Source organism: Arthrobacter sp. HY1533 (assembly GCF_027568515.1).
In the GTDB taxonomy this organism is placed as follows: domain Bacteria; phylum Actinomycetota; class Actinomycetes; order Actinomycetales; family Micrococcaceae; genus Specibacter.
Map to the genome: position 1 here is coordinate 1 of NZ_JANKZF010000034.1, position 50127 is coordinate 50127.

The 50127-nt window shown below is 65.3% G+C and carries 46 protein-coding genes; 18 read left to right on the forward strand and 28 right to left on the reverse strand.

The window, feature by feature from the left end:
* Nucleotides 1–175: 175 nt before the first annotated feature.
* From PCK14_RS17465 to PCK14_RS17500, 8 genes are all read right to left on the reverse strand, one after another.
* Nucleotides 176–1375, reverse strand: coding sequence for a metal-dependent hydrolase family protein (locus PCK14_RS17465; RefSeq protein ID WP_269939794.1), 1200 nt, complete (start codon nucleotides 1373–1375; stop codon nucleotides 176–178).
* A complete protein-coding gene (locus PCK14_RS17470) occupies nucleotides 1372–1797 on the reverse strand; it encodes a VOC family protein (RefSeq protein ID WP_269939795.1) in 426 nt (141 codons plus the stop codon). Before PCK14_RS17470 ends, PCK14_RS17465 begins: the two co-directional genes overlap by 4 nt.
* An 87-nt stretch (nucleotides 1798–1884) precedes the next feature.
* Complete coding sequence (locus PCK14_RS17475) at nucleotides 1885–2844, reverse strand: siderophore-interacting protein (protein WP_269939834.1); 960 nt, start codon at nucleotides 2842–2844, stop codon at nucleotides 1885–1887.
* 62 nt (nucleotides 2845–2906) lie between these two features.
* Nucleotides 2907–3824 carry an ABC transporter ATP-binding protein gene (locus PCK14_RS17480; protein ID WP_269939796.1) on the reverse strand — a complete coding sequence of 306 codons (918 nt, stop codon included), beginning with the start codon at nucleotides 3822–3824 and terminating at the stop codon, nucleotides 2907–2909.
* Nucleotide 3825: 1 nt separating this feature from the next.
* Complete coding sequence (locus PCK14_RS17485; protein ID WP_269939835.1) at nucleotides 3826–4785, reverse strand: FecCD family ABC transporter permease; 960 nt, start codon at nucleotides 4783–4785, stop codon at nucleotides 3826–3828.
* Nucleotides 4786–4862: 77 nt separating this feature from the next.
* Entirely contained in the window at nucleotides 4863–5924 is a 1062-nt protein-coding gene (locus PCK14_RS17490) for a FecCD family ABC transporter permease (RefSeq protein ID WP_442864753.1), read from the reverse strand.
* 11 nt (nucleotides 5925–5935) lie between these two features.
* Nucleotides 5936–6991, reverse strand: a complete 1056-nt coding sequence (locus tag PCK14_RS17495) for an iron-siderophore ABC transporter substrate-binding protein (RefSeq protein WP_269939797.1) — start codon at nucleotides 6989–6991, stop codon at nucleotides 5936–5938.
* Nucleotides 6992–7215: 224 nt separating this feature from the next.
* Complete coding sequence (locus PCK14_RS17500; RefSeq protein WP_269939798.1) at nucleotides 7216–7713, reverse strand: MarR family winged helix-turn-helix transcriptional regulator; 498 nt, start codon at nucleotides 7711–7713, stop codon at nucleotides 7216–7218.
* Between the two features lie 141 nt (nucleotides 7714–7854).
* Between PCK14_RS17500 and PCK14_RS17505 the strand changes: the two genes are divergently transcribed.
* The gene (locus tag PCK14_RS17505) at nucleotides 7855–8490 is read left to right on the forward strand and encodes an NADPH-dependent F420 reductase (protein ID WP_269939799.1); all 636 of its coding nucleotides are present in this window, start codon (nucleotides 7855–7857) and stop codon (nucleotides 8488–8490) included.
* Between the two features lie 37 nt (nucleotides 8491–8527).
* Here PCK14_RS17505 and PCK14_RS17510 read toward each other — a convergent pair whose 3' ends face one another.
* Nucleotides 8528–9532 carry a glutathione S-transferase family protein gene (locus tag PCK14_RS17510; RefSeq protein WP_269939800.1) on the reverse strand — a complete coding sequence of 335 codons (1005 nt, stop codon included), beginning with the start codon at nucleotides 9530–9532 and terminating at the stop codon, nucleotides 8528–8530.
* Between the two features lie 295 nt (nucleotides 9533–9827).
* Between PCK14_RS17510 and PCK14_RS17515 the strand changes: the two genes are divergently transcribed.
* From PCK14_RS17515 to PCK14_RS17535, 5 genes are read left to right on the forward strand one after another with little or no spacing between them, the layout of a single operon-like run.
* On the forward strand, nucleotides 9828–10907 hold the full coding sequence (locus tag PCK14_RS17515) for an ABC transporter ATP-binding protein (RefSeq protein WP_269939837.1): 1080 nt from the start codon (nucleotides 9828–9830) through the stop codon (nucleotides 10905–10907).
* The gene (locus tag PCK14_RS17520) at nucleotides 10907–11590 is read left to right on the forward strand and encodes an ABC transporter permease (RefSeq protein ID WP_269939801.1); all 684 of its coding nucleotides are present in this window, start codon (nucleotides 10907–10909) and stop codon (nucleotides 11588–11590) included. Before PCK14_RS17515 ends, PCK14_RS17520 begins: the two co-directional genes overlap by 1 nt.
* Complete coding sequence (locus tag PCK14_RS17525; RefSeq protein ID WP_442864755.1) at nucleotides 11587–12378, forward strand: ABC transporter permease; 792 nt, start codon at nucleotides 11587–11589, stop codon at nucleotides 12376–12378. The genes PCK14_RS17520 and PCK14_RS17525 overlap by 4 nt, the downstream gene beginning before the upstream one ends.
* Nucleotides 12375–13316 (forward strand): ABC transporter substrate-binding protein, encoded by a 942-nt coding sequence (locus tag PCK14_RS17530; RefSeq protein WP_269939802.1) that lies wholly within the window; start codon nucleotides 12375–12377, stop codon nucleotides 13314–13316. The genes PCK14_RS17525 and PCK14_RS17530 overlap by 4 nt, the downstream gene beginning before the upstream one ends.
* Nucleotides 13317–13322: 6 nt before the next feature.
* Entirely contained in the window at nucleotides 13323–14756 is a 1434-nt protein-coding gene (locus PCK14_RS17535; RefSeq protein ID WP_269939803.1) for a dihydrolipoyl dehydrogenase family protein, read from the forward strand.
* Between the two features lie 39 nt (nucleotides 14757–14795).
* Here PCK14_RS17535 and PCK14_RS17540 read toward each other — a convergent pair whose 3' ends face one another.
* From PCK14_RS17540 to PCK14_RS17550, 3 genes are all read right to left on the reverse strand, one after another.
* Nucleotides 14796–16364 (reverse strand): CAP domain-containing protein, encoded by a 1569-nt coding sequence (locus PCK14_RS17540; protein ID WP_269939804.1) that lies wholly within the window; start codon nucleotides 16362–16364, stop codon nucleotides 14796–14798.
* A gap of 142 nt (nucleotides 16365–16506) precedes the next feature.
* Nucleotides 16507–17643 carry a serine hydrolase domain-containing protein gene (locus tag PCK14_RS17545; RefSeq protein WP_269939805.1) on the reverse strand — a complete coding sequence of 379 codons (1137 nt, stop codon included), beginning with the start codon at nucleotides 17641–17643 and terminating at the stop codon, nucleotides 16507–16509.
* A gap of 40 nt (nucleotides 17644–17683) precedes the next feature.
* Nucleotides 17684–18964 (reverse strand): glycoside hydrolase family 125 protein, encoded by a 1281-nt coding sequence (locus tag PCK14_RS17550; protein ID WP_269939806.1) that lies wholly within the window; start codon nucleotides 18962–18964, stop codon nucleotides 17684–17686.
* Between the two features lie 157 nt (nucleotides 18965–19121).
* Between PCK14_RS17550 and PCK14_RS17555 the strand changes: the two genes are divergently transcribed.
* Both PCK14_RS17555 and PCK14_RS17560 read left to right on the forward strand, forming a co-directional pair.
* The gene (locus PCK14_RS17555) at nucleotides 19122–22238 is read left to right on the forward strand and encodes an alpha-mannosidase (RefSeq protein WP_269939807.1); all 3117 of its coding nucleotides are present in this window, start codon (nucleotides 19122–19124) and stop codon (nucleotides 22236–22238) included.
* A 98-nt stretch (nucleotides 22239–22336) separates the two neighbouring features.
* Nucleotides 22337–24289, forward strand: coding sequence for an acyl-CoA dehydrogenase family protein (locus PCK14_RS17560; RefSeq protein ID WP_269939808.1), 1953 nt, complete (start codon nucleotides 22337–22339; stop codon nucleotides 24287–24289).
* 92 nt (nucleotides 24290–24381) lie between these two features.
* Here PCK14_RS17560 and PCK14_RS17565 read toward each other — a convergent pair whose 3' ends face one another.
* The 5 genes from PCK14_RS17565 to PCK14_RS17585 form a co-directional block, all read right to left on the reverse strand.
* Nucleotides 24382–24807, reverse strand: a complete 426-nt coding sequence (locus PCK14_RS17565; protein WP_269939809.1) for a universal stress protein — start codon at nucleotides 24805–24807, stop codon at nucleotides 24382–24384.
* 120 nt (nucleotides 24808–24927) lie between these two features.
* The gene (locus tag PCK14_RS17570; protein ID WP_442864756.1) at nucleotides 24928–27786 is read right to left on the reverse strand and encodes an FAD-binding and (Fe-S)-binding domain-containing protein; all 2859 of its coding nucleotides are present in this window, start codon (nucleotides 27784–27786) and stop codon (nucleotides 24928–24930) included.
* A 144-nt stretch (nucleotides 27787–27930) separates the two neighbouring features.
* The gene (locus PCK14_RS17575; protein ID WP_269939810.1) at nucleotides 27931–28482 is read right to left on the reverse strand and encodes a biotin transporter BioY; all 552 of its coding nucleotides are present in this window, start codon (nucleotides 28480–28482) and stop codon (nucleotides 27931–27933) included.
* 125 nt (nucleotides 28483–28607) lie between these two features.
* Nucleotides 28608–29030, reverse strand: a complete 423-nt coding sequence (locus PCK14_RS17580; protein ID WP_269939811.1) for an aconitase X swivel domain-containing protein — start codon at nucleotides 29028–29030, stop codon at nucleotides 28608–28610.
* 1 nt (nucleotide 29031) lies between these two features.
* On the reverse strand, nucleotides 29032–30282 hold the full coding sequence (locus PCK14_RS17585) for an aconitase X catalytic domain-containing protein (protein ID WP_269939812.1): 1251 nt from the start codon (nucleotides 30280–30282) through the stop codon (nucleotides 29032–29034).
* A gap of 271 nt (nucleotides 30283–30553) precedes the next feature.
* On the opposite strand from PCK14_RS17585, the gene PCK14_RS17590 reads away from it, so the two are divergent.
* From PCK14_RS17590 to PCK14_RS17620, 7 genes are read left to right on the forward strand one after another with little or no spacing between them, the layout of a single operon-like run.
* Nucleotides 30554–30943, forward strand: a complete 390-nt coding sequence (locus PCK14_RS17590; RefSeq protein WP_269939813.1) for a Zn-ribbon domain-containing OB-fold protein — start codon at nucleotides 30554–30556, stop codon at nucleotides 30941–30943.
* Entirely contained in the window at nucleotides 30936–32069 is a 1134-nt protein-coding gene (locus PCK14_RS17595; RefSeq protein WP_269939814.1) for an acetyl-CoA acetyltransferase, read from the forward strand. The genes PCK14_RS17590 and PCK14_RS17595 overlap by 8 nt, the downstream gene beginning before the upstream one ends.
* Before the next feature lie 55 nt (nucleotides 32070–32124).
* Nucleotides 32125–34197, forward strand: coding sequence for an acetate--CoA ligase family protein (locus PCK14_RS17600; protein WP_269939815.1), 2073 nt, complete (start codon nucleotides 32125–32127; stop codon nucleotides 34195–34197).
* A gap of 30 nt (nucleotides 34198–34227) precedes the next feature.
* Nucleotides 34228–34779, forward strand: a complete 552-nt coding sequence (locus tag PCK14_RS17605) for an acetyl-CoA carboxylase biotin carboxyl carrier protein (RefSeq protein ID WP_269939816.1) — start codon at nucleotides 34228–34230, stop codon at nucleotides 34777–34779.
* Nucleotides 34779–36164 carry an acetyl-CoA carboxylase biotin carboxylase subunit gene (locus PCK14_RS17610; RefSeq protein ID WP_269939817.1) on the forward strand — a complete coding sequence of 462 codons (1386 nt, stop codon included), beginning with the start codon at nucleotides 34779–34781 and terminating at the stop codon, nucleotides 36162–36164. The genes PCK14_RS17605 and PCK14_RS17610 overlap by 1 nt, the downstream gene beginning before the upstream one ends.
* Before the next feature lie 17 nt (nucleotides 36165–36181).
* Nucleotides 36182–37666: a pyruvate carboxylase subunit B gene (locus PCK14_RS17615; RefSeq protein ID WP_269939818.1), complete on the forward strand. Its 1485-nt coding sequence runs from the start codon at nucleotides 36182–36184 to the stop codon at nucleotides 37664–37666.
* Nucleotides 37666–38466, forward strand: coding sequence for an SDR family NAD(P)-dependent oxidoreductase (locus PCK14_RS17620; protein ID WP_269939819.1), 801 nt, complete (start codon nucleotides 37666–37668; stop codon nucleotides 38464–38466). The genes PCK14_RS17615 and PCK14_RS17620 overlap by 1 nt, the downstream gene beginning before the upstream one ends.
* Nucleotides 38467–38513: 47 nt before the next feature.
* On the opposite strand, the gene PCK14_RS17625 is transcribed toward PCK14_RS17620, so the two are convergent.
* From PCK14_RS17625 to PCK14_RS17645, 5 genes are all read right to left on the reverse strand, one after another.
* Nucleotides 38514–39257, reverse strand: coding sequence for a sulfite exporter TauE/SafE family protein (locus PCK14_RS17625; RefSeq protein ID WP_269939820.1), 744 nt, complete (start codon nucleotides 39255–39257; stop codon nucleotides 38514–38516).
* 97 nt (nucleotides 39258–39354) lie between these two features.
* Nucleotides 39355–40179 carry an ABC transporter permease gene (locus PCK14_RS17630; RefSeq protein WP_269939821.1) on the reverse strand — a complete coding sequence of 275 codons (825 nt, stop codon included), beginning with the start codon at nucleotides 40177–40179 and terminating at the stop codon, nucleotides 39355–39357.
* 2 nt (nucleotides 40180–40181) lie between these two features.
* Nucleotides 40182–41228 carry an ABC transporter substrate-binding protein gene (locus PCK14_RS17635; RefSeq protein ID WP_269939822.1) on the reverse strand — a complete coding sequence of 349 codons (1047 nt, stop codon included), beginning with the start codon at nucleotides 41226–41228 and terminating at the stop codon, nucleotides 40182–40184.
* Nucleotides 41229–41287: 59 nt separating this feature from the next.
* On the reverse strand, nucleotides 41288–42334 hold the full coding sequence (locus tag PCK14_RS17640) for an ABC transporter substrate-binding protein (RefSeq protein ID WP_269939823.1): 1047 nt from the start codon (nucleotides 42332–42334) through the stop codon (nucleotides 41288–41290).
* Between the two features lie 14 nt (nucleotides 42335–42348).
* On the reverse strand, nucleotides 42349–43206 hold the full coding sequence (locus PCK14_RS17645; RefSeq protein WP_269939824.1) for an ABC transporter ATP-binding protein: 858 nt from the start codon (nucleotides 43204–43206) through the stop codon (nucleotides 42349–42351).
* Nucleotides 43207–43485: 279 nt separating this feature from the next.
* Here PCK14_RS17645 and PCK14_RS17650 point away from each other — a divergent pair, with 279 nt between their 5' ends.
* Complete coding sequence (locus PCK14_RS17650) at nucleotides 43486–44268, forward strand: GntR family transcriptional regulator (RefSeq protein ID WP_269939825.1); 783 nt, start codon at nucleotides 43486–43488, stop codon at nucleotides 44266–44268.
* A 59-nt stretch (nucleotides 44269–44327) separates the two neighbouring features.
* Here PCK14_RS17650 and PCK14_RS17655 read toward each other — a convergent pair whose 3' ends face one another.
* Both PCK14_RS17655 and PCK14_RS17660 read right to left on the reverse strand, forming a co-directional pair.
* Nucleotides 44328–44645, reverse strand: a complete 318-nt coding sequence (locus tag PCK14_RS17655) for an EthD family reductase (protein ID WP_269939826.1) — start codon at nucleotides 44643–44645, stop codon at nucleotides 44328–44330.
* 53 nt (nucleotides 44646–44698) lie between these two features.
* Nucleotides 44699–46060, reverse strand: coding sequence for an MFS transporter (locus PCK14_RS17660; RefSeq protein ID WP_269939827.1), 1362 nt, complete (start codon nucleotides 46058–46060; stop codon nucleotides 44699–44701).
* A gap of 325 nt (nucleotides 46061–46385) precedes the next feature.
* On the opposite strand from PCK14_RS17660, the gene rraA reads away from it, so the two are divergent.
* Complete coding sequence (gene rraA / locus PCK14_RS17665; RefSeq protein ID WP_269939828.1) at nucleotides 46386–46862, forward strand: ribonuclease E activity regulator RraA; 477 nt, start codon at nucleotides 46386–46388, stop codon at nucleotides 46860–46862.
* A gap of 5 nt (nucleotides 46863–46867) precedes the next feature.
* Here the strand turns inward: rraA and PCK14_RS17670 are convergent, their stop codons facing one another.
* From PCK14_RS17670 to PCK14_RS17680, 3 genes are read right to left on the reverse strand one after another with little or no spacing between them, the layout of a single operon-like run.
* Nucleotides 46868–47356 carry an acyl-CoA thioesterase gene (locus tag PCK14_RS17670; protein WP_269939829.1) on the reverse strand — a complete coding sequence of 163 codons (489 nt, stop codon included), beginning with the start codon at nucleotides 47354–47356 and terminating at the stop codon, nucleotides 46868–46870.
* Complete coding sequence (locus tag PCK14_RS17675) at nucleotides 47353–48087, reverse strand: GntR family transcriptional regulator (RefSeq protein WP_269939830.1); 735 nt, start codon at nucleotides 48085–48087, stop codon at nucleotides 47353–47355. The genes PCK14_RS17670 and PCK14_RS17675 overlap by 4 nt, the downstream gene beginning before the upstream one ends.
* Nucleotides 48080–48688, reverse strand: a complete 609-nt coding sequence (locus PCK14_RS17680; protein WP_269939831.1) for a GNAT family N-acetyltransferase — start codon at nucleotides 48686–48688, stop codon at nucleotides 48080–48082. The genes PCK14_RS17675 and PCK14_RS17680 overlap by 8 nt, the downstream gene beginning before the upstream one ends.
* Nucleotides 48689–48815: 127 nt before the next feature.
* Between PCK14_RS17680 and PCK14_RS17685 the strand changes: the two genes are divergently transcribed.
* Nucleotides 48816–49286 carry a hypothetical protein gene (locus tag PCK14_RS17685; RefSeq protein WP_269939832.1) on the forward strand — a complete coding sequence of 157 codons (471 nt, stop codon included), beginning with the start codon at nucleotides 48816–48818 and terminating at the stop codon, nucleotides 49284–49286.
* Nucleotides 49287–49308: 22 nt separating this feature from the next.
* Here the strand turns inward: PCK14_RS17685 and PCK14_RS17690 are convergent, their stop codons facing one another.
* Nucleotides 49309–49809, reverse strand: a complete 501-nt coding sequence (locus PCK14_RS17690) for a DUF456 domain-containing protein (protein WP_269939833.1) — start codon at nucleotides 49807–49809, stop codon at nucleotides 49309–49311.
* Between the last annotated feature and the right edge of the window lie 318 nt (nucleotides 49810–50127).

Sequence of the window (50127 nt, forward strand, 5' to 3'; positions counted from 1 at the left end):
CCCCCCCCCCCCCCCCCCCCCCCCCCCCACACAGACGCTCCCTCAGATCATGGGCACTTATGGCAAACGCTCCCTCACCGTCCGGGTGGAAAGTGAGGGAGCGTTTGCCATAAGACCCCCGGAAGTGAGGGAGCGTCGGCGAAAAAGCCCCCTAAAGTGAGGGAGCGTCGAGGGGTCAGGGGACGATCTGGCCGGCCTGGATGACGGTCCGGGGGCGGGTTTCATCCCACAGCACGGAATCGTCCTCGAAGGGGTTGCCGTCCAGGATCACGGCGTCGGCATACGAACCGGTGCGCAGGCTGCCCAGCAGCGGGTCCTGCAGGATCTCGGCATTGACGCCCGTCATGGATCGCAGCGTTTCCAGCACGCCGGACGCCTGGACCTGCAGCCGCACGCCTGCGAGCTGTTCGCTTTCCAGCACTCCCATGAGGTCCGAGCCGAAGCCCACCTTGACCCCTGCCGCAAGGGCCAGCCCAATGGCATCCTTGCCGGCCGAGAGCACCTGCTTGTTCTTCTCCTGCGAGACGGGATGCAGGCCAAAGCCCTCCCCCAGCCGGTCCATGGCGTCATAGGCGGCCAGCGTGGGCACCAGGTAGGCGCCGTGCCGTGCCATCAATTCCGCCGTGGGCGCATCCAGCAGGTTCCCGTGTTCAATGGAACGCACCCCGTTTTCCACCGAATGCGCAATGGCCTCGGGTGAATAGGCGTGGGCGGCGACATAGCTGTTGCGCCGCGCCGCCTCCTGGGTGACCGCCCGGATCTCCTCGGGCGAATATTGCGGCACCCGGATGGGGTCGGTCAGCGAGACCACCCCGCCGGAGGTCATGATCTTGATGGCATGGGCGCCCGTGCGGAACCTGTTCCGGACGGCCTTGCGGAGCTCGTCCACGCCGTCCACCACATCGCACATGTGGCCATGGCTGAAGCACAGGTCCAGGTCCTCGGCGCGGGGGTCCCCGTGCCCGCCTGTCTGGCTCAGGGCAGGTCCCGTGAACAAGTAGCGCGGGGACGCGAACAGGCCCTCGCGCACGGCCTTGGCCAGGCCAATGTCCCCGCCGGCCACGTCGCGCACAGTGGTGAAGCCGCGGCGCAGAGCCTTGCCCAGCCGCAGCGACCCGGCCAGGGCGGCGTAGCTCAGCGGCCCCCGCTCCACCTCGAGTCCGCCAAGCCCCACGGCGTAGGCGTGGAAGTGCGCATCGATGAGCCCGGGGACCACGACTTTTCCGCCGGCGTCGAGCACCTCACCGTCCGCGGGCACGTCACCCACGGCGGTGACAGTTCCCCCGGACATGGTGATGGAGCCATGCACCAGCTCAGCGGAGGCGCCGTCGAAAATCAGCGCATTGGTGATGGTCAGCGTAGCTGTGCGGCTCATCCCTGGGCGTCGCCGCCGGGGGCACCTGCGATGTTGACCATCCACGGCACGCCGAACTTGTCGGTGAGCATGCCAAAGGTGTCGCCCCAGGGGGCCTTGGTCAGCGGCTCGGAGATGGTGGCGCCGTCGGCGAGCGCATCCCACCAGCTGCGCAGCATGGCCTCGTCGTCGCCGCTAAGGGAAATGCTGGAGTTGCTGCCGATTTCCATGTGGTTGGGGACGTCGGCACCCATGAGCACCACGCCGTTGTCGCCGGTCAGCATGCCGTGCATGATCTTCTCGGCCTCTTCGGGGCTGTCAAAGACCGGCATGTCCCCGTAGGTGCTCAGGTCCAGCGAGCCGCCAAACACGGAGTGGTAAAACTCCATGGCACTCCGGGCGGTGTCGCGGAAGTTCAGGTAGGGATTGAGTCGAACGGTCATGGCGCAGGCTCCTGTGGTTTTGATCCAGTGGATGCATGACATTATGCTCCCCGGCGCCGCCCCTGTCACGGCCACGGCTGGCCGGCCCTAGTCCAGCGCCTGGCCCTGCCGCCAATAGCCCATGAACGCCACCGCGTTGCGGTCCATGCCCACGTCCCGGACCAGGTAGCGGCGCAGCTCGCGGATGGTGGCCGCCTCCCCCGCAATCCAGGCGTACAGGCCGTGGCCGGCGCCCGCCTCCGGTGTTTCCCACAGGATGGTGGAATCAATGTCCACGTCCTCCGGCTCCTCGCCGATGCTGCACGCCGCAGGCACCACGACGGCTCGAACCCGGGCCGAGAGCGCCTCCCCGTGCGGCCGCTGCCCGCGTGCCAGCCAGGTAACCTCCACGCCGGAGGGTGCCGCCATGTCAAGGAAGTCCTCCGCCACGGGCACCTCCATGACGGCGTGGCCCGTGACATGTTCCGGCAGGGATTCCAGGATCGCGGCGATCGCCGGGACAGCCGTTTCATCGCCCACCAGCAGGACCCGCTCGGCCGCCCCGGGCGCAAACTCAATGCCCAGGCAATCGCCCCAGCGCGCGCACGGCCCAATGAGGGTCATGGAGTCGCCCGGCAGTGCCGTTGCGGCCCACTCGGCTGCGGGGCCCGATCCGCCGTCCAGGTGCAGCACAAAGTCAATGTCCAGCTCGGCAGGGGTACCGGCGGCACCACCAGTAGCTGGGAGAGCGGGGCGCAGCGCCCGGACCGTGTAGGTGCGCATGGCGCCGCGGGTGGACTCATCGTGCGAGCGCCAGTTTTGGTACCAGTCCTCCTGCAGCGAGCCGCGCAGGTGGCGCAGTTCCGGAAGCGGATGCCCCAGGGCCGGGATCATGACCTTGACGCGCAGGTCAAGGGTCTGCCCGGCGGCGTTGGCGCCGAACAGTTCCAGGTCACCGCCCGTGAAGGTGATGCGCCGGAAGTGCGGTGTCAGCTGTTGCACGGCACTGACGCGCAGCTCGAAGGCCCTGATCGGGCGCAGCGGATCTTCCGCGCCGCCGTCGGCCATGAATCCCGCCAAGCCTCCGGAGAAACCGCCGTGAATGCCGTTGCGCTCCACTATTGCCGCACTCATGCCTGGACACCTTTCGTTGCTTGAACCAATTCCTGCGTTGCCGCGCCCGCCAGTCCGGAGAGCCGCTGGGCAGCGGCGTCGGCCAGCAGGGCTGCCCGGCGCCCGATCGGCACCACCATGGGCGTGCCCACCACGGGGTCCGCGACCACCACGGATTCGAGCCCAAAGACCTCCTGCACCAGCTCCGCCGTGAGCACCTCGCCCGGTGCGCCCTGTGCCACGATGGCGCCGCCCTTCATGGCCACCAGGTGGTCCGCGTAGCGGGCGGCCAGGTTGAGGTCGTGCAGCACAATGGCCACCGTGATGCCGCGGCGCGCATTGAGCTCGGACACCACGTCCAGGACCTCCACCTGGTGCGCCAGATCGAGGTAGGTGGTGGGCTCATCGAGCAGCAGGACGTCAGTTTCCTGCGCCAGGGCCATGGCAATCCAGACCCGCTGGCGCTGCCCGCCGGAGAGCTCGTCAATGCTGCGCCCGGCCAGTTCCGCCGTGCCGGTCACGGAGAGCGCGGCCGCAACGGCGTCGTCGTCGGCCGCCGTCCACTGCCGGAACCAGCCCTGGTGCGGGCTTCGGCCGCGCCCCACCAGATCGGAGACGCTGATGCCGTCGGGTGCCGTGGGGGTCTGCGGCAGGATGCCCAGTTCGCGCGCGAGTTCACGCGTGGGCACCTTGTGAATGTCGGTGCCGTTGAGCTGCACGACGCCGGCACTTGGCTTGAGCAGCCTGGCCAGGCCGCGGAGCAGGGTGGATTTTCCGCAGGCGTTGGCGCCCACAATGATGGTCACCTTTCCTGCGGGCAGTTCCGCGGAGAGGTCTTCCACGATGTGGCGGTCCCCGTAGCCCAGGGAGAGCCCGCGGGCGGACAGCGTTGCGGCCTGCTGTTGCAGGTCCAGGGGCGTGTGCGGCTTGGGCATCTCAGCCTCCTTGGTTGGCACGGTTGGATGAAATGAGCAGCCAGAGCAGGAACGGGGCGCCGAGGGCGCCCGTCACCACGCCCACGGGCAGCGAGGTTCCGGGGATGGCGTTGACGGCGGCGAAGTGGGCGGCCAGCACAATCGCGGCACCCACCAGGGCGGACAGCGGCAGGCTGGGCTCGCCGCGGTTGAGGCGCTTGGCAATGGGGCCGGACAGGAATGCCACGAAGGCAATGGGTCCGGCGGCGGCCGTTGGGAAAGCCGCGAGCAGCACGCCCAGGATGGTCAGCAGGAGCCGGGCGCGGGGCACGTTGAAGCCCAGTCCGGCAGCGGTGTCATCGCCCAGGGCCAGCCCGCGCAGGTCCCTGGAGCCGACGGCAAGCAGGGGCACCAACAGGAGCAGGGCCACGGACAGGATGGTGACGCGTTCCCAGTTGGCCGAGTTCAGCGAGCCGGTCAGCCACACCATGAGCTCCTGGGCGTTGGTGATGTCGGCACGGGAGAGCAGGAACGTCACGGCGGCCTGCATGAAGGCCGCGGCGCCGATTCCGACCAGGATCAGCCCCGTGCCGCCGCGTCCGCGGGCCAGCAGCGTGATGAGCAGGGCCACGAGCAGCGCGCCCACGATGGCGGCGACGGACACCCCCGCACCGCGCACACCGAGCAGCACCACGGCGGCAACGGCGGTGGCACTGGCCCCGTAACTGATGCCGATGATGTCGGGGCTGGCCAGCGGGTTGCGCAGCATGGTCTGGAAGACGGCGCCGGCCACGCCGAAGGAGGCCCCGGCCAGCAGGCCCAAAAGCGCCTGGGGCAGCTTGTTTTCCATGACGATGAAGCTGGCGCCGGGGATGGTTTGCCCGCCCAGCATGGCGAAGAAGTCGGGGATGGTGACGGTGTAGCTGCCCAACAGCACATTGAGCGCCAGCAGGGCGAAGACCAGCACGCCCATGCCGCCCATGAGCCAGGCACGACGGCGGCGCGGCGCCCTGCGCTGTTGCCGCACCCACGCGCCCGTGGTGGCCCTGTCCAGGACACTCACAGTTCTGCCTTCCTTCCGCGGCGCACCACGGCGATGAACACCGGTGCGCCAATCATGGCGGCGAGGATGCCTGCGGGCACCTCGCCGGGGAGCAGGATGACCCGGCCCGCCACGTCGGCCAGCAGCAGCACCACGGGGGCCGCGAGCAGCGACAGCGGCAGCAGCCAGCGGTAGTCCGGACCCACCAGGCCGCGCAGCAGGTGCGGGACAATCAGGCCAATGAAGCCGATGGGCCCGGCCAGCGCCGTGGCAGATCCGCACAAAAGGACAATGCCCAGGGCGGAGACGGCCCGGCCAAGGCCGGGCTTCTGGCCCAGGCCGCGGGCCATGTCGTCGCCCAGGGCCAGGCTGTTCAGCAGCCGTCCGGTGGACAGCAAAATGACGGCGCCCACGCCCACAAACGGCAGCACTGACAGCACCTGCTCCCAGGACTTGCCCGCCAGCGCGCCCACCTGCCAGGTGCGGAACAGCTCCAGCGAATCCTGGCTCGTGACGAGCATGGCGCTCATGAGCGATCCCATGCCGGCAGCCACCGCGGCACCGGCCAGGGCCAGTTTCACGGGGGTTGCGCCGCTTCGGCCCAGGCTCGCCACGGAGTACACCACGACGGCGGCAACGGCGCTGCCGGCGAAGGCGTACCAGAGGTAGCTGGAGACGCTGGCTGCGCCAAAAAAGAAAATGCCGGCCACAACGGCAAGTGCGGCTCCGGCGTTGACGCCGAGGATGCCGGGATCAGCAAGCGGGTTGCGGGCCACACCCTGCATCGCGGTGCCGGCGAGGCCCAGCGACATGCCCACCACCAGCCCGGCGGCCGTGCGCACCATGCGGGAGAACACCACCGCGTGGTCACCGTTGGCGGAGTCAAAGTGGAACAGCGACTCCAGCACGGTGGCGGGTGGAATGCTGCGCGCCCCCACGGCCAGTGAGGCCAGGCAGGCCAGAACCAGGGCAGCCAGAAGAACCGCTAGCCACATGGCGCGGCCGCGGTTGCTGGACCTGGCCGCCGGCGCCGGCAGGGGTGTTCCCTGCCGGAGCACGGCGGTTGGTGCGGTGGACATGGAAGCTGCGCCTAGGCCTTGCTCGCCGCTGCCGCGAGCTGGGGCAGGAATGCGTCCAATGCCCAAGGCAGGCTCAGCGGGGAGGAGGCGGAGATGGCCAGGGTCAGCGTGTTGTCCGAGTCCGCCACGAAGGCGCCGGACTTGACGGCCGGAATCTGGCCCAGCAGCGGGTCTGCCACGATGGCTTCCTTGGTCTTGTTGTCCGGAACCCAGCTGATGAACACCTGCGAGTCCAGCTCGTTGGCCTTCTCGGCCGACCACGGCATGTAGAACTCCTTGGTGTTCTTTTCCGCCTCGACCACCACAGGGGCCAGCTCCATGCCGATGCTGGAGAGGAACTTGGGGCGGTTGTCGCCTGAGAGGTAGACGTTGACGCCGTCGCTCTTGGCCGGTTCCAGGTTGCCGTAGATGAACGTCTTGCCCTTGATGGAGGGGTGCTTGGCGGCCTGCTCGGCAATGGTCTTTTCCGTGGCGGAAATGAGGTCCTTGGCGGCCTGCGAACGGCCCAGGGCTGCGCCGATCATGGTGGTGGAGTCCTGCCATGAGGTGCCGTAGGCAGCCTCGGGGAAAGCAATGACGGGGGCAATCTTGCTTAGCTTGTCGTAATCTTCCTGGCTCAGGCCCGAGTAGGCGGCCAGGATGATGTCCGGGCTGGCCTTGGCAACTTCGGTGAAGTTGATGCCGTCGTCCTCGGAGTACTGCGCGGGGGCCTTGTCGGTGCCGATTCCGGCGCCGGCCTTTTCCAGGGCGGCGTCCTTCCACGGGGTGGAGCCCTTGTCATTGCCGCCCCAGTCATTCTTGGGCATGCCCACGGGGATGACACCGAGCGCAATGGCCACGTCGTCATTGACCCAGGAAACGGTGGCCACGCGCTGCGGGGCGGCCTTGATGACCGTTTCGCCGTAGATGTGCTTGACCGTGACGGGGAAGGTGTCTGCCGCAGCCTTCGTGTCCTGAGCCCCGGAGCCGCCAACGGCACCCGTGGAGCAGCCGGCCAGGCCGGCTCCGAGAGCTGCCAGTGATGCTGCCAGGCCAAGCTGCAGGCCCTGACGACGAGTAAATTCCATAACACTTCCTAACGGTGACCCCAAGACTATGCGTGCCACACTTAGGCAAGCCTTAGCTACCCTACGACACGGGGCGCCCATTAGGAAAGATTCCGCTGCCCTATTTGACACTTTGGGCAACAATGTCCGCAAAGTTCCGCGGGCGGAGGTGCTGAAATGTGTGCAGAGTCACGCCGTGCGGGGGCTGCGAACCAGATCAGGGGCGGCGCCGTCGACCCTCGCCGTCAGGCCTGCGGCTCCTGCGGGCGGAGCGTCCAGTGCGATTCATCCAGGCCCTGCACCAGCTTGCGGCCAATGCGGGCCAGTGCGGCAACATCCCGCGCGTCGAGAGGGTCAAAGACAAACTCCCGGACAGTCTCCACGTGCATGGGCGCCAAGCCGCGGATGAGCGACATGCCCGCGTCCGTAATGGCAGCCTGGGTGACCCGGGCGTCGTCCACGTGGACGGAACGCTCCACATAGCCGCGGCCCTGGAGCTTCTTGGCCACATGCGAGAGCCGGGACAGCGAAGCGCTGGTCCGCGCGGCGAGCTCACTCATGGGCAGCGCCTCGCCGTCCGCCTCGGACAGCATGGCCAGCACGTTGTATTCAAAGAGCGACAACTTGGCCGCCTGCTGCAGCGGGGCTTCCAGCGCACCGGGCAGCAGGGTGGTGATGGACAGGAGGGCAAGCCACGCGGCACGCTCCTCGGCGTTCAGCCAGCGCGGTTCCAAGTCAGTCATGGCGCCATCTTTTCACGATTCATTAGGAGGGCGCGGGATCCCCAAAGTTTTTACTTGACACTTCAACTAATCAGATTTACGCTTTAGTTGTAGCTTCAAGTAAATGACTTCCAGCTAAACCGACAAGGCAGGAACAAAAAAATGAGCACAATCACCATCATCGGCACCGGAAACATGGCCCGCGGCATCGCAGCCCGCGCACTCGCCGCAGGACGCACCGTGGAACTTCTCAACCGCGACGCCGGCAAAGCTGCGGCCGTTGCTGCCGAGCTTGGCGGCAACGCAACCTCAGGCACCGTGGGCCAGGCCCCGGCCGGAGACATCGTGGTCCTGGCAGTGCCGTTCGGCGCAGCCAAGGAAATTGTCACCGCCTACGGCGAAGCACTGGCCGGCAAGACGGTCGTGGACATCACCAATCCCGTCAACTTTGAGACCTTTGATTCGCTCGTGGTGGCCCCCGGCACCTCGGCCGCCGAGGAAATCGCCGCACTGACCCCCGGCAACGTGGTCAAGGCCTTCAACACCACCTTCGCCGGCACCCTGGTGGCCGGGGAAGCCGGCGGCGCCCCGCTGGACGGCTTCATCGCAGGCGACAACGCCGAGGCGACCGCCGCCGTGGCCTCCCTCCAGGCAGACTCAGGCATGCGCCCCCTCGTGGTGGGCCCGCTCAAGCGCTCACGCGAGCTCGAGGGCTTCCAGTTCCTGCTCATGACCCTCCAGGCCAACCCTGCCTTCGAGACGTTCAACTGGAACACAGGCCTGAAAATCGTCGGCTGATCCCCACCTGCTCCCCCGCCAGGCTAATCAACAGCCCTCACGCGTCCACGGGACGTGTGGGGGCTGTTCCTTTTCCGAAGGGGCTTCCGCCCAGCGACTCGCGGCCGTGCGCCGTCGTCCATCCCGCGGTGTCCGGGCCCAGCGGCACGATCTGGGTCGGGTTCAGGTCGGTGTGGACGATGTAGTAGTGGTCCTTGATCTGCTGGAAATTCACTGTGTCGCCGAATCCGGGGGTCTGGAAAAGGTCCCGGGCATAGGCCCACAGGACAGGCATCTCGATGAGCTTGTTGCGGTTGCACTTGAAGTGGCCGTGGTAGACGGCGTCAAAACGGACCAGCGTGGTGAAGAGGCGGACGTCGGCCTCCGTGATGGAGTCACCCATGAGGTAGCGCTGCGTGGCGAGGCGTTCCTCGAGCCAGTCGAGGGCAACGAAAAGTCGCCCGTAGGCGGCGTTGTAGGCGTCCTGGCTGCCGGCAAAGCCGCAGCGGTACACCCCGTTGTTGATCTCCGTGAAGATCCGCTTGTTGACCACGGCCATTTCCTCGCGCAGCGCCTCCGGATAGAGGTCCGGGGCACCCTCACGGTGGAATTCAGTCCACTCGGTTGAGAAGTCGAGTGTGATCTGCGGGAAATTATTCGTCACAACCGCGCCGCTGGGCACGTCCACAATGGCCGGCACGGTGATGCCGCGCGGGTAGTTCGGGGTGCGCTTGAAGTACGCCTCCTGCAGGCGCTCGATGCCCAGGACCGGGTCCACGCCGCCCTCATCGAGGTCAAAGGTCCAGGAGCGGACGTCGTGCGTGGGCCCCGTGACGCCAATGGAAATGGCATCCTCCAGCCCCAGCAGTCGCCGGACAATGGTGGAACGGTGCGCCCACGGGCACGCCCGCGCCACGACGAGCCGGTAGCGCCCTGCCTCCACGGGGTAGCCGTCCTCGCCACCGCGGGTGATCCGGGTTTCAATGTAGTTGGTGTCCCGCGTGTACTCCGCCCCCGTGACGTAGGCGCCCTTGGTGCTGAATTCGGTGTTTTGCGTGTCCATGGGGCCAGCCTAGCGCCATGGCCTGGGCGGCTCCGGAGTCCCGGCCCAGGCCTGCCCGGGCACGGTCCGGGCACGACGGCGGCACGCACCGTTCGCCGTCGTTTGCGGCCGGGAAACCCGGGCACGGCTTTACTGTGGAAAATATCCCTGCCTATGATCGAAAGGCACGAGGTGAACTTTTCCTAAGAGCGCCACCCACAGTGAGGACTCAGCCATGGCGGCCCCAGAAGCCACCGCCGCAGCACAGGGCACCAATGCAACAGCCCAGGAGACCATCGGCCGCGCGGGCACCGCGATGGTTGAATTTTCGCGGGTCAGCAAGATTTACCAGGCCGGGGCCCCCGCCGTGGAAAACCTCAGCCTGAGCGTGGACAAGGGCAAGATCACGGTGTTCGTTGGCCCCTCGGGCTGCGGAAAGACCACCTCGCTGCGCATGATCAACCGCATGGTGGAACCCACCAGCGGCACCATCACCGTGGGCGGGCGCGACGTCGCATCCATTCCGGCCCCCGAGCTGCGCCGTTCCATGGGCTACGTCATGCAGCAGTCCGGGCTGCTCCCCCACCGCACGGTGGTGGACAACATTGCCACCGTGCTGCGGCTGAACAAGGTGCCGCGCGCGGCCGCACGGAAGCGCGCCCTGGAACTGCTGGAAACCGTGGGCCTGCCGGCCGGCATGGCCCGCCGCTACCCCAACCAGCTCTCCGGCGGCCAGCAGCAGCGGGTGGGCGTGGCCCGGGCACTGGCCGCGGATCCGCCCGTGCTGCTCATGGACGAGCCGTTCTCCGCCGTTGACCCCGTGGTCCGTGCCGAACTCCAAGCCGAACTGCTGCGGCTGCAGCGCGAGCTGGCCAAGACCATCATTTTTGTCACGCACGACATTGACGAGGCCACGCTGCTGGGCGACAAGGTGGCCGTCTTTGCCACGGGCGGGCGGGTGGCCCAGTACGCGCCGCCGGAGGAGATCCTGCGCGCGCCGGTTGACGACTTTGTGGCCAACTTTGTGGGCCGCGACCGCGGCTTCCGGCACCTGTCCTTCAGCCCCGGCACCGATGTTCCGCTCCACCGGGCTCCCACGTTCCTGATGGACGACGCCGGCAGGAACCAAGCCGCCGCTTCGGCGGCCTGGGCCTTGGCTGTGGACGGTGACGGGCACCCTTTGGGCTGGCTCCCGCCGGGTGCTTCCGGATTGGAAATCGTGCCGGGCGGCTCGCTGTTCCACCCGGGCGACAGCCTCCGCAACGCCCTCGATGCGGCATTGTCCTCCCCGTCCGGGCAGGGCGTGGCCGTGGACGCGGACGGGCGCGTCGCAGGCCTGGTCCAGGCCCCAGAAGTTTTGGCAGCAATTGATGCCGCACGGGAGGGCCGGAGCTGATGGACTGGTTCCTGGCCAACCTGCCACAGGTGCTGAACTTGGCCGGCTACCACCTCATCCAGGCCGTGGTGCCCCTGGTGCTCAGCGTGGCCATCGCCATCCCGCTCGCACAGCTGGCCCGCCTGAACAAGGTGGCCGGAGGCATCATCCTGTCCGCCGGATCGCTGCTGTACACCGTGCCCTCACTGGCCCTGTTTGTGATCCTGCCGAGCATCCTGGGCACCCGGATCCTGGACTTCACCAACATCATCGTGGCCCTGACCATCTACGCCGTTGCCCTTCTGGTGCGCTCCACCCTGGACGCCCTGAACTCAGTTGACGACTCCCTGCGCCAGGCCGCCACCGCCATGGGCTACAAGCCGCTGGCGCGCTTCCTGCAGGTGGATTTGCCGCTGTCCGTCCCGGTCCTGTTTGCCGGGCTGCGCGTCATCTCGGTCAGCAACATCTCACTCGTGACGGTCGGCTCGCTGCTGGGCATCCCGAGCCTGGGATTCTTCTTCACCGACGGGCTGCAGCGAAATTTCCCCACTGAAATTGTGGTCGGAATTCTCGGCACCCTGGTCCTGGCGCTGCTCATGGACGTGGTGCTGGTGCTGTTGCAGCGCCTGCTGACGCCGTGGCTGCGTGCTGGCGCCCAACCGTCACGCGCTTCCACGGCCCGGACGACGGCGGTGCCTGCGTGAGCTTCCCCGCCGCGGCCCGCCCGCTCACCACCTACACGTCCACCAGCCCCTTCGGCCAAGGCTGGGAATGGCTGTCGGACCCGCTGAACTGGCAGGGCCCGGCCGGCATCCCCGCCCGCGTCCTGGAACACCTGGGATATTCGTCGCTGGTGCTGGCCATTTCCCTGGCCATTGCCGTGCCCATCGGCCTGTACGTGGGGCACACGGGCAGGGGCCGTGTTGTGGTGGTTTCCCTCGCGGGCATGCTCCGGGCCCTGCCCACGCTGGGCATCATGACCCTGTTCGCCCTGATCGCCACCTCGACGCTGTCGCTCATGCCTGCCATTTGGGCGCTCGTGCTGCTCGCCGTGCCGCCCATCCTGACCGGCACCTATGCCGGCATTGCCGCTGTGGACCGGGACCTGGTGGACGCGGCCCGGGCCATGGGCATGGAGGAACGGCAGGTCCTGTTCGGCGTTGAGGTGCCCAATGGACTGCCGGTCATGCTGGGCGGGCTGCGCTCGGCCGTGCTCCAGGTGGTGTCCACAGTGGCCGTGGTGGCCTTCATCAGCCTGGGCGGACTGGGCCGGTTCATCATTGACGGCCTGGCCGTGCAGGATTACGGCCAGGTCCTGGGCGGCGCCGTGGTCATTGCCGTGGTGGCCATTGTGCTCGACGGGCTTCTGGCCCTGCTCCAGCGCAGCGTGGTTTCACCCGGGCTGGGCGTTGCCCCGGCCCCCGGGCAGCCGGCAGCAGACGCCCCACAGAAGCAACTTCATCCAACCCGACCATCAGGAGACAAACCATGAGCCAGAACTCCACTCCCACCCGCCGCCGCGCGTTCCTCGGGGCCGCCGCAGGGCTTTCCATCGCCTTCGCCCTGTCTGCCTGCGGTGGTTCCCCCCTGGCCACCGGCTCCTCCAGCGGTGGCGGCGGGCCCGTGGTGGTGGGCTCGGCCAACTTCCCGGAAAACGCCATCATTGCCGAAATCTATGCCGGGGCATTGAACGCCGCAGGTGTTCAGGCCACCACCAAACTGAACATCGGCGCCCGCGAGGTCTACATCAAGGCCATCGAGGACGGTTCGGTGGATGTGGTGCCGGACTACAGCGGCAACTTGCTGGGCTTTGTGGACGCAGCCAACACGGTCACGGACCCCGCCGGAATCCTCACGGCGCTGCCGGGCAAGCTGCCGTCCGGGTTGTCCGTCTTGGCCGCCTCGGCGGCCGAGGACAAGGACGCCCTGGTGGTCACGGCCGACACCGCCGCCAAGAACGGCAACCTCAAGACCATTGAGGACCTTGCCAAGGTCTGTGGCAGCATGACGCTGGGCGCGCAGCCGGAATTCCAGACCCGGCCGTACGGGCTGCCGGGGCTGGCGAAGCTCTACAACTGCGTGCCGAAGGCGTTCACGCCCATCAGCGACGGCGGCGGCCCGCTGACCGTCAAGGCGCTGCTGAACAATGAGATCCAGGTGGCCGACATTTACACCACCTCCCCCGACATTGCGGCGAACAAGCTCGTGGTGCTCGAGGACCCCAAGAACAACTGGCTGGCCCAGCAGGTCCTGCCGCTGGTCAAGACGGACCGCGTCAACGATGCAGCCAAGACTGCCCTGGACAACGTCTCCAAGATCCTGACCACGGCGGATTTGATCTCGCTGCGCGAAAAGGTCGAGGGCAGCGCGAAAATGGACCCCAAGGCAGCCGCAACGCAGTGGCTGGCGGACAAGGGAATCAGCAAGTAGGCGGCCATGGCCACGGCGAGTGAAGTCGAAAACGTTGATGTGGTGGTGCTTGGCATGGGCCCGGGAGGCGAATCCGCCGCCGGGGAGTTGGCCGCCGCAGGCCTTGCGGTGGTGGGCGTGGAGGCCCGCCTGGTGGGCGGCGAGTGCCCCTACTACGGCTGCATCCCGTCCAAGATCATGATCCGGGCGGGCAACGCGGTGGCCGAGGCGCACCGCGTGCCCGGGCTCGCCGGCACCGTGCAGGCGCACCCAGACTTCAGCCAGGTTGCCCGGCGCATCCGCGACGAGGCAACCGACAACTGGAACGACGCCGCGGCCGCCAAGCGCTTCACCGGCAAGGGCGGGGTGCTGGTGCGCGGAACGGGCAGGCTCAGCGGTCCCCGCGAGGTCACGGTTGACCTGCACGACGGCGGCCGGCGCACCTTCCGCGCGCGCCTGGCCGTGGTGCTCAACCCCGGCACCAACCCCGCCGTCCCGGACGTCCCGGGCCTGGCGGGCACACCCTTCTGGACCAACCGGGAGGCCGTCCAGGCTGCGGATGCGCCGGCGTCGCTCATTGTGTGGGGCGGCGGAGCCGTTGCCGTGGAGCTGGCCCAGGCTTTCACGCGCTTTGGCACCAAGGTGACAATGGTGCTGCGCGGGCCCCGCCTGCTCTCGCGGGAGGAACCCGAGGCGGGCCAGCTGCTGGCCAAGGTGTTCCGCGAGGAAGGCATCAAGGTCCTGCGCAACAGGGATGTCACGGCCGTCTCACACAAGGACGGGAAGTTCAGCCTGGAACTGTCACCCGCCGGCGGCCGGTCCGGCGGGTCACGGTCCACACGCCTCACTGCCGGACAGCTGCTCGTGGCGACGGGGCGCACCCAGGCGCTGGCCGGCGTCGGGCTTTCCGAAGCGGGCATTGTGTGGGACGGGAAGGCGGCACCGGAACTCGATGATCACCTGCAGCTGGCCGATGGCCTCTACCTGATCGGCGACGCCGCGGGGGCCGGGGCCTTCACCCACATGTCGATGCACCACGGCAACATTGTCACCGGGCACATCCTCGCGCGGCACAACGGGCAGCCGGACCGGGGCGGCGCGGACAACCACGCCGTGCCGCACGTGACGTTCACGGACCCGGAGATCGGCGGCGTGGGCCTCACGGAACAACAGGCGCGGGAGGCCGGCCTCGAGGTGCGCGTGGGCTTCACGGACCTGGCCGATTCCACGCGCGGGTGGATCCACAAGTCAGGAAACCAGGGCTTCATCAAGGTGGTTCAGGATGCCTCGAGCGGCGTCCTGGTGGGGGCCACCTCCGCAGGCCCCATGGGCGGCGAGGTGCTGTCCATGCTGGCGCTGGCCGTGCACGCGCGCATCCCCGTGGCCACCCTGAAGACCATGGTCTACGCCTACCCCACATTCCACCGGGCGGTTCCGGAGGCGCTCAAGGACCTGGCGTAACGCCCCCGGGCTGGCTTCGGGCCGGTCCGGAGGCGCCGGTCAGCTGCCGAGCAGCAGAGTTTGCCAGCCGCCGGTGCCGATCTGTGACCGGGTGCCGAACCTGTCCTTGAGGATTGCGTAGTGATGCAGGTTGCCTGCGCCGTCGCGGGCCAGGACGCCCCAGGCCTTGGTGCCCAGATGGTTGCTGATTCCGGACAGGTGGGTCATGGAGCCCCATCCGGTGCCGATCACCTTGCGCGGCTCATCCATGAAGCCGCCAACGCCGTTGCCCCGGTACAAAATCAATTGTCCTGCTGCGTTGCGTGCCGCCAGGTCGGTGCGGCCGTCGCCGTCGAATTCAACGGCAATGATGGTCAATGGCCCCCATCCCACGCCGATCTTGCTTGGCATGGCCAGGGCGGAACCGTCAGCGGAGGCATAGTGAAAAAGCTCCCCCGAGAGGCGCTGCTTGGCCACAATGCCGGGATACTTGTCAGACATGCGCCACTTGGTGGCAATGATGTCGAAGTTGCCCCACCCCCACCCGATCTGCCTGGTGGCTGCCAGGGTGCCGTTCGCCTGTCCGAGGCTCAGTGTCAGCCGGCCATCGGCCCACTTGCCCACGATGTCCTGCCGGCCGTCGGAGTTGAAGTCAATCAACTCCAGCTGCGCCACCCCTGCCCAGCCGCCCGAGACAAACGTGCGCTTCCACAAGTCGGCACCGTTGGCGGAGCCGTAGATGAACAGATTGCCGGCGGAGTCAATCGCTGCCACATCCCCGTCGTTGGCCACAGCCACGGGCCCCGGCGTGGGAGTGGGCGTGGGAGTGGGCTGGGGCTGGTTCACACGCGAGGACTCGTAGCCGGCCAGGTTGGCCACCACAATCCTCATGCCGCCCCAGCCGCTCTTGGTGGTCTGGACCTGGCCGATGCCGATATCGGTTGCACGCTTGTCCAGCATGGCGGCCTTGTGGGCGGGCGATCCCATCCACCAGTCAACAATGTTCGCGGGCGTGTAGTTGATGCCAATGATTTCCGAGTACATGTCGGCGCCCTTGGGCAGGATCGACAGCCCGGCATCTGGTCGGTGAACCTGCCCCATGTTGAGGTTGCCGTCCTTGTTCAGGCGCGTGTTCAAGGTGGCGGCCCACTGCTGGGACCCCGTGGCAATGGTCGCATTCCAGACAAGCGGCCCGGCGCCGCTGGCGGCCCGGCGGTTGTTGATCAGGGCCAGGACCTGGACTAGGTAGGGGTCGCTGCTCGCTGCGGCAGCGTACGGGGCGGCGGCGTAGGGGGCGGCAATGCCCCTTCCGGCCTTGTCCGGCGCAGGGACGGGCGCGGTGGGCGTGGCCACAGAGCCTGTTGGCTCCATGCTCGGGACCGGCTGGGCGGTGGCCTCCGGCGGGGTGGTGGACGCTGCCGTTGCGGGCGGCGTCGTGGCCGGAGCCGGCATTTCCGTTGCGTTTGCCGTGGGGCCCGCCAACGGAACGGCTGCGGGCGTGGGGGCGGCAGTTGACTCGGCCGCCGCGGGCGCGGCCAGGGCCGGCGCCGCCCCGGAAACCAGGAATCCTGGCAGCAGGAGGGAAGCGGTCAGGGCCAATGCCGGAATGCGTCCGGGATGTTTTCGCATGGGGTTGTGCCTCGCGTCGGGGTGTGGGCCCGGCTGAGACCGGGGAGCATACCCATGGTAACCGCAGCGGGGCCGGGCAGGGCAAGGGTTCCGGGGAACCCGCCCAACACCTGACTGCCCGGAGCCGGCGGCGCCGCGAGCCCTATCCGGCCAGGATGGCGCTGCGCACGGCTGCGCTGAGTTGCATGGCCCGGCCCACGGTGGTGCCTTCCTCGTTCCGTGCCGGGACGTAGCCGAAGCCGATGCCGTACAGCGGGTCGGCGTAGCCCAGCGAGGCGTTGGCTCCCTCGTGGCCGAAGGCCTCGGCGCTGCCGAAGTCCATGCGCGGGTGCGATTTCATGAACGTGAGGGCAAACGCGCTCGTGGTGCAGAAGACCCGGTCCAGGCCCCAGACCTGCTCCTGCGCCATGACGGCTATGGTCTTCTCGTTGAGGTAGGCGGGCAGGCCGTCAATTCCTGTGATGGCGCCGGCGTATACGCGGGCCAGGCCGTCGGCCGAGCCCACGCCTGCGCCGCTGGTGCTGCCCTCGGCCCTGATGCTGCGCAGGTTGGGCATGCCCAGCAGGTTGCCGGCCTGGACGTTGCCGGAGACACCCGCGATGGAATGCGGGTCAAAGAAGCCCGGCGCCGGTTCCTCATCGAACAGGACGGGACGGTAGCGGTGGTCCTCGGATTCGGGCAGGCCCAGGAACATGCTGGCCGCATAGGGTTCACGGATGCGGCGGTTGTACACGTCCTGCAGGCGTTCCCCGGTGACGCGGCGGCAGAGCTCCTCCAGGAACACGCCCATGGTCAGGGCGTGGTAGCCGAACGTTCCGCTGCCGGGGCGCCACATGGGCGCCAGAGCCGCGAGCCGGTCCGCAACCGCCGGAAGATCGTTGTACTCCTCCATGGCGAAGCCGCCCTGCACGCCCAGCAGGCCGGCCTGGTGCGAGAGCAGCTGCCGCACAGTCACGGCGCCCTTGCCGTTCTGCGCAAATTCGGGCCAGTAGGCGGCCACGGGCGCATCCACATCCACCAGCCCGTCCTGGACCAGCAGGCTGAAGGCGAGTGCCGCAACACCCTTGGAGCAGGAAAAGACGCCTGTCACCGAGTCCGCGGCGGAGTCGGGGCCGCCCACCAGGTCCAGGACCTTTGTCCCCTGGTGGTAGACGGCGAGTTGCGCGCTGTAGCGGGGGTCGGCGTCGAGCATTGAATCAAAAAGGTCCCGGACGGCGGCGAAGCGGCCGGTGGCAAGGCCCTGGGATGCGCCGGTTGCCGGCAGCTGGGTAGACGTCATGGCACCACTCTAGGGAATGCCGGCCCCGCGCAGGGAATGCCTAGCCGCCGATCCCGCAATAATCCAGCAGCAGCTCGGCGAACATGGAGTTGGCCCAGGAGAACCACGGCCGGGTGAACTGTTCCGGACAATTCGGGTCGAAGCCCTCGTGCATCAAGCCGGTGCCGCCCGTGGTGTCGCGCAGCAGCTGCAGCATGCGCAGCTTTTCCTCCCGGTCCGCGGTGGTCAGCCCCTGGACGGCGAGCGCAATGGGCCAGATGTACCCAGGCGGGGTGTGCGGGCTGCCAATGCCGGCCGCCTGCAAGCCTTCGTGGAAGAACGGGTTTTCGGGACTGAGGATGAACGCCCGCGTCGCCAGGTACAGGGGGTCATCCGCCGCCAGGCCACCGGTCAGCGGAAGTGACAGCAGGCTGGGCATGTTGGCGTCGTCCATGAGCAGTGTGCCGCCCAGCCCGTCCACCTCGTAGGCGTAGATGTCCCCGTGCACGGGGTGTGCCACCACGCCAAAGGTGGCAACGCCGTGGGTGATTTCCCCGGCAAGGTCGACGGCGCCTGCCGCCAGTTCGGCGTCGCCGTAGACCTCCCCGGCAATCTCCGCCAACAGCCGCAGGGCCTGTGCGGCGAACAGGTTTCCGGGCACGTTGTAGCTGTAGACGCAGGCGTCGTCGCTGGGCCGGAAGGCCGCCCAGGTCATGCCTGTGTAGCCGGTCTCCGGGCCCCGGCCGTCGCGCTGCAGCGTCTCGCTGGGCAGCTCTGTTTGGCGCACAAAGGTGTACGGGGAGTTGTTTTCGTGGTCCTGTTCCAGGCGCAGCTGGGCCACCACCGTACGCAACACCGCGTGGACGGCGTCGTCAAAAACGTCCGTCCGGCCCGTGCGCCGCCAAACAGTGTGGGCCAGCCAGATCGGGAAGGCCAGCGAGTCCAGCTCGTACTTGCGCTCCCAGATCCACGGGTCCTCGCACGCATCCGCCGGATCCCAGGCGGCACCGTTGGCACTCTGGTTGAAGGCGTTGGCGTAGGAATCCTGGGCCATGTAGGCAAATTGGCGCCTGCTCAGCCCGGCCAGCACCCCATACAGTTCCTGCGCATCGGCGCCGCCGGCCGGCCCCAGGAAGCGCAGGAACGGCAGCATCTGGGCGGAGGAATCGCGCAGCCACATGGCCGGAATGTCGCCCGTGATGACGAAGGTGGTTCCGTCGGGCTCGCGCGTGAGCGTGGTTTCCAGTGTGTTGCGCATGCCGCTGTGGAACATCTCCGCGAGTGCCACATCCCCTGTGGTGCTCTCAATGCGCGCGGCGCAGTCCAGAAGTTGCTGCTTCAAAAACCCGCTGGCATCCCATTGCGGCTGTGCTGTTGTGACCACGTTCTCCCCATTTTTTCTCTCCGGAACATCCCCACCTTATGCGGCCCCGGCGTGAGCTGCCCCACTAGACTGAAAATCCATTCCTCGGTCACCGTTACCGAAAGGTCCCGCGCAGATGCATGACAAACACGGCCTGATCCAAGACCGGCTCAAACGAGTCCTGGTGGAACGGATCATCCCGGCCATCCACACCCCTGTTGCGCCGCTGGGACTGACGGCCTGGCATGTGCAGGGCGGCCAGGGCGAGCCGGTCTCCCCCGCCGCGGCACTGGACGGCTCCGCCGCCTATGAACCATTTTCCGTGGGCCGGCAGTGGGGGCCGGCGTGGGGCACCAGCTGGATCCATGTCACGGGCACCGTCCCGGACACGGCACGCGGCCAGCGGGTCGAGCTCGTGGTGGACCTGGGCTTCAGCCAGTCCTGGCCGGGTTTCCAGGCCGAGGGGCTCGTGTACCGCCCGGACGGCACCGCCATCAAGGGCCTGAACCCGCTCAACAGCTGGGTGCCGGTGTCCCCCCATGCCCGGGGCGGGGAAACCATCGACCTCTATGTTGAGGCCGCAGCCAACCCCTTTGTTTTCACTGACAACCCCTTCATCCCCACGCAGCTGGGCGAAAAATTCACGGCCGGGGGCGCCCCGCGGTACACCATGGCCCGGGCCGACATCAACATCTTCAACACCGAGGTGTGGGAACTTGTCCAGGACCTTGAGGTGTTGGACCAGCTTGCCGCCGAGCTGGATTTGGGCAACCCGCGCCGCTGGGACATTCTCTATGCGCTGGAACGCGCGCTCGACACCGTCTCCCTCACCGACATTGCCGGCACCGCTGCCGCGGCCCGGGCCCTACTGGCGGACGTTCTGGCGCAACCGGCCAATGCCAGCGCCCACCAAATCACTGCCATTGGGCACGCCCACATTGATTCAGCCTGGCTGTGGCCCGTGCGTGAAACGGTGCGCAAGGTGGCCCGCACCGCCTCCAGCGTGGTGAACCTGCTGGATGAATTCCCCGAGTTCCAGTTCGCCATGTCCTCGGCCCAGCAGTACGAGTGGCTCAAGGAGCACCGGCCCGAGGTGTTTGCGCGGGTCAAGGAGGCCGTGGCCGAGGGGCGTTTCATCCCCGTGGGCGGCATGTGGGTGGAATCCGACACCAACATGGTGGGTTCCGAGGCCATGGCCCGCCAGTTCGCCTACGGCCAGCGCTTCTTCAGGGAAAATTTCGGCGTGGAATGCCAGGAGGTGTGGCTGCCGGATTCCTTTGGCTATTCGGCCGGGCTGCCGCAGATTGTGAAGCAGGCCGGCGCCAAGTGGTTCCTGACGCAAAAGATCTCCTGGAACACCGTCAACAAGTTCCCGCACCACACCTTTAATTGGGAGGGCATCGACGGCACCCGGGTGTTCACGCACTTCCCGCCCGCAGACACGTATAACTCGCAATTGTCCGGCGCCGAGCTGGCCCATGCCGTGCGAAACTTCCGCGACAAGGGAGCAGCGAAGAATTCGCTGGTGCCTTTCGGCTGGGGCGACGGCGGCGGCGGGCCCACGCGCGAGATGCTGGCACGTGCCAAGCGCACCCGCAATCTTGAAGGCTCCCCGCAGGTCACCATCCAAAGCCCGGCCGAGTTCTTCACCGCGGCAGAGGCCGAGTACCCCAACGCTCCCGTCTGGAAGGGCGAGCTCTACCTTGAGCTGCACCGCGGCACCTACACCTCCCAGGCACTGACCAAGCAGGGCAACCGGAGCAGCGAACACCTGCTGCGCCAGGCGGAGCTGTGGAGTGCCACGGCCGCCACGCGCGGGCTGATCGACTACCCCTACGAGGAACTGGACCGCCTCTGGAAGCTGGTGCTGCTGAACCAATTCCACGACATCCTGCCCGGCTCCTCCATCGCCTGGGTGCACCGCGAAGCCGCCGAAAGCTACGCCCGGATCGCGCAGGACCTCAACGAGACCATCTTCGCAGCCATGGGCGCGCTGGCGCTGTTTGAGGAGCCTGTCCCGCTGGTCGAGCCTGGATCTCGACAGGCTCGATCACCGGTGGTTGAGCCTGTCGAGACCCTGCACTTCAACGCCTCGCCCTATCCCCGCCTGGGCATCGCCCCGCTCAGCGCTGGCGTCCCGGTCCGGGACACAGCTGAGGTGACGGTGGAGCACGACGGAAGTGACGTCGTCGTGCGCAACGGGCTCATCACCGTACGCTTCGGGGCGGACGGCGTCATCAGCTCCATCGTGGATGTGGCGGCGGACCGCGAGCTGGTGCCGGCCGGGCAGGGCGCCAACCTGCTGCAGCTGCACGCCGACTTCCCCAACATGTGGGACGCGTGGGACATTGACGAGTTCTACAAGAACACCGTGACGGACCTTCGCGAGCTGGATTCGATGGAGGTCACCATGCTGGGCGAGCAGCCCGAGGTCACCATCAAGCGCAGTTTCCGAGCCTCGCACATCACCCAGCGTGTGCGCATTTCCCCTGACTCCAAGGTCATCACGGTCTACACGGACGTCGACTGGCACGAGCAGGAGACGCTGCTCAAGGCCGCGTTCCCGCTCGATGTGCACGCCGACCACGCCCGCTTTGAGACCCAGTACGGGCACATTCAGCGCGCCACGCATGAGAACACGTCCTGGGACAACGCCCGTTTTGAGGTCTGCGCACACCGCTGGGTGCATGTGGGCGAACCCGGCTTTGGCGCGGCCGTCATCAACGATTCCACCTACGGCCACGACGTGTCCCGCCACCCCGGCAGCAACGGTTCAAGCTTCACCACTGTGCGGCTGTCGCTGCTGCGCGGGCCGCGCTTCCCCGATCCGGAGACGGACCAGGGCCCGCATTCCTTTAGCTATGGGCTCGTGGTGGGGGCCGAGGTGGCGGACGCCGTGGCTGCGGGCTATGCCATGAACCTGCCGTGGCGCGGCACGCACTCTTCAGGTGCCGCCGTGGAGGCCCTTGTCAGCACGGATTCGCAGGATGCCCTGATTGAGTGCGTCAAGCTGGCCGATGACCGCAGCGGCGACGTCATTGTGCGCCTCTATGAGCCGCTGGGCGCCCGGGCGAAGGTGACGCTCTCGGCGTCGTTCCCCGTGGCCTCCGTGGTCGAGAACAACCTCCTCGAGCAGCCGTACGACGCCGGATCCCTTTCCGTGGGTGCCGCGGACGGCGCCGGCAACCCATCCATCAAGTTGTCCCTGCGCCCCTTCCAAATCCTGACCTTGAGGCTGCGACAGGACGGCTAGTGGCCGCCCTAGCCGCGGCGTGTGGCGCGGAGTAGGCTCGGCTCAAAGCACCGCATCCGCATGCCGGCCGGGTCCGCGCCGGGGGAATCGAGGAAGCCATGAGCGCAGACACTGCTCCCGGCGGGGTCCACGCAACCGCCACTGACGCCCGAAACGCCGCAGAGGCGGCGCGTGAGACGGCATGGGAGCGGCCCAGCTTCGCCAAGGGCCTGTACCTGGGCGATTTCGACATCGGGCTGATCCACCCCCACCCGCAATCCACCCTGGAAGACACCGAACGCGGCGAGGCCTTCCTGGAAAAAGTGCAGGCCTATGCCAAGACCCTTGACGGACCGCGCATCGAGCGGGAGGCCAAGATCCCTGACGAATACCTGGCCGGCCTGGCGGAGCTGGGCGTGTTCGGCATGAAGATCCCGCTTGAATACGGTGGCCTGGGGCTGAACCTGACGTACTACGGCCGGGCCCTGGCCATCCTGGGCAGTGTCCACCCGTCGTTCGGCGCGCTGGTGTCAGCACACCAGTCCATTGGCGTGCCGGAGCCGGTCAAGGTTTTTGGCACAGCCGAGCAAAAACAAAAGTACCTGCCCCGCTGTGCGGCCGGGGCCGTCACGGCGTTCCTGCTGACCGAACCGGATGTTGGCTCGGACCCGGCCAGGATGGCCTGCGCTGCAGTCCCCAGCGAGGATGGCTCGGAGTACATCCTGGACGGGGTGAAGCTGTGGACCACCAACGGCGTCATTGCCGAGCTGGTGGTGGTCATGGCCGTGGTCCCGTCCCGGGGCCCGGATGCCGCGAGGCGCCCCACAGGCGGCATCACCGCCTTCGTGGTCGAGGCGGACTCGCCCGGCATCACGGTGGAGCACCGGAACGCGTTCATGGGCCTGCGCGGCATTGAAAACGGCGTCACCCGATTCCACCAGGTGCGCGTCCCGGCGGAAAACCGCCTGGGCCGCGAGGGCCAGGGCCTGAAAATTGCCCTGACCACGCTCAACACCGGCAGGCTCTCCATTCCGGCCATGGCCGCGGGCGCGGCGAAGTGGTCACTGAAGATCGCGCGCGAGTGGTCCAATGCCCGCACCCAGTGGGGCCATCCCGTGGGGCAGCACGAGGCGGTGGGCAAAAAACTGGCGTTCATGGCGGCGACGGCATTTGCGCTGGAGTCCGTGTTCGAGCTGTCGGCCGCCCTGGCCGACGCCGGCATGAAGGATGTGCGGATCGAGGCCGCACTGGCCAAGCTCTGGTCCTCGGAATTCTCCTACAAGTGCGCCGACGAGCTGGTCCAGGTCCGCGGCGGGCGGGGCTACGAGACGGCAGCCTCACTGGCAGCCCGCGGTGAGCGCGCCGTGCCGGCCGAGCAGCTGTTGCGGGACCTGCGCATCAACCGGATCTTTGAGGGCTCCACCGAAATCATGCACCTGCTCATTGCCCGCGAGGCCGTCGATGCCCATCTGGCGGCGGCAGGCGACCTCGCATCCACCACGGCAACCTTGGCCGAAAAAGGCAAGGCCGCCATGGAAGCCAGCGGCTTCTACGCAAAGTGGCTGCCGCAGCTGGTGGTGGGCAAGGGCCTGGACCCCCGCTCCTACAGCGACTTTGGCCCGCTGGCCAAGCACCTGCGCTTTGTGGAGCGGGAATCACGGAAGCTGGCGCGCCAGACCTTCTACGCCATGGGCCGCTGGCAGGGAAAGCTCGAATACAAGCAGGCCTTCCTGGGCCGGATTGTGGACATCGGCGCCGAGCTGTTCGCCATCTCGGCATGCTGCTCCCGAGCGGAAATGCTCCGGCTCAAGGACACGGAACAGGGCCGCCACGCACTGCAATTGGCCGACGCCTTCGCCTGGCAGTCCCGGCTGCGTGTGGAGGCGCTCTTCGGCGAGCTCTGGCACAACACCGACGACTCCGACAGGGCCCTGAGCGAAGAGCTGCTGGCAGGGAACTTCACATGGCTCGAGGCAGGCGTGCTGGACCCCTCCGAGGGCACCGGCCCGTGGATCGCGGACGCAACACCCGGCGCCTCCTCACTGAAAAATCAGCACCGACGCTACCGCTGAGAGCCCGGCAACGTCCCGGCGCCACCCCAGGACGCACAAAACCCCCGCAACGCGGCGCGAGCCGTGTTGCGGGGGTTTTGTGTTGAAAGGTCTTAGCCTTCGGTCTTGACGATGTAGACGTCGCACGGTGCGTTGTGCGAAACAGCGTTGGCAACCGAGCCCAGCACGCGGGCCAGGCCCTGCATGCGGACGTTGCCCACAACGATCATGTCTGCCTTGAGCTTCGTGGCTTCTTCCAGAAGAACGTCGGCAGGCTTGCCAAGTGCGGAGGAGTATTCGGTCTTGACGCCGCTGATCTTCAGCTCTTCGGCAACGCGCTGTGCAACACGCTCGGCCTCGTCAGCCGTGGACAGGAACCACTCGTCATTGCCGATGGCAACCTTCTCGGTCTTGTCCTCGCCGAACGCGGTCACGACGCGCAAGGTGCGGCCCGTGGCCTTGGCCAGTTCCGCTGCCACGCGGGCAGCCTTCATGGAGGTTGAGTTGCCGTCGACGCCGACAATGATGATTCCAGCCATTTGCTTCATCCTTTGCTTGATCCAAACACCAGTGCGTTGGACACTGGCGCCATTCTTGATCCCCACTTTAGCCACAAAACCGCGTGTTTTGGCCGAAACGTGCGCGAACTTACCCTCCTGTTACGCCCTTTTGGCAGAAACGGCCTCGGACAGCAGTTCCAGCACGTGCCGGTAGTCCTGGCCCGTGGCCCGGGTCATGCCGAGTTCGCATGTCCTGTTGCAGGAGGCGTGCGCCGCGGCGTCCATCTCCGCCACGTCCGCGGCCTGCGCCGCCGTGGCCGAGGCCGTGAGCTCGGGGTGCAGCATGCCCCTGTCGCCGGCAAATCCACAGCAGCCCCAGCGCTCCGGCACGTGCACCGAATCGGCCACGGCCTCCGCCACCTGAACGAGCGCCGGGTTCAGCCCCATGCGCGCGGAGGAACAGGTGGGGTGCAAGGCCAGCGATTGAATCCGCTGCCAGTCCCCGCCCAGCAGCGGCAGCAGGCGGGCGGCCGTGAATTCCACGGCATCCACCACGCGCAGGGGCTTCTGCCCCGGCGCCAGCTGCTCGCTTTCAATTGTGTGCAGCAGGCCCTCGGTGCAGCTTGAGGCGTCGCAGATGACGTCCAGCTCGCCGTCCCGGGTGGCCTCCCGCAGCAGCTTCAGGGTCCGGGCATGCATCTCGGCGAGCCCGCCGGCCATGCCCTTCGAGGACCACGGAGTCCCGCAGCACGCATCGGAAATGCCCTCCGGCACCAGCAGTTCCACGCCCGCCGCGGCACACAGCTGCTCAAAGCTGGCCTGCACGCCGGCGGAACCGGCACCGGCCGGGCCAAACATGACGTTGACGCAGGCGGGGAAGTACACGGCCGCCGCCTCCCCCACGGGTGCCGGACGACGTCGGGCCTTGCCACCGGCGGGCAGCTCGGCAGAGTAAAGGGGCAGCGTGTCCTCGCCCAGGAGCTTGCGGCCCAGCCTGTTCACGGGCAGCACGACGGCGGCCGGCACCTTCGCGGCCACGCCCAGTGCCAGCCCGGCGCCCTGGGTGACGGCGCCCCAATGCTTGGCGGCCGTTCCCCACACGGCGCCCTCCACCTTGCCTGCGTCCCTGGTGCGCAGATGCTTGACGAGAGTTCCTGTGTTGATGCCGACGGGGCAGGCGGTCTGGCACATGCCATCCACGGCACACGTATCCACGCCGGAGTATTCGTAGTCCCTGGCAAGCTCATCGGCCAGCGCCGTATCGCCGTCGCGGCGGGCGGCTTCCATGTCCCGCAGGGTGACGATGCGTTGGCGCGGGGTCAGGGTCAGGTTCTTGCTGGGGCACACGGGTTCGCAGTAGCCACAGGAGACGCAGCGGTCCACCTCGGGGTCAACCGCCGGCGGCGCCGTCTTTATGTGGCTCAGATGTGCCATAGGGTCATCGTCGAGGATGACCCCGGGGTTCAGCATGCCGGCAGGGTCGCACAATTCCTTGATCCTGCGCATCACGGAGTACAGCTCATCGCCGTACTGGCGGCGCACAAACGGCGCCATGACGCGGCCAGTGCCATGTTCGGCCTTGAGGGATCCCCCCTCACCCAGGACCACATCCACCATGTCCTCCGTGAAGGCGGCGTAGCGGTCCAGTTCACCCTTGCTGGCAAACTTGTCGGTGAGCATGAAGTGGATGTTGCCGTCCTTGGCATGCCCAAAAATGACGGAATTAGCATAGCTGTACTTATTAAAGAGGGTGTTCAGTTCCAGGCAGGTGTGGGCCAGTGCGGGGACCGGCACCACCACATCCTCGAGCAGGGCCGTGGTGCCCGCCGGCCGGGCGCCGGCCACCGAGGTGTAGAGACCCTTGCGCAGGTGCCACAGTTCTGCACGGGCAGTGGCATCGGCACTGAATTCGGCAGGGCGGTCCAGCGCTAGCGATCCGGCGAGGGCCACGGCGCGGGCACTGAGTTCCGGCAGCTGGGCGGCGTCGGCACTTTGGTACTCCACCAGGAACGCCGCATGCTGGTCCACGGCCAGGCCGCGGACCACTCCGGGAACCTGGGACAGGCCCTGCCCCACCTTCAGGGAGAGTGAATCCATGAGCTCAACCGTGGCTGCCCCGCTGTCCACAAGGGCCGGCAAGGCCGTGTTGGCAGCCTCAAGGTCCTTGAAGACAAGCAGGCCCGAGGTGGCGTGGGCAAGCCTGGGGACGGTGCGGAACACGGCCTCGGCAACAAAGCCCAGCGTGCCTTCACTGCCCACCACCAGGTGGGCCAGGATGTCCACGGGATCCTCAAAATCCAGCAGTGAGTTCAGCCCGTAGCCCATGGTGTTTTTCATGGCGAACTGGCGCTCAATTTCGGCGCGGGAGGCCGGGTTGCCGCGTACCCTTTCCGCGAGCTCGCCCAGCCCCTTGAACAGTTCCGGCTCGAGCGAGCGCAGCCGGGCCGACGCATCTGCAGCTCCCGTGTCAATGACAGTTCCGCTAGGCAGCACCAGGGTCAGCGACTCCAGGGTGCGGTAGGCGTTGTCGGTGGTTCCGCAGGCCATGCCGGAGGAATTGTTGGCCACCACGCCACCAATGGTGCAGGCGGCCTCGCTGGCCGGGTCCGGGCCGAACTTCCGGCCGAAGCGCAGCAGCCTGGCGTTGAGTTCGCGCACCGTGACCCCCGGCTGCACGCGGACCCGGGCGCCGCCGTCGAACACGTCAATGTTCCGGAAGTTCTTGCGTACATCCACCAACAGGCCGTCGCTGACAGCCTGGCCACTGAGGCTCGTGCCGCCCGAACGGAGGGTCAGGGGAAGGCCGCGGGCCGTGCTCAGGCGCATGAGCGCAGCCACCTCGGCGGCGTTTGAGGGGACGGCGACTGCCTGCGGGATCAGCAGGAAGTGGGAGGCGTCGTGGGCATTGGCGTGGCGGTCAAGGAGGCGCGTTGAAGTTTGTCCTGATCCCGGCAAGGCCGCCAAGGCGCCGCCCCAGCTGTCCCGCTCCGTCGGCACCTGCGCCGTTTTCATGGCCATTCCAGCATCCTCACATCCGCGTGTCCAAGGTTTCCGTTCTGCCCGGGCATGCCGAAGCGATCAACGCAAGTGTGCTGCGCAACCTGGGAGACTTCAATTGTCATACCAGCATGGCCCACAATCCGCGGCGGACCATTAATGTCACTATGCGCCGCGCCGTCCACCGCGGCGCCGCACCAGCAATTCGGGAAAGGCTCGATGCAGTGGCAGCACGATTGCCACGGCGATGGCGCATTTGAGCAGGTCCCCGGGAACAAACATCAGGTCCGCCGCGGCGGCCGCCTGCGCCGACAATTTCCCATTGACCATCATGCCTAAGATGCCCATTGCATGAATAGCCGCTGTGCCGGCCAACGCAGCAATGGACAGTCCCACCACCCTGGGAACTGATCGGTGCAGCAACAGCGTGGTGACAGCGCCGGCCACGAACGCCCCGGCAACGAAGCCCAGGATGTACCCAGCACCGGGGCTCAGCAGAATTCCGGGGCCGCCTCGGAACGAGGAGAAGATGGGCAGGCCCATGACACCCAGCAGCACATAGAGGCCCAGGGCAGCCCCCGCCCGCACGGCACCCAGTGCCAGGCCAACCATAATCACCATCATCGTCTGAATCGTGATGGGGACTCCGAGCAAATTGCCCGCCGGCAGGGCGGGAACCACCGCCGCCACAGCAACCAACGCCGCAAAAACTGCCACGTAGGCAAGATCCTGGGCGGTCCAGGCCCTTCTCGCTCCCGCCCGAGAACGGCCGGGTTGCCCCTTAGCCAGCCCGGCCGCGGCCAGTCCACCGGCGGCCGGGTCAGCGGATTCTGGCGCCAGCATCAGAGTTCCCTGCCATCCACAGTTTCAAGCACCGTCAGTTCCATGTTGGCTGGATCAAGGCTGATCCTGTCGCCGGTCTTGATGCCGCTGAGGCAGGCACCATCGATTCCGCTGGCAATCGGGATGCCAGCCGTTACGGCACCTTGCACCATGACCGGATTGGTGTCGCCAAAAACCAAGCCGGCGAAGCCCACACCCCGCTGCGCCATGGCCAGGAGGGCCCACCCGGCAGCCACGCCGCCCTGAACCCCGGGGGAGATGAAAATCTTCCCCGTGATGGACTCACCCCGCAGGGGATGATCGATCCTGCTGATAATGCCGCGGGTGCGGTCCAGGTCGTAGCGGGCACTAAATGGCACCGGGCTGACCAGAGCCTCTCCCTCGATGGTCTTTCCGACGGCTCGTTTCAGGGCGTATTTCATTTCAGCTCTCCTTGGCTTGTGATTCAACAGGGACCGTCGCCGCCAGGATGCAGTCCCCCGTGGTCATGATGGTTGGCGCGTAGCCGTGGGCCTTAACAATGTTGGCCAGCTTGGCGGAGTTCGTCACCAGTGTGTTCCAGCCGAAGTCCTTGCGCTGCTGTGCCGGATCCATCAGGTACCAACAGGTGTCCTGCAAGATGGCCGCGCCTGCGCCCATGAGGACTTCGAGCAGGCCGGTGCGTTCGGCTTCAACAAACACGCTGCGATTGGTGGTGATAATGAGCTTCGTTTCAGCCTTCACCTTCCGTCCTTGCAGTTTTTGCGCCAGGCCTTGCATTTCGAACAGGGAGAGCTGGGGGGCGGTAAACACGACCACATCCGGCGCCGCCGCCCCCGGTTCGGCCCGCCCCAGGTAGCCTTCCAAATCGGTCTGGCCAAACTCAGCCTCGCCCAGCCTTTTCCGGTTCCCACAGGCCTGCTCCAGCGTCGCCGCCTCGGGCGTGTGGCCCACAACGTGGAACATTGCCATGGAACCGTAGCTGGCTATGGCTGCGGCCAGGTGCTTGAGCGCATCCGAAGAAGGGACGACACCTTCAGGGAGCACAATTGCCGGCACATTGTCATAGCCGCGGTAGGCGGATCCTGCGAACGCCCCCAGCGCACCCCAATGGGCAAGGTCGGTCATCTCTGCCGTCACGGTGACCACCGCATTGGCCCGCCGGTTCTCGTCCAGGTGGAAGCCATACCCCGGGGTGCGGCCGGTGATGCCTGCCAGCAGTGAGGCAGTGCCTGCCTCGTAGTTGCTCCGCGCCCCGAGAACAGAGTTTGCGTAAGCAACAGTGCCAGTGTCACCCCATGCCACATGTTCCCCGAGCCTGGGTTGGTACAGAGTTTGGTATCCGATGCAGGTATTCACCACCAGCACGCCCAAGGTGGTTAGGGACTTGCGTACCCCCACCTCCTCCTTGGCAAGGGACGCCAACTGCTGAAAGCTCTCCATCTGGTCCAAGTCGACGCAAGTGGCATTGCGGCTAGTGGGAACCACAACCTTCAACCCGGCATTTGTCATGCGTTCCAGGTAGGCAATGCCGGCGGCGCCAAACACTTCCGGGTCCCCTGTGAAGTGGGCGTTGGCCACTGGAACCATTCGCTCGGCGCCGAAGAACTCCCCAACCTGAATCTGTTCCCTGAGCGCCTCAGCGCGGGCGTCCCCCTGCTCAAGAATTTCCTGCTCTTCCTGGGTCAAGATCATGATCGCCTCCAAATCCGATGTAGATACGTTTCGATACCTTTACATACCTTTATAGACGTTCGGTGATTGTGACGCAAGTCTCTGTTGAAGAAACGTCCCCGGAACCCCGGCACGAGCCCCAGCGGGCGGCAAATATTGGATTCGCGGGCCATCCAATCAAAAATTGATCTCCCAGTGCGCTTGCGATTCAAGTCACAAGTGATTACCGTTGAAGAAAATACGTATCGAAACGTATTGCTGATTTCCCAACGAGCAGGAGCTTGACGGACTCATGAATTCCAATGCATACTTCCGCGAATACAGCGCAAGAGCCGCAAGCGGCAGCGCCGTGCTGCCGCGCTGTGGCCACTGCAGCACCGTTTTCATGCCGCCACGGGCTGCCTGCCCCGAATGCGGTGCAGCGGATCCCGGCTGGATGCCGGCCAACGGCGCCGCCGGAACCCTTTACAGCTTCACTGTGATGGGAGAGGGCGCCCAGGAACGGATCATCGGCCTGGCGGAGCTGGATGCCATCACCGACGGCAGCAAGTTCTATGCGCAGCTCCTGTGCGATGACACGTCCCAGCTGACCATGGGGGCCGCGGTCACGGTGGGCACGGCAGATCTCGGCAGTGGCGAACTGGTTCCCGTGCTGACGCTGCGGGGTGCTGGCAATGACTGAGACGGCACTGGCAGGAATGGGCATGAGCGCCACCAGCGCCCCCCACCACCGGGACGCCCTGGACATCATGGCTGACTCCGCACTCGCCGCCGTGCGGGATTCCGGACTCAGCCTCAAGGACATCGACGGCATCTTCACGGCCACGGCACAAGTTGACCTGCCCACACTGGCATTGAGCGAACATCTGGGCATCACGCCCCGGTATCTGGACTCCACGGTCCACGGTGGGGCATCAAACCTCTCGCACATCCACCATGCCGTCAGCGCCATCCGCGACGGCAAGTGCGAGGCGGCCCTGGTGGTCTACGGCAGCACCCAGCGCACCATGCTCAAGGCAACGGGAAAGCGCCCCGCTGTGGCATCCTGCCCCCCTGTGGAATCCCTGTACAACCCCTTGTTCCCCATCTCCTCGTATGCGCTGATGGCACAACGGCACATGCTCGAATTCGGCACCACCCGCCGGCAGCTCAGTTCCGTGGCCGTGGCGGCAAGCCGCTGGGGCGCCCTCAACCCGGCAGCCCAGCGCAGGGACATCATTTCGGCCGAGGATGTTACGGCGTCACCAAAGATCTCCTCCCCGTTCCACAAGCTGGACTGCTGCCTGATCACGGACGGGGCCGGCGCCGTGGTGGTGACGACGGCACAGCGGGCCGCCCGTCTGGGCCGCGCTCCCGTGGCAATCCTCGGCTCCGGCGAATACTCATCGCACGAAGGCATGATGGCCATGAAGGACTTGGTGCGCACGGGCGCTGCCGTCTCAAGTCAGGCCGCCTTCGCCCAAGCTGGGCTGGGGCCAGCGGACATGGACGTGGCCCAGGTGTACGACGCCTTCACCATCAACACCATCCTGCTGCTGGAGGACCTGGGCTTTTGCGCCAAGGGCACCGGCGGGCAGTTCATTGAAGAAGGTCACACCAGCCCGGGCGGCCGCTTGCCCACCAACACCAGCGGCGGCGGACTCGCCTTTTCACACCCCGGCATGTTTGGCATCTACACCGTATTGGAGGCCATGACACAGCTGAGGGGCCAAGGTGGCGACCGGCAGGTGCCAGGGGCCGCAAAAGCCGTGGCCCACGGAATTGGCGGCACAATGTCCGCCCACACCACTTTGGTCCTGGGCGGCTAAACAACGCCGCCACAGACCACACAACGAGCAAGCCAACTTAGAACCAGGAGCAGCAATGGAGCGCTTATTCAACCCCCGCAAGATCGCAGTTGTGGGAGCATCGGCCAATGAGGATGCGATTGGCGGCAAGCCAATCAAGCAATTGCGCAGTCACGGTTTTGGCGGGGAGATTTTTCCCGTCAACCCCAATCGCGACGTGGTCCAGGGCCTGCCCTGCACCACGTCCGTCAGCGCGCTGCCAGACGGAATAGACCTGGCCATCATCGCCGTGGCCGCTCCGAGGGTGGCAGGAGTTATCACCGAATGCGGCGAGCGCAACATCCCCTATGCATTGGTCCTCAGCTCCGGATTCGCCGATGCCGGATCAAGCGGGGCGGCACTTCAGGACGAGCTGCTGGAAGCAGCAGCTGCCGCCAAGGTGCGCATCATGGGCCCCAACGGGGTTGGCTTCATCAACATGAAGGACGGCATCTACGCCGGGTTCGGCGCCTTCTTTGACTACCACTTCAACGCCGGCGGTGTGGGGTTCGTGACCCAGAGCGGTGGAGTGGGCGGTTCCATGCTGACCATCGCCGATGACGAAGGGATCGACTTCGGCTACTTCGTCCACACCGGCAACGCCGCGGACATTGACATTGAATCCATCCTGGAGCATTTTGTGGGCGATGACTCGGTCACCACAATGGTGGCCTACGTCGAAGGGCTCGGCCAGTCAGCGGCTTTGAAGTCCATCGCGTACAGCGCGCTGCAGGCCGACAAGCCCCTGGTCATCTGGAAGGCCGGGCAGCACGCCAGCAGCATGTCCGCCGTCGTATCCCACACGGGGCGATTGGCCGGAGACATTGAACGGTACCGTTCCATATTTGCCAAGTACGGTGTCATCGAAGTGGATGACTCCCTGGACATGGTTGATGTCCTGCGGCTCTCGCAAAACCAATTCCGGCCAGCTGGTGGCCGCGTGGGCGTGGTCTCCGTATCCGGCGGTGCCGGCGTAGTGGCAGCGGACGTCCTGGAGGGCGCCCAGCACCTGGAATTGGCCCAGTTGGGGGAAACCGCCGAGGCCCAGATCGGCGCCCTGCTGCCCACGTTCGCAACGGCGCAGAACCCAATCGACGTCACCGCCCAGATCTTCAACGAGCCGGACCTGTTTGAGAAGGTGGTATCGGTGCTGCAGGAGAATGCGGCCGTGGACCAGATCCTGGCCTGCGTCGCCTCAGTCCACAGCGAGGTGGGAGTCAAGATCGCCACGGCAATCGTGGCCGCCGCAGACTCGCTCAAACTGCCCATCGTTGTCTCCTGGGCGTCCCGGGACAGCCTGAACGCGGAGGCATTCAAGCTCCTGGCGGACGCCAACATCCCCGTGTTCCGGAGTCCGGAACGCGGGCTCAAGGCCATGGACCGGATCACGGCGTTCACAAGCGCCCAGGCCGGGCTCGCGGACATGATTGCGCCAAATGCAGCCGCCACCGGTGGCGGCACACGCGACTGGCACCGCAGCGTCGAATTTGACGTCTTGTCTGCTCTGGCAAGCTACGGCGTTGAGGTGCCGGAGCAACGCCTGGCCACCACGGCAGAGGAAGCGGTCGCCGCGGCGGATGCGGTCGGCTTTCCCGTGGCCGTGAAAATCCAGTCACCCGACATCCCCCACAAGGTGGACGCCGGCGGGGTGAAACTGCGCCTGCACGATGCCGCCCAGGTCTTCTCCGGCACCGCTGAAGTTTTCGCCAATGTGGCCAAGCTCGGCCCCGTTGAATCACGTGGCGTCGTAGTCCAGCGCATGGCCAATCCGGGCACGGAACTCATTCTCGGGTACATCAAGGACGCCTCCCTGGGTGGCTTCATCCTGTGCGGGGCCGGCGGCTCCAACGTGGAGTCCATCAATGACCGCGTGCTGATTCCCACCCCTGCAACCCAGGACGAAATCCGGGCCGGACTTGCGTCACTGGCCGTGCTGGCGGACTTCACCGGAGACGACACCATGCTGGGAAAGGTGGCCGGCGTCATGGAGGCCCTGCAGCAATTTGTGGCAGATTCCTCCCCGAATCTCCAGGAAGTGGAAATCAACCCGGTCATCATCAGCGACGGTCACGTCACCGCCGTGGACGCACTCGCCATCCAAGCCCATTAACCCGTTGTGAACCAGAAAGCGATGAGAATCATGACAGAACAAGCACCCATCCTCACGTTCCAGGAACTCGACAGCATCCTGCGCATCATCGACTCCGCACCACGGGACGGCGAAATCAAGATCACCGTGGGGGATGTGACACTGGAGGTGGCCACCCGCAGCGGCACCGTTGCCAGCCCCTCGGCCATTGCCCCGGCGCCCGCGGTAGAGGCGGCGACACCGACTCCGGCCCCCGCCGCGGTAGCCGCGCCCACCGCCGCTCCCGCCCCCGCAGCCGCCACAACCGCGCCGGCACCCGCAGCCCCGGAAGCCGAGGGGGAGCTGGCCGGGCTCGCCGTCGTGGCCGCGCCAATGACGGGCGTGTTCTATGCCAAGCCAAGTCCCACAGCGGACCCGTTCGTCCAGGTGGGCGAGAGCGTAACCGAGGGCCAGGACCTGGGCATCATCGAGGTCATGAAGCTTATGAACCGCATCACCTCACCCGTGGCCGGCGTGGTGCGCCGCATCAATGCAAGCAACGAGGACCTTGTGGAACATGGTTCGGCGCTGTTCTACATTGAGGCCTCGGACGGGGACTCCTAATGCGCCGCGTCCTAGTGGCCAACAGGGGTGAGATTGCGGTCCGGATCATTCGGGCCTGCCAGGAAGCCGGAGTGGAAAGCGTGGCCGTCTACTCCGAGGCCGACGCTGCATCCCGGCACGTGCTCCTGGCCGACCGCGCCGTGCGGATCGGCCCGTCCAAGCCGGCCGAGAGCTACCTGCGGGCGGACACCATTGTCCAGGTCGCCCTGGCCACCGGCTGCGATGCCGTGCACCCCGGCTACGGCTTTCTTGCCGAGAATGCTGCGTTCTCCAGAATGTGCGCCGAGAACGGGCTGATTTTCATTGGCCCTTCCCCCGAGGTCATCGACCAGCTTGGGGACAAGGTGTTTGGCCGCCGGATCGCCACCCAAGCGGGAATCCCCGTGGTTCCGGGCACCGGCGACAAGGCCGCAACGTACGAGGACCTGGTGGAGCTGGGCCGCACGGCGGGGTTCCCCATCCTGATCAAGGCCGCGGCCGGCGGTGGCGGCCGCGGCATGCGGATCCTGAATTCCGAAGCCGAGGTCCGCAGCAACTTTGAGGACGCCCAGCGTGAATCGCTGGCCGCATTTGGCTCCGAGGTGATCTTTGCGGAGCGGTTCCTGACGGAAATCCGGCACGTGGAGGTCCAGGTCCTGGGTGACCACGGCGGCACCGTGGTGCATGTCGGCACCCGCGACTGCAGTGTCCAGCGCCGTTACCAGAAGGTCATTGAGGAGGGCCCCGCGGTCAGCATCCCCCTCGAGTCGCGCCACCGGATTGAGGACGACGCCGTGAAGCTCGTCTCCGAGATTGGCTACGTGGGCGCAGGAACCGTGGAATTCGTGGTGGACATGAAGACCGGCAACCACCATTTCATCGAGATGAACACCCGCATCCAAGTGGAGCACCCGGTCTCGGAAATGATTTCCGGATTCGATCTGGTCCGTGAGCAGCTGTGGGTGGCTGATCCTGAGCATCGGCTCTCCTTCACCCAGGAGGAGGTCTCGCTGCGCGGAAACGCCATTGAATTGCGCATCTGCGCGGAAAACCCGTCCAACGGCTTCGCCCCCTCCCCCGGCCTGATCACCGAGCTCGTCCTGCCCGGCGGGCCGGGCATCCGGGTTGACACCCACTGTGTGCCCGGTTGGAAAGTCTCTCCCTACTACGACTCGATGATCGCCAAATTGGTGATTCACGACGTCGACCGTCCGGCAGCCATCCGGCGGGCCCTGCGGGCACTCGATGAGACCCGGATCGGAGGGATCCACACCAACATCATGTTCCTCAAGAGCATCCTCAGCCACCCTGACTTCGTGGCCAACTCCGTCCACACCAAATGGGTGGAGCAACACCAAGACGAGTTGCTGGAGCCGCCGGTCCGCACAACGCTGCAGCCGGCCTAGAAAGGAAAAATTCGACAATGGCCAAGAAAGTCACCCTCGAAGACATCACCATCCGCGACGGCGCCCAATGCCTGTGGGCCACCCGGCTCTCCACCGAGGAAATTATCCCAATCGCAACCACGATGGACCGGGTCGGGTTCGAAATTGTCGACGTGGCGGGAGGGGCCATGATGGACACCTCCATCATGTACCAGCAGGAAGACCCGTTTGAGCGAATCCGCATGCTCAAAAAGCTCATGCCCAACACCGTCCTGAACTTCAACTCACGGGGCCAAAGCGTCTACCGCTGGACCCAGTACCCGGACGATGTTGCCGAGCAGAGCTTGCGCACCTTCGCCGCCAACGGGATTGGCTCGGTCATGCTGTTCGATCCGCTCAATGACATGCGGAACCTGGAATTTTCGGCCAAGGTCTCCCACGACCTCGGGCTGAATATCATTGGCAGCGTCACGTACACCGAGAGCCCGTACCACACAGACGAACACTTCATTGAAAAGACCAAGGAACTGGTGGCCATGGGTGTCCACCACGTCTCCCTCAAGGACCCCAGTGGCCTGCTGACCCCCGACCGGGCTCGCATGTTGCTGAAGCGAATGCGTGGCGTGCTGCAGGGCCAAAAGCTGCAGTTGCACTGCCACACCTCCACGGGAACCGGGCCAGCCGTGCACCAGGCGGCCATGGAACTGGGCGAAGATGCCCCTGACGTGTTCCACGGCGCCGTGCCGCCGTTTGCTTGGGGAACCTCGCACCCTTCACACGACTTCCTGCTGGACAACCTTGCCGACCATGGCTTCGAGGTCGACGTGGACCGCCAGGCCATCCGTGAAATGGAGGCCTACTTCACGCTGCTGGCACGCAAGCGCGGCATGCCCACCAGCCACGAAGTCAAGCATGATCCGGAGATGCTCAAGCACCAGGTGCCCGGCGGCATGCTCAGCAACCTGCGCCAGCAGCTTACCGACCAGGGCATGGCGCACAGGCTTCAGGAAGTCCTGGACGAGGTGGGCAACGTGCGCCGGGACCTGGGCTATCCGCTGCTCGTCAGCCCCATGGCGCAGTACGTGGGCATCACGGCCGTGCTCAACGTGGTCACGGGAGACCGCTACTCCGTGGTCCCGGACGAGATCCGCAGCTACCTGCTGGGTTACTACGGGACACCTCCGGGCCCGGTGGACCAAAACGTCCTGGACAAGGTCACCAAGGGGCAGGCGCCCATCACGGGCCGCCCAGGCGAGGTGCTCGAGCCCATGGTGGACAAATTCAAGGCCGAGAACGGCCCGTTTGAAAGCGAGGAAGCCCTGAACCTGGCGTTGTTCTACTCACCGCCCATCCTGCGCGGCTGGAACCTCAAGGACTGGGACGGCTACCGCAATGTCCCCACCAACGCCTTCAGCTACTTGATTGACTCCGTCAACAGGAACCAGAAGATCAGCAATTTCCGACTCACCCGGCCCAACCAGTCGGTTCACATGAACTACAACACTGCAAAGGAATCACTCTGATGACTACCACCACGGAAAGCAAGACTGCGCTCGGCTCACTGTTCGACTTGACCGGCCGCAAGGCGCTCATTGTCGGTGCCAGCGGCGGTCTCGGCCTGGAACTGTCCAAGGGCCTGGCAGCCTACGGCGCCGAGCTGGTGTGCTCGGACCGGAACCTGGAGCTGACCAACGCGGCGGTGGAAGCCTTGGCTTCCGATGGCCTGCAAAGCACCGGCCAAGTGCTGGACATGATGTCCACGGAGGCCATCGACGCCCTCGTTGAGGCCAATGCCGACGTCGAGATCCTGGTCATCACGCCGGCTGCCCTGGTCCGCAAGACCCTGCTGGACCACACCGAGGCCGACATTGACCTGCAGATGGACCTGAACATCAAGTACACCCTACTCCTGGCCCGTGCCTTCGGCGCCAAAATGGCCGAACGCGGCAGGGGCTCCATCATCACGTTCTCCAGCATCCGTGCTTCAGTCGTGGAGCCGGGTTCGGGAATGTATGCCGCCACCAAGGCCGCATTGATCCAGCTGATGCGGACCCTTGCGGTTGAACTGGGCCCGCAGGGCGTCCGGGTCAACATGATTGCCCCCTCCCCGGTGGCAACGCCGTTGACGGCGGATGTCAGGTCCAAACAGGAATGGGTGGACATCGTCTCGCAGCGCTCCATGCTGCGACGCTGGGCCGAGCCCCGGGACTTCGTTGGCCCCATGCTGTTGCTTGCCTCGGATGCAGGTGCATTTGTCACTGCCTCAAACGTGATGGTCGACGGCGGCTGGACCGCCACGGATGGGCTGGCACGCATCGAGTAGACCTGTCCACAAAGAGGCCGGCCCCACGCTGACGGGGCCGGCCTCTTTCATGTCCACAGCCCCAAGATTCCGCGCAACATGGCTCCAGCGGCGCCGGCATAGGCAATGCCCACCGCCAGGATCCGCGCCCGGGCCGGGCGAATCCACCGGGTGAGCAACTCGCCCAAACACAATCCAGACAGTATGCCCACACCCGCCCACGCCATCATGTCCCCTAGGTCAGGTGGCATGATCTGGGGGCTGGCCAGGTATTTCACTACCAGGGACGTCACCCCGGTGGTGAAAAAGCAAGGCTGCAGTGTTGCCGCGAAGGCACGCTGCTCCCAGTTGGAAACCACCGCATAGACACTGATGGCCGGCCCGCCAATGCCCGCAGTTGCGCCCATGATGCCGCTGGCTGCGCCTGCCAGCATCAACGGGCGCACGCCTGCACCAACGGTGGAACCCCGCAGCGTAAGCGAGGTGGTCAAGGCCACCAAGACAACGCAACCCACACCCATCTCCAGCCACGGCCCCGGAAGCGCTCCCACGATCAGCACGCCCGGAAATACCCCCAGCACAGCGGAGGGGCCCAGGATTGCGTATTTCTTCCAGTCAACGTGCATGAACACGCGGCACAACACCAGGATTGACGCCGTCGCACCACAAAAGTTGACCAGTACCACGCCGGTGACGGGCCCCATGATCAACACAAGGAAGGGAGCCGCCACCAGGGCAAGCCCCATGCCGGTCAACCGCTGCAGGGCAGCGCCGGCACACACGGCCAACGCCACCAGAACCATGGAATCCATCTGTTCCCTTCGAAGCCACTGAACAAAAGGACTCGGCTGCCGGAGGTATCTCCGGCAGCCGAGTCGTGTTGGACGTGCCCTGTGCGGGCGGTGTTTGCTACCCTCGGCCCAGCCAGTGGACAAGCTTCTTTTCCACAAACCCCAGTGTGAGGTTCAGTGCAAGCCCAATCAGGCCAATCAGGATGATGCCAATAAAGACAGTGGGAATGTCGAAGAACAGGGCGGCCTGGTTGATCATGAACCCCAGCCCCTTCTGGGCCCCGACGAGTTCCGCGGCCACCACCACGGCCCAGCTCAGGGCCAGCGCCACCTTCAGACCGGCAAAAATGTTCGGCAGCGCCGAGGGCACAATGACGTGGAAGAATTCCTGCACCCGGCTCACGCCCAAGGTGGCGGCTGCCCGGCGATACGCCACCGGAACACCTGCCGCCCCTGCTTGGGCGTTGACCACCGTGTAGTTGAAGGACGTCACCGTGATCAGCACAATCTTTCCCGTCTCACCCAATCCGAAGTAAAGCACCGCCATCGGAATGAACGCGATGGGGGGAATGGGGCGGATGAAAGACATGATCGGTGAAATTGCAGCGTTGAAAACCCGGTTGGACCCAGCAATGAGACCTACTATGATGCCCGCAACGGAGCCAATGACAAATCCCACCAAGGTGCGGGTCAGGCTGATGCCGATGTGGCCGAGCAAACTCGCACCGCCGTAGCCGTCACGGGCCAGTTCCAGGAACCGGGACAGGAGTGCCTGGGGTGAGGGGAACTGGCGTTCGCCCACAATCCCCGTGTTGGTCAGCACAAACCACAACACCAAAATCACCACGAGTGAGATGACCGAGATGACCGGGCTGGGCATCTGGCGTTTGCGTGAATCACTCGCTGCTGGAACGGCCACTCGGGCCGACTTGGTCAGGACCATGGCTACTTCGCCTCCTTTACTGCCGACTGCAGGTACTGGGGATCCAGTGCCTTGCGCAAGGTTTCCTCGGGAACCGGTGCCTTGATGACCCCCAAGTCGGCAAACGTTGTCGAGGCGAGGTTCAGTTGTGCAAACAGCCCCTTGTCCCCGACGAAGGAGTACCGGTTTCCGGCGTCGAGTTCGTCGGCAAATGACGGATTCGCGTCGATGTAGAGCTTCGCCACTTCATCGGCCACGGCCTTGGAGACATGGAGGCGCTTCACCAATGCCTCGCTGGCCACATTGTGGTCGGCATTGATGTCCGCCCACGCCCGACCCAACGCCTTGAGCATCTTCGCAGGAATCTCGGGGTTTTTGTCCAGGAAGGTGGGATTTCCCGCATGCATCTCCGGGCAGCTGCCGCCGCCGGGGACCCAGTCCTTGTCGTAGCCGATGAGTTTTTGCCCCTGCTGGCTGAGGTCAACCAGGTACGGTGACCAGGAGAAGCCGGCACCGATGGACTTGCTGGAGAACGCGTTGGCGTAGAGGTTGGGCGTGATGTTCACGGTGTCCAGATCCGCATAGTTGACCCCTGCCGCCTTGGCTGCCCAGTAGGCGGAAATTTGGGCGCAGGTGCCGGTCGGGACACCTATCTTCCCCGCTTGGGCGAGGTCCTTGACGGACTTCACCGGCGAATCTGCGGAAACCACCAGTCCTTCGGCTGCCGACGCGTCCCCTTCTAGGGCAATGTAGCGCAGCGGGATTCCCTGGCCCAGGGCAAAAACGGAGGCCAGTCCGGTGGTGATGACGTCCAGGCTGTTGCTCTGCAGTCCAGCCAGCATGGGCGTTCCGGTTTGGAAAACCTGGAATTGCGGATCCAGACCCTCATCCTTGAAGTAGCCTTTGTCGTCTGCAACGTAGAGGGCCAGGTACGACCCCTGGGCAATTCCCCAGTTGAACTTGACCCCCGAGTTGTCGTTGTTGGGAGTGGCGGCACCGGCGTTGCCGCAGGCAGCCAGAGTGCCAAGGAGTGCCACGGACGCAAGCGCCGCGAGTGTTTTCCTGATCATGATTGTTGCTCCTGTTGCTGGTCGTAACGAGAGTTGTTGGCAACGTGGGGTGGCTGCGCCTACTTGGCCGCCAGCCCCGCCGCCTGGACATATTGGGGGTCGAGGGCCTTGCGCAGCACGTCCTTGGGCACCGGCGCCTTGATGACCCCCAACTTGGCAAAAGTTTCAGAGGCAACTGTCAGTTGTGCAAACAAGCCGTTGTCCCCCGTGAAGGAAAACTGGCTGTTGGGGTCCAGCTGCTGTTCCAGGGTCGGGTAGGTTTCGATGTAGCGTTCGGCCGTAACTTCCGCCACCTCCTTGGAAACATGGAGGCGCTTCATGAGTGTGTCCACGGCAATGGATTTGTCGGCCTTGATGTCAGCCCAGGCCTTGCCCAGCGCCCGGACAATCTTGGTGGGCACCTGCGGGTTCGCATCCAAAAATGCGGGGTTGCCGGCGTGCATCTCAGGGCACGCTGCACCGCCGGGCACCCATTCGGCGTCATACCCCACGATGCGCTGCCCCTGAAGGGACAAATCGGCCAGGTAGGGCGACCAGGAGATGCCTGCTGTGATGGACTTGCTCGCAAAAGCATTTCCCATGAGATTGGGCGTGATGTTCACAATGTCCAGATCCGAAAGCTCAAGCCCGGCTGCCTTCGCCGCAAAGTATGCCGAAATCTGCGCACACGTTCCGGTCGGCACCCCGATCTTGCCCGCCTGGGCGAGATCCTTGACGGACTTGACTGGCGAATCCGCGGCAACCACCAGCCCTTCAGTGGCAGAGGCATTCCCTTCGGCCACGATGTAACGCAGGGGGATGTCCTTGCCCAGGGCAAAAATGCTGGCAAGGCCGGTGGTGACCACGTCCAGACTGTTGCTTTCAAGTCCCGCAAGTAATGGCGCCCCGGTCTGAAACACCTGGAACTGCGGGTCCAGGCCTTCGTCTTTGAAGTAACCCTTCTCGTCGGCAACATACAAGGTGAGGTATGACGCCTGGGGCACTCCCCAATTGAATTTTGTACCTTCGCCGGGCCCGCCTGCAGCAGGTGCCGCCGCGTTGCCGCACCCGGAGATGGCTGCGAGGAGGGAACCGGCCGCCATGGCCGCCAGAATTCGCTTGTTCATCGGCTGTATTCCTGTCAGTGTCCGGCGCGGGAGGCCGTGATTTCCTGTTGCACGGTTTCCAAAATCTGGTGCTCCAGGCTGGTGAATGAAGGCGTGGTGAGGAAGTCAATGGAGCGCGGCTTCGGTTCGGTGACATCCACCTCGAGCTTGACCCGACCGGGCCGCGCCCCCATGACGATGACCCGGTCGGAAATGTAGATGGCCTCCGACACGTCGTGGGTGATGAAGAGGATGGTGGGGCGGAACTCCGCCCAAAGCTCAAGCAGCAGTTGCTGCATAAGGATGCGTGTTTGATAGTCGAGGGCGCCAAATGGTTCGTCCATCAGCAGCACCTCGGGGTTGGAAATCAAGGCCCGGGCAATCTGGACCCGCTGCTGCATGCCGCCGGAAATTTGATACGGGTAGTGTTTTTCAAAGCCGCTGAGGCCCACAGCCTTGATGAACTTCTCGGCGCCGGCCTGATACTGCTCCTTGTCCATGCCGCGTGACTTGACCCCGAAGACCACGTTTTCGAAAACGTTCATCCAGGGAAACAGGGCAGCATGCTGGAACACGACGGCGCGGTCCGGGCCCGGTTTGTGGATGTGCGATCCGTCCAGCAGCAGGCTGCCGTTGCTGGGTGAATCGAAGCCGGCCACCATGTTCAGTGCAGTGGACTTTCCACAGCCCGTGGGGCCCACAATGGAGACGATTTCTGATTCCTTTACAGCCAAGTTCAAGTCGAGAAGTGCGGAGATCCGGTCTCCCGTCTTCGACGGAGCTGCGAAGATCTTGTCTACCTGGGAAAAGACAATCTTGCCTGATTCGGCGGTCACCTTGTTCATGCCCTGCTCCTTGGCAATGCTGGTTTCAGCGGAAAGTACGGTTTGCATCTTTGCGGCTCCAATGAGGTTATGGAACTAGGAACGTATAGATACGTATTTGAGTCAACGATAACCATATGTGACACAGATCGCAATACCTTTAGGTATGAATGTTGCCCGCGAATCCCACCAGCCGCACGTTCGGACGCCCGGATTGGCCAGATATCCAATGAATCGCCCAAATTGTTCGTCTCGAATGAGTGGCTGCGTGCTAGCATCAAGACATACCTAATTGTCACTAAACCTTCTGGAATAATGTCGACTCTGCCACTACACCATGGGGGAATCATGGCCGATTCAAGATCCAATGGACTGTCCGTCCTGCAGCGCAATAGCGCCGTTGCCGTCTACCAACAGATGGCCGACGTCCTGCTGGACCAGGTCCGGAGCCTTCAGCCGGGCTCCCGCTTCCACACAGAGGAAGAGCTCATCGAGCAATACGGCGTCAGCCGCACCACTGTGCGCAAGGCCATTCAGACCTTGACGGAGAAGGGCTTCCTGGTCCGCCGCCAAGGCAAGGGAACCTTCGTTACATCCACCCGGCCCATTCAGTCGATGAACCGTCTTGCACCCTTCGTTGAGTCATTCACCGCTGCCGGACTGAACCCGGTTGTCTCCCTGCTGGACTATCGGTGGGTCGAGGGAAACCGCGGCGTTCCCGGCCATATTGCGAACGCAGACACGTCATTCCTTGTGGTCCGGCGGGCATACCTTTCCGAGGGCACACCGTTTGCCGTGGCAGACATTTTTGTTCCGGCCTCCATTGGCCGGCTCGTCAGCCGTGCCGACGTTGAAAAGCACCCCATCTACCACGTCATTCAGGAACGTTCCGAGAAGCAGGTGACCCACGCGGAACTCATTGTGACCCTGCAGGCCCCGCCCGCGGACCTGGTGGAAATGCTCAATGTCGCCGAATTCCCTTTAATTCCTAGGCTCGAACGAGTCACATACGGTCTCAACGACGAGATACTCGAATGCACTGTCACACATTTTCACCCTAGCGGCTTTGAAATCCGCACCGACGTCGCCACCGATGCCCAGCAAGACTTCAATTACACCTTCAACACTTAGCCCACCACAGCGAAAAGGGCCGCAGCCCGCATGGAGCTGCGGCCCTTTCTGCCCACCGACTAGATTTCGATGTGCCGAGTTTCCTTCAGCCAGGTCCTGATGGTCTTGGCCCCACTGGCGGCCGTGTGCTCACGTGCGGCCTTCCATTCCTCCGAGTTGTACGCCGTCATTGCGGCGTCCCAGTCGGCAAATTCGAGGTAGTCGGTTCCTGCGATGGCGGGGTCATTGTTTGCCTCGTCGGAACCGGCCAAGTTGATGGTGTAGCTGAGCAGCCCCGGCATCTGCTTGGCCAGTGGCGCGTGCTCCTCCAACCACCAGCGGTGCTGCTCGTCCAGGGACTGTTCATTGCGGAACAGGATGATGGCGATCTTGGTCATGATGAAACCTTTCGATGAGGATTGATGGGTGGGTGAAAAATCCAATGGCGCAACTACGCGTGTGCAAAAAGCCTGGCTTTCGTCCTTTCCGGCCTGATGAGAACCATGGCCAGGACACCACCGACCACCATGAGCATTCCCAGGAGGCCGAAAGCGCGGGCGAAGCCCTCAGCGGCAGTGCCGGCCCCGTCGATCATCAGGCCGGTGACGTAGGGGCCAACCAGCCCGCCCAAGGTGAGCAGCGCCAGGAACGTACCTTGCACCGCGCTGCGCTGCGCGGTGGGGGTGATGTCGGCCAGGACCACCATGGAAACCACATGGATCATGTGGCCAAATTCGAATCCGACCACCAAGGCAATGAGCGCCACGATGCCGCCGGGCCCCCAGGCCAGAACAGAGACTGCCACGCCGGCAATCAGGACACCGACGCCACCCACAAAACCCCGAGCCCACCGGGAACTGATGCCCCGGCTTAGGAGCCGTTGCGAGACCAGCGGCTGCAACAACAGACCGATGGCGCCGAATATCCACGGAAGGATAATCAAGGTTCCCGTTTGCGTTGGCGTATAGCCCAGGACCGTTTCCATGAACGACGGCACCCACGCGACAAGGACGGACAAAGACCAGTAAGCCGCGAAGCTGGCCACGAGACACCCCACAAACGTTCCACTGGTGAACAGCCGCCAGTAGGAAAATACGTACTTCTCCTCCTCCGGAATGGCAGCGGGGGACTCGCCACGCCCGGCCGCCGGCGCAACAACGCCTACGCCGCGCTTGAGGCGGACCGTGAGGGGTCCGTCTTTGCCAACAAAGGCCCAAGCGACAGCCCATGCCGCGCTCAGGACGCCCAGCAGCACGAAGGCTGTGTGCCAGTTGAAAGTGGCGATGACCCATGTCAGGCCTGGGCCTGCCACCACCACGCCCAGGGTCGAGCCGACAGTGATTATTGCCGTGGGCAGGTTCCGCCGGGTGTCCGTAAACCAGCTGTGGGCCGTGTGCACGGCCATTGGGTAGGCCGGGCCCTCGCCTGCGCCCAGCGCGATGCGGCTGATCATCAGAGCCGTGAAGCCCACGGCGCCCGCCATGGGAACTAATGAAATGGTCCAGACAATGGCCAAGGAGAACAGGATCCACTTGGGTGAGACCCGAGTGGTGATGAATCCGACCACCAAGGCTGAAATGCTAAAAAGGAAGTAGAAGCCGCTTGCCAACAGGCCAAACTCTCCGGCGGTCAGGCCAAGCTCTTCACGAATCGGAGTTGCAGCCAATCCAATGACGGCTTTGTCTCCGAAGTTGATCAGAATGAACAGGAACAACATGGCCACAACAATCCAGCCGCGCACGCCGGAATGCCCTCTTGAGACCTCCCGGGCAGGCCGAAGGGCCAGCGTTGAGTTGGACCGTGGGGATTGCATGTGATTCCTAACTGGTGAAGATCCGCGCACAGCTGCCCCTCAGTCACCCGTGTGAACCACGTGACGGAGGGCACTTCAATGAGTGCCTACTAGATAGGAAACGTTATGAAACGTCTCTTGTCAACGCTTGGTCGTCGATTGTGACGTTCGCTCCGACACTCCGCCACCAATCTCCCCAGGAAACCAGGCACCTGCCGGGGCGAGAACTGGCCACCATCTGACTCGGGCAGCCTTCCTTCGCATGCATTGTTGCGGCAAAACTCTCGCGTTCCCCGAGTATTGCACTTTATGCTGAAGCCAACACTCACCTGAAGTTGGGAAATCCATGGCCATCTCCACTGCAGACCTGTATGACCAATACGGCACCGGGATGGCTTCGGTGTCTCTGCAGTTCAGGGATTTTGGCGGCCTGCCGGCCTTCAGCGGCGCCGCCCGCACCATCCAGTGCGCGGCCGACAACGGCCTGGTCAAGGCAACATTGGCCACCCCCGGCCGTGGATCCGTGCTGGTGGTCGACGGCGGCGGCTCGCTCCAGAGCGCCCTGATGGGGGACATGATTGCCCAGTCGGCGGTGGACAACGGCTGGGCGGGTGTCATCATCAACGGCGCCATACGCGACAGCGTGGTCATCGCAACCCTTCCCCTGGGCGTCAAGGCGCTGGGGACCAACCCGGCCAAGAGTTCCAAGGCAGGTGTGGGGCGGGTCGATGTCCCCATCCACTTGGGGCATGTCACGGTCCACGCCGGAGCCATGGTCTACGCGGATGCGGACGGGATCCTCATCGCGGCCAGCCACATGTGAACCTGCTAGAAGTTGGAATCCCCGCGCAGCGGCTCCAACTGCTCCCTCATGCCGGGCGTGAGCCGCACCAGGGTGCCGCTGGGCTCATGGAAGAACGCCAGCACGGTCTCCGCGATGACGCATCGCGTGGCCGTCACGGGGTCCTGGATTTCGTAGGCCACCGTGAAGCTGGCGCCCTTGACTGCGCTGATCCACACCCGGACCGTGGCCGGAATGTTGCGGTAGTTCAGCGGCGAGACATAGCGGACCCGGTGCTCAACAACAAGGGCCTGCACATCGGAGTCCAGGCCGGAGAAGATGGGACGGGCCACGTCAACGCCGGGCATGCCGGTACCTGCCGGCGGGCCGAAGGCATGCACGCGCGCCTCCTCAAGGATCCGCAGCACCTCCACATTGTTGATGTGGCCGTAGGCGTCCATGTCACCCCAGCGCATGGGGACCTGCAGCGAAAGGCGGGTGCCGCCGTCGTGCTTGTTTTCCGGCAAGGGGGTCATGGCAATCCATCTCTTTCCGCCGGCATGGCTGCCAACACGTGGGCCTGCGCCTGTTGCAGGTAGCCGTCCATTTCCCGGGCGGCAGCTTCGCAGTGCCCTGCTTTCCACTGGGCAAAAATGTGCGCGTTGCTGACGCTGAAGGGGGCGTGGAACGCGGGGTCGCCGGCCAGGGCGTGGAACACGAGCCGCATTTCGGCCTGCACGTGCGCCATCATGGTGTCCAGGCGCGGGCTCCTGGCCAGGGCCACCACGAGGGCGTGGAATTCCTGGTTGGCCGCCGCCATCCCGGGCACGTCGTGGCCAGCGCGAGCGGCCATTCCGCGGTCGACGGCCCGCTCCAGGGCATTTTGCAGGGCGGGCCGGGCGGCGCCGTGGGCATCCTGCCGCAGCGCTGCCGGCTCCAGCACGCGCCGGATCCGGTACATCTCCTCCACATCGGCGCGCGAGGGCCTGGCCACAAAAACGCCCCGGTTGGGGATGCGCGTGATGATGCGTTCGGCACCGAGCACCGTGAACGCCTCGCGCAGCGTGTTGCGGGAAACGCCCAGCTCCGCACCGAGCGTGCGTTCGGACAGTTTGGCCCCGGGGCGCAGGCCGCCGGACAGAATTGCCGCACGCAGCTTCTGCGCCACGGCGATGCCTGTGTGCGCGTGGGTCGTGGTGGCTGCCTTGCCTGCTTCCTTTGCCAGGGCCGGCGTCGCCCCTGGCTGCAGCGTCACCGGCTCAGGCATGTCCACCGCCTTGCCATTCGCGGTTGAGGATGGCGTAGTGGCGCAGGGTGATCCACTCGCCCTTGCACCAGTCGGACTCCACGAAAGTTGCCTCGAGGCGCATCCCGAGGCGGGTCATGAGGGCAGCCGACTTTTCGTTGCGGTCATCGCAGATTCCCTCGACACGGTGCCAGCGGAAGTTGTTGAAGGCGATGTTGAGCGCTGCCGTGCAGGCGGCGAAGGCAATGCCCTGGCCTTGGACAGCCGGGCTGAAGACAAATCCAATCTCGCCTCTTTGCGGGTTGGCCGCGTCCCACTTGAGCAGCACCTCCCCCACGGTGTCGTGGGAGTCGCCGTGCTCCACGGCGAGGTCCAGCCACTGGCCCGGGGTGGAAAGCTCCCGTTGCGACAGCATCGACTGCACTGTCAGTTCGGTGTCGGCCAGGCTGTGGGGCGGATGTGGCAGGTAGCGGGCCACCTCGGGAATTGAGCGGTAGGCGTTCACGGCATGCACATCGGATGCCTCGACGGGCCGCAACCGGACGTCAAGGGCGGGACTGTCGGCACGGAAGGGGTAGGCCGGCTGGGCGGGAGAGTCGATCCCTGAAAGGTCAAAGGACATGTTCAGATCCTAGCGGCCATCACCGCAGGGGCCCGCTGAAATGGCAGCATCCCGGCCGCCGTCCGCTCCCCGGCGGTGCCAATGTTTCTTTCGGGAAACGGTCAGAGTGGTTGGGTAACATGGGCCCATGCCTGCTGCTCCAACAACCCGCCGACGAGTGGAACTTGTTCTTGTTCCCATCGTTGCCGCTTTCTGCATGGCCTTCATCATCAGCGCCATCGTGTTGGACCGTGACCGGGGCAGCTGCCCCTCCCCCACCTGGAACAACCACCTGAGCCTGTCGCTGGCCGGCAACGTGGCTGAGAGCAGTGCGGCGTCGGCCGTGACGGCGTGCGTTGGCAAGGACTGCGTGCCGCTGTCGCCGTCCATTGCCAAGAGTTCCAACGGCAACACGAAACTGTTGACGCACCAGAAGGACGGCTCCTGGCTGCTGACGCTCGGGGCGCAGCCGGCCAGCTCCATCAGCTTCAACGTATACGACCAGAATGGCAAGGTTCTCGCGGCCCAGTCCGCCAAGGTGAACTGGACGCGCATCTCAGGCAATGAACGTTGCGGCGGCCCGATGGCCGACGTCGGCATGGTGCTGGACGTACCCTAGCCACCACGTCTTTCTGGGACCGCTATCGGTTCAGGAAGTGAATCAGCACGCCCGTGGCCCATGTCCCTGCCGCGAGCGAGGCGAAGCCAAACTCCGCCAGCATGCCCATTCCCATGGCCTTCAGTGCAGCCCCGGAGGACGACACTGCCGGGCGGAATTCCCGCTGCCGGGCAAACTCCGAGAGGAACAGGCCCACCACAAATCCCACCAGCAGACCCACGACCGGGATGAGGAAGAACCCCACCACCCCCAACACAAGGCCGATCACCACGGAGCGGCCCGGGATGGCGCGTTCTTTCATGGCCTTGCCTGTCAAGACTGCACTCGAGGCCATGCCAGCGGCCACGAACAGCACGCCGATTCCAAACACGATCCAGCCAAGCGGGGAGCCCAGCACGATTGCCCACACGAGCAGGCTGATCCCGATCAGCACGCTGCCCGGGAGCACGGGAATGATGACCCCTGTGGCGCCAACAACAATGGCAAGGCCGCAGACAACGGTCCAAATGATCTGTGCATCCATGCTGCAATCGTGCCATGTCCCGCTGGCCCGGCCCGCCGCCCGGTGGTCGAGCCTGTCGAGACCCAGACCCGCCGCCCGGTGGCCGCTCGGTGGTCGAGCTTGTCTAGACCCTATGGCCGCTCGGTGGTCGAGCTTGTCGAGACCCGGTGCGCGCCCGGTGGTCGAGCTTGTCGAGACCAGGGCCCTGGGCCGAATATGTTGTTAGAACATTCTTTCTAAAAACTATTGCGGTTGTATTACGGTGGGCGTAGTGTGGGGGTATGAGTATTCCGGTGGTTGTCCCCGGGGACCGGGGCGGTGGCGCTGCACAGGATGTGG

Bases quoted from the DNA above. Each gene is read 5' to 3' on its own strand.
- PCK14_RS17465 (WP_269939794.1), bottom strand. From the start codon at position 1,375: ATGAGCCGCACAGCTACGCTGACCATCACCAATGCGCTGATTTTCGAC.
- PCK14_RS17470 (WP_269939795.1), bottom strand. From the start codon at position 1,797: ATGACCGTTCGACTCAATCCCTACCTGAACTTCCGCGACACCGCCCGG.
- PCK14_RS17475 (WP_269939834.1), bottom strand. From the start codon at position 2,844: ATGGCCGACGGCGGCGCGGAAGATCCGCTGCGCCCGATCAGGGCCTTC.
- PCK14_RS17480 (WP_269939796.1), bottom strand. From the start codon at position 3,824: ATGCCCAAGCCGCACACGCCCCTGGACCTGCAACAGCAGGCCGCAACG.
- PCK14_RS17485 (WP_269939835.1), bottom strand. From the start codon at position 4,785: ATGGGCGGCATGGGCGTGCTGGTCTTCGCCCTGCTGGCGCTCAATGTG.
- PCK14_RS17490 (WP_442864753.1), bottom strand. From the start codon at position 5,924: ATGTCCACCGCACCAACCGCCGTGCTCCGGCAGGGAACACCCCTGCCG.
- PCK14_RS17495 (WP_269939797.1), bottom strand. From the start codon at position 6,991: ATGGAATTTACTCGTCGTCAGGGCCTGCAGCTTGGCCTGGCAGCATCA.
- PCK14_RS17500 (WP_269939798.1), bottom strand. From the start codon at position 7,713: ATGACTGACTTGGAACCGCGCTGGCTGAACGCCGAGGAGCGTGCCGCG.
- PCK14_RS17505 (WP_269939799.1), top strand. From the start codon at position 7,855: ATGAGCACAATCACCATCATCGGCACCGGAAACATGGCCCGCGGCATC.
- PCK14_RS17510 (WP_269939800.1), bottom strand. From the start codon at position 9,532: ATGGACACGCAAAACACCGAATTCAGCACCAAGGGCGCCTACGTCACG.
- PCK14_RS17515 (WP_269939837.1), top strand. From the start codon at position 9,828: ATGGTTGAATTTTCGCGGGTCAGCAAGATTTACCAGGCCGGGGCCCCC.
- PCK14_RS17520 (WP_269939801.1), top strand. From the start codon at position 10,907: ATGGACTGGTTCCTGGCCAACCTGCCACAGGTGCTGAACTTGGCCGGC.
- PCK14_RS17530 (WP_269939802.1), top strand. From the start codon at position 12,375: ATGAGCCAGAACTCCACTCCCACCCGCCGCCGCGCGTTCCTCGGGGCC.
- PCK14_RS17535 (WP_269939803.1), top strand. From the start codon at position 13,323: ATGGCCACGGCGAGTGAAGTCGAAAACGTTGATGTGGTGGTGCTTGGC.
- PCK14_RS17540 (WP_269939804.1), bottom strand. From the start codon at position 16,364: ATGCGAAAACATCCCGGACGCATTCCGGCATTGGCCCTGACCGCTTCC.
- PCK14_RS17545 (WP_269939805.1), bottom strand. From the start codon at position 17,643: ATGACGTCTACCCAGCTGCCGGCAACCGGCGCATCCCAGGGCCTTGCC.
- PCK14_RS17555 (WP_269939807.1), top strand. From the start codon at position 19,122: ATGCATGACAAACACGGCCTGATCCAAGACCGGCTCAAACGAGTCCTG.
- PCK14_RS17560 (WP_269939808.1), top strand. From the start codon at position 22,337: ATGAGCGCAGACACTGCTCCCGGCGGGGTCCACGCAACCGCCACTGAC.
- PCK14_RS17565 (WP_269939809.1), bottom strand. From the start codon at position 24,807: ATGGCTGGAATCATCATTGTCGGCGTCGACGGCAACTCAACCTCCATG.
- PCK14_RS17570 (WP_442864756.1), bottom strand. From the start codon at position 27,786: ATGGCCATGAAAACGGCGCAGGTGCCGACGGAGCGGGACAGCTGGGGC.
- PCK14_RS17580 (WP_269939811.1), bottom strand. From the start codon at position 29,030: ATGAAATACGCCCTGAAACGAGCCGTCGGAAAGACCATCGAGGGAGAG.
- PCK14_RS17585 (WP_269939812.1), bottom strand. From the start codon at position 30,282: ATGATCTTGACCCAGGAAGAGCAGGAAATTCTTGAGCAGGGGGACGCC.
- PCK14_RS17590 (WP_269939813.1), top strand. From the start codon at position 30,554: ATGAATTCCAATGCATACTTCCGCGAATACAGCGCAAGAGCCGCAAGC.
- PCK14_RS17595 (WP_269939814.1), top strand. From the start codon at position 30,936: ATGACTGAGACGGCACTGGCAGGAATGGGCATGAGCGCCACCAGCGCC.
- PCK14_RS17600 (WP_269939815.1), top strand. From the start codon at position 32,125: ATGGAGCGCTTATTCAACCCCCGCAAGATCGCAGTTGTGGGAGCATCG.
- PCK14_RS17605 (WP_269939816.1), top strand. From the start codon at position 34,228: ATGACAGAACAAGCACCCATCCTCACGTTCCAGGAACTCGACAGCATC.
- PCK14_RS17610 (WP_269939817.1), top strand. From the start codon at position 34,779: ATGCGCCGCGTCCTAGTGGCCAACAGGGGTGAGATTGCGGTCCGGATC.
- PCK14_RS17615 (WP_269939818.1), top strand. From the start codon at position 36,182: ATGGCCAAGAAAGTCACCCTCGAAGACATCACCATCCGCGACGGCGCC.
- PCK14_RS17620 (WP_269939819.1), top strand. From the start codon at position 37,666: ATGACTACCACCACGGAAAGCAAGACTGCGCTCGGCTCACTGTTCGAC.
- PCK14_RS17625 (WP_269939820.1), bottom strand. From the start codon at position 39,257: ATGGATTCCATGGTTCTGGTGGCGTTGGCCGTGTGTGCCGGCGCTGCC.
- PCK14_RS17630 (WP_269939821.1), bottom strand. From the start codon at position 40,179: ATGGTCCTGACCAAGTCGGCCCGAGTGGCCGTTCCAGCAGCGAGTGAT.
- PCK14_RS17635 (WP_269939822.1), bottom strand. From the start codon at position 41,228: ATGATCAGGAAAACACTCGCGGCGCTTGCGTCCGTGGCACTCCTTGGC.
- PCK14_RS17640 (WP_269939823.1), bottom strand. From the start codon at position 42,334: ATGAACAAGCGAATTCTGGCGGCCATGGCGGCCGGTTCCCTCCTCGCA.
- PCK14_RS17645 (WP_269939824.1), bottom strand. From the start codon at position 43,206: ATGCAAACCGTACTTTCCGCTGAAACCAGCATTGCCAAGGAGCAGGGC.
- PCK14_RS17650 (WP_269939825.1), top strand. From the start codon at position 43,486: ATGGCCGATTCAAGATCCAATGGACTGTCCGTCCTGCAGCGCAATAGC.
- PCK14_RS17655 (WP_269939826.1), bottom strand. From the start codon at position 44,645: ATGACCAAGATCGCCATCATCCTGTTCCGCAATGAACAGTCCCTGGAC.
- PCK14_RS17660 (WP_269939827.1), bottom strand. From the start codon at position 46,060: ATGCAATCCCCACGGTCCAACTCAACGCTGGCCCTTCGGCCTGCCCGG.
- rraA (WP_269939828.1), top strand. From the start codon at position 46,386: ATGGCCATCTCCACTGCAGACCTGTATGACCAATACGGCACCGGGATG.
- PCK14_RS17670 (WP_269939829.1), bottom strand. From the start codon at position 47,356: ATGACCCCCTTGCCGGAAAACAAGCACGACGGCGGCACCCGCCTTTCG.
- PCK14_RS17675 (WP_269939830.1), bottom strand. From the start codon at position 48,087: ATGCCTGAGCCGGTGACGCTGCAGCCAGGGGCGACGCCGGCCCTGGCA.
- PCK14_RS17680 (WP_269939831.1), bottom strand. From the start codon at position 48,688: ATGTCCTTTGACCTTTCAGGGATCGACTCTCCCGCCCAGCCGGCCTAC.
- PCK14_RS17685 (WP_269939832.1), top strand. From the start codon at position 48,816: ATGCCTGCTGCTCCAACAACCCGCCGACGAGTGGAACTTGTTCTTGTT.
- PCK14_RS17690 (WP_269939833.1), bottom strand. From the start codon at position 49,809: ATGGATGCACAGATCATTTGGACCGTTGTCTGCGGCCTTGCCATTGTT.